The sequence below is a fragment of the Caballeronia sp. LZ024 genome (genome assembly GCF_031451455.1).
Taxonomy (GTDB): domain Bacteria; phylum Pseudomonadota; class Gammaproteobacteria; order Burkholderiales; family Burkholderiaceae; genus Caballeronia; species Caballeronia telluris.
The window spans coordinates 1-57,671 of record NZ_JARUXL010000003.1 but is presented as its reverse complement, the minus strand read 5'-3'; the positions used below and the strand labels follow the sequence as shown (position 1 = coordinate 57,671).

The following is a 57,671-nucleotide window of genomic DNA, read 5'->3' as shown; positions in this document are numbered from 1 at the left end:
CGAGGTCGACGATTCCGTAGAACGCCTCCCGGTCCATGAAACCGTGGTGCTTGACCGTGAGGCTCGGGTACTGGCGAAGCAGATCGGGCAGGACGCCTTCCTTGTCCCTTCCGGCGATGTGCAGCTCGACGCCTTGGGCGTTCGCGCGCTTGACGCTCTCGAGCAACGGCGCGATACCCTTGGTTTCGTCGATGCGTCCAATGAAGCCGATGCGAAAGGGCGTGCCCGGCGCACCCGGACGCCTTTGCATGAAAGAGATCCTTGCGGGCGCGTTGTGAACCACGCTGCGCTCGCCCCGCGCAAAAAAGCCGAGTTCGCGATGACGCTCTTCCACGAAGCGGCTCACGCTGACGGAATGACTCACTAATCGCGACAGCCACGCCTTCGGTCGCGCGAAGCTGCGGCACTGGCCGCACGGTGTCGAACACGCGTGCCCGTTTTTGAACATCGTCGAGCGCGGGCACACGAGCCAGTAATCGTGATTGATGTGCACGACGGGAATACGACGCAACCACGCCGCGATCCACATCGCCGGGCCAAGTCCCTTTAGCGTATTCGTGCAGAGTACGTCGGCGTCCAGTTGCTTCAGCTTGCGCAACGCCATCACGAGCACTAGCGGATTAAACAGGTCGATCATGCCGAACAGCGTCTTCTTGAGAACGCCTCGCCCAGTATGTGCGAACTGGTTGTAGACGTTCACGTTCGGAAGCAGATGCACGTCGATGCCGTCCACGACCGCGCGGCTACCGGTTCGTGTGTCGGACAAGGTGAGCACGCTGACTTCGTGTCCGCGCGCGCTCAGTTGCAGCGCGAGCGCATGGACCATCACTTCGGCGCCGCCCACGACATTCGGAGGAAAGCGATTGGCACTGAGGCAGATCTTCATGCGCGCTCCGTGCGGTGAAGTGCAAAGCCGAAGGTGATCGCCCAGAACATCACGAGCGATACTGCGGTGCCTGTCGCGGGCGCGTACATCATGAGCGAACGCGGCATGAGGACGGGTGCCGCCGCAATGGCCGCGACGGTCATCGCCTGCTTGATCATCACGAGACGGTAGCGGCGCGCGGCGACGAGCCAGGTGCTGAGTCCCGCATCGGCGAACGTGGCGATCGCGCATGCAGTCCCATAGATCATGACCGGCACGCCCGCTTCGAAGGCCGGTCCGTAGATGAGTAAGAACGCGCGTTCCCCGACGAAAATGCTGCCGGTCCACGCGACCGCACCCACCGCGGCAAGATAGAGCGCGAGCCTGCTCGCCCTCGCGACGAGTTGCCGTTCGTTGCGCGCGGCGTAGACCATCGTCGGAGCCAGCGCGAGGGCGAGCGTCGTACCAACCGAATTCCACTGCTCGACGAGCGACGCCGCCGCTGCATAGATGCCGAGATCGGCCTTCGACATCATCACGCCGAGCAGCAAGCGATCCATGCGCAGCACGACGACGCTCGCCGCTATCGCGGGCCAGATCTTCAGCCCGCGCAAGACGAGCGTTCGAGTAACGACGGCATCGCCGAGAAGCGATTTCGGCGTGCGGAACGCAAGCGACCGATAGCGGCTGAACGGCGCGACCGCGGCGACGCACGCTTCGAGCGGCCACGCGAACGAAGCAACGACGGCGCCGACCGACGCATGCGCCGCACCGAGCAGCCACAGCACGCGCACACCGCTCGCGTACGCCTTCGCCCGCGTGATGACCCACGGCTTGGTTTCCGCATAAGCCATCAGCGAACCGAGCGCGAGCGGTTCAACGATCAGGACCAGCGCCGCGATGAGCGTGAGCGCCGTCGCGCTTGACGAAGGCATCGCGATGGCTACCGCTGCCATGAACAGGATCATCACCGCGACGGTCAGCGTCAGGCGCAAACGGAACGTACGATAGAAAACGATGTGCCGCAGGCGCCGATGCTTGCCGAGGATCGGCGCGATAGTCGGAGAGCCGAAGATCAGCGCGACGCTGCCGACCACGTATGCAAGCGAGAGCGCAAACTGAAGCTCGCCGAAGAGCTGCGCCCCATAGATGTTCGCGAACAAGTGGTTGCTCGCGATCGCCGCGAGCGCGCCGACGATCTTCTCGCAGACCACGCCCGAGAACGACGAGAAAAGGAGTTGCACGAGCGAGTTCACGTTATCCCCGTATGCGACGATGGAACCCGGCCACGCGGGCATCGACGCAATACCACCAGACGAGCGCGATCAACACGTATCCGAGCGTGCGCAAGCCGAACAGATTCCAGTACTCGCCCTGCTGCAAGCCGAAGCCCGCATACGAGACGATCTTCGTCACGAGCCACAGCATCACGACGCCACCACGCTGCGTCACGACGATCTGCGCGGCCGCAAGGGCGCCATACACCACGCCGGTGAATGCAATGAAGAGCGCTGCGCCCGCGAAGCCGAACCAGTAGACGGGCACCGCCATCTGGCCCATCGTGAAGGTCACATCGTCGCGAACGTAGGCGCGCAGCACGTCGGGTGTTCCGTAGGCGAGCATCACGTCGCGCAAGCCGCTCACGGCGCCATCGCTAAAGAACGTCGGCGCTGCGGGCGATGTAAGCGAACTCAGCACACGCGAAAATGCGGCCGCGCCGCCAGCGGGCGCATCGAAAAGGCCCGCGTCGCTATCGACGACATACCAGACCTGGCCTTGCAGCAAGACACGCGACATGACCGTATCCGACAGGTCGAGCCCTTGTCCCTTGTATGCATAGAACACCGATGCGCAGCCAAGCGCGAGCGCAATCGCCGCGCCGACCCCGAGATAGCGAACCACGCGCTCGCCGTTCGCGGCCTCGATGGCAATGAACGGCACGATCACCGCAAGGCCCACGCCCAGCACCGACATGAACTGCTCGCCATGCAGCACCAGAAGCCCCACGTCGGCGACGATCATGAGGATCGCGGTCCATCTGACCAGGCGGGTCGGCGCCGAGCAGAACGTGCCGAGCAGCACGGCCACGAACAACTGATTGTTAAGGAACAGGTTGAAGAGCGGCCCGGCACTCGCGCTGTCGTTGCGCAACGCAAAGCGGTTGACGCCCTTGAGCAGCGCGAAGCCTTCCGTCGCGCCGGCGATGACGCCCGTTGCGATCACAGCCGCGCCAAGCGCGAGCCCTAGCGCGATGCTGCCTTGCTCGACCGTCATGCGCGGCACAAGCGGCCCACGCGCGCGACCCTCGCGATACAAATAGTTAAAGCCGACCAGCGCGCAAGCCACAAAGATCAGATAGAACCACAAGAGCCGGCTAAAGGCGCCGGTTGCTTCGCCCTGAACGCCGGTCTCCACGAGAAAACCGCCGCTTTCGATGCCGACACCCGCGACGAACACCGAGAGACTGATGGCAAAGAGATAGAGCAGCGACACCGAAAACACCGGCCGCGCGATCACCAGCGCGACAAGGCCGACACCCGCGAGCGCGAGCGCCCCCGTCGCGCTGTACGATGCAAGACCGAGCGACGGCAACGCCGCGTTGGTCAGGAACGCGAGCGCATAAAACGCGGGAAAGATCAGACCGGCGGCGGAGTAGCCGGCCGCGCCTGAATTGACCGCTCGCATCGAATGGTGTGCTGCCATCAGAGTCCTTTGATCCGCTACGCACGACGCTGCGTCGCACGACGCAGTGCGCGGTGCAGATCCGCGCTCACCGCCGCGCTCGAAAAGCGCCGGGCATTCGCCCTGCCGCTTTGCGCCAGCGTGCGGCGCAGTTGTTCGTCCTTCAAGATCCGTTCGATCTCCCTGCGCCAACCGACGGTCTGCGTCGGTTCGTTCACGGCAAGAAACGAGTCGGCCATCGTGAATCGGTAGACGGGCAGATCGGAAGCGATCACCGGAAGCCCCACCAGTTGCGCTTCGATTACCGTGCGCCCGAAGCCTTCGTGCAGCGTCGGCGACACGTAGACGTCGGCCGCCTGATAGCAAAAGGCGAGGTCTTTATCACTTGCCCCTTCGATGAAATGTGCCTTGATGCCCGCATCGCGTGCGATGCCTTCGCATTCCTTGCGGTTCGCGGCGTTCTGCGCCTTGCCCACGCGCAGCATCATCACGTCCTTGCGGCTGAGTTCAGCCATCGCGCGAAACACGACAGCGTTGTTCTTGCGCGTTTCGTCGGTGCCCACATTGAGGAACACGGTTTCGTTGCCGATCGCAACGCCCAGCTTCTCACGCAGGTGCTCGCGGGCGCGTTCGCGCACGCCGGCATCGACAGGAACGATGCGTTCGTCGAACGCGTTAGGCACGAGCTCGATGCGATCCGGTTTGATCCCGAGTTCCTCGATGCCGTCGCTTACTGTGACGCCCGTCGTCGACACCACAAGGTCGGCCTTGGCGATCAGCGGTTGCAGCATGCGCATGTAGCGTGCTTTGAGCGTCTCGACGATTCCGCGCGTACGATCGGGAAAGATGACGTGATGCATCACGATGCAGACCTTCCCGCGCGCGAGTCGCACAAACGGGATCATGTAGGCCATGTCTTCCTGGTACAGCACGATAAGGTCCGCCGAACGCGCCGCGAGCATCGCGCGCAACGGATAAAGCACGAAATGCGTCCAGTAGCGCTTGAGCGAGCGCGGCTCTGCGGGGATGTCGATGGACTCGACCGTGAAGTCGTCGAACGTCTTCACCATCTCGAGGCAATCCAGGCTGTAGCGCATCACGCCGTTCCAGCTTGCCGGCCGGGGCCCCAGGAACCAGACGACGCGCGTGCGGGTCGTCTCGTCAAGAGGCTCCGACTTGTTCAACAACGATTCGCTGATTGCGTCCATGCCGCCGGTTCTCCGTGACCGCGCAAACGTGCGCCTGTCGTTTTTCCTTCGATTGTGCTGATTGCTTGAGCCGTTCTTAAGCGCCGTCGAGGTAGCGGTAAGCGTCCGAATAGTAGCCATAGCGCAGCGGCGACGGCTCGAAGCCGTTGAACACCAGACCGTCCACCTGCGTTCCGACCTTGGACAAACGCGAGACGGACTCGGTCACTTCCGAATAGCTGACCTTGCCCTGTCGCGCCACGAAGAGCGTCACGTCGGCAAAGCGCGATATGACGGCGGCATCGGCGGCAGGAAGGACCGGCGGCGAATCGATCACGATCATGTCGTACTCTTCGCGCATCGAATCAATGAGCGCGGAAATCTTCTCGGGGCCGAGGAGCTTGCGCATATGTCTGACGTGCTTGCCTGCGGGCAGCGCGTGCAGGTTCTCGAACGGCTCGGTGATCGCTTTGCCTGGTGTAATCGTTCCTTGCAGCACGCCCGCCAGCCCTTGATTCCCCTTGACCTGCATATAGCGTTCGATCGTCGACTTGCGCATGTCCGCGTCGATCAGGAGCGTCTTCAAACCCTTTTCCGCATACAGATAAGCGAGATTCGCCGAGATCATGGACTTGCCCTGTCCCGGCACGGCCGACGTCACCAGCACGACCTTTGCCCCCGCCGTCGATGCGAGCTTGTATTGAAGCGAATGCGCGAGTGCGTCCATCGCCTCGACGAGCGGCGTGTCCGATTGCTCTTTGCTAACCATGAAGCGTGGAATGTTCGTAACGCTCGCTTTTAGCTGATGCGGCGAGATGGGCAGCACGCCGAGCGTCTGAATTCCCACCATCGACTCAAGCCGTTTGGGATCGCGGATACTGCCGGAGAGAAGCGGAATGAGTTGCGTCGCGAGGAAGCCAAGGACCGCGCCGAACGCAGCGCCGAGCAGCACGACGATCACCCGCTTGGGGCGCACGGGCTTTTGCGGAGGCACTGCCTTGTCGACGAGCGCAGCATTGCCCATCGCTCCAGCTTGCGCGATCTGCAACTGCTGCGCGTTGTTCAAGAGGCCCACATACAACTGATTGTTCACTTCGACATCGCGCGCGAGGCGCAAGTATTGTTGCTGCATCGCGGGAAGCCGCGCGATCTTTCCTTGCAGTTCCGCCGACTTCTGGTCGAGCTGCCGGAACTTGTTGGCCGCCGCGACGAGTTGCGGCTGGTCGCCGGTAAAGCGCTGTGCCAGGTCCTGATAAACCAGCTTGGCTTCGAGCCGCGACTTCTCGACCAACGCCGATTCGTCGAGCAGCATCTTTGCTTCGCCCTGCACGTCGATCGTGCCTTCCTTGTTGCGATAGTCGTTTAGCGCCTGCTCGGCCTTCTGCACCCGCTCCTTGACGACCGGCAGTTGCGCGTTCAGGAATGCAAGGCTGCGTTCTGAATCCGCCGCGTGACGTTTGGCGTTCGACTCCAGATACGCAGCCGCAACCGCGTTGACAAAGCGCGACGCGAACACCGGGTCCGCATCTTCGAACGCGAGCTGGATGATGTTCGATTGCCGCTTCGTCTCCATCACATTGAAGACTTTCTGGATCTGTTCGAGCCGTGCCTGAGTCGAGAAGCGCTGCACGGTGAACTCGGTGCCGGGACGGGCAATCATCTTCTGCACGTTCACCGTGTAGCCCGCGGCCGCGCTCGGCGTGCCGACGGTCCCGGTCAGCACTTCGTTACCGGAAGCGTCCTTGAGGGTCCATTTGTCGTTCCCCGCGTAGTCGAGTTCCAGCTTCTGTCCCAACTGTTCGTCCGGCACGTCGAACGTCTTGAACTCCACCGCTTCACCGCCCCAAGCCCACAAAGGTTTGTCGATCAGCGGCGCGACAAGGCCACTGGGCCCCTTGGGAAGAATCGAGCCGAGAAACGCGCCGACGAGCGGCAAGCGATTTTTGACCGAGACTTCGGCCTGCGCGACGGTCGTGTCCATCGCCTGCGCGAGCACGGTACGCGAGCGCACGATGTCGATTTCTCCGACCACAGGCGAATCCTGAATATCGAGCGCCTTGGACACGTCTGAAAGCGAGCCGAGCGTGCTCGCCTTCCTTTCCTCGATCTGGATCAGCGCATCGGCGGAATACACCGGCGTCGAGAGCGCGATGTACATCACCGAGAGCACGACGCATGCAAAGAAGACGCCTATGAAGATCCATTTGTGGTCGAAGACGTTTTCGACCATGTCAAGCGGGGACAGCTTGATTCCTTCTCGCGATCCCTTGTCGCTCCATCCAAGATCGTCGTCAAGGAAAGGTCTGTTGCGGCTCATGCATGGACTCCATTATTTGCAGGAGATACAAGCACGCCTCTGGCTTGAGCGGCGATGCTTGATGGGAATTAAACATGTCATAACATGAGACCACAGCGCTTAACGTCATTCTGTTGGCAAGCCAACATGGTTCAAGGACTCAAAGACCGTATCCTCGCATCATTGAATTGATCGGCTCTTCTCTTAGACATGCTTAAATCCGTTGCGCTTGCCATTCTGCTTTCGATTTCCGCTTTGACAGTCGATGCGGGCGCCGCCGATTTCGTCTCGACGCTCAACGCGCCCAACACTTCCGCAAGTCCGGCTTTCAAGGGCTCGTCGAACGGCAATCTGGCGGGCACGACATCCGTGTCCAAAGTCGATGTTCATACGTTGCTTTACCCCGGAAGCACGACCAAGGTACTCGCGCACTACTTGCCGTGGTGGGGGCCGACTCCACGCGGCCTCGACGTGGGCTATCGCTCCGACGATCCGCGCCAGGCACAACGCACCTTCGACGACATGGGATCGCGCGGCGTCGACGGCGTAATCGTCGACTGGTACGGTGAGGGGCATTGCGTCGATACCGCCTGGAAGGCGTCGATGCCCGCGCTTGCCGCGAACCCGAGGATGAGCTTTGCGCTGATGGTGGACAGCGGCACGTTCAAGTTCAACGCTTGCAAAGGCTGCGACCTCACCCAGACCATTCTTTACCAGCTCGACTATATGGCGCGCGAGTATTTTCCTTCGCGCCAATACTTGCATCATGACGGCCGGCCGGTCGTCTTCGAATTCGGCATGGAAGCGGTCGGCAAGGCGGATTGGGCTCGCATACAAGCAGCACGTCCCGACGTTCTCTGGCTTCACATTCATGCACATGGCCTTGATCTTCCCGCAAGCAAAGGCGCTTTCGTCTGGGTAGAGGCACAATCCAAAGCACGCGCCAAAGACGGCCCCGCCGATCTCACCGGCCTCGACGTCTTCTACAACACGGCAACTAGCCAGCCCGCCAAGATCGCGGTCGGCGGTGTGTGGAAGGGGTTCGACGATTCGATGGCGCCGTGGGCCGCCGCATCTCCCCACGTACTTGCGCAGGACTGCGGCAAGACGTGGCTGGAAGGCTTTCGCATTCTCAACGAGCACTACAGCGCGCATCAGCAAATTCCCTTCCTTCAGCTTGTCACGTGGAACGACTATGAGGAAGGCAGCGCGCTCGAAACGGGTATCGCGAGTTGTGTGACGATCGATGCGCGCCGCGCGGGTCAAACGCTGGCCGTATCGCTTAGCCATCCGGAGAACGTCGATCATCTTGAGCTCTATGAGCAGGCGGCTCCTGCATCGTTCAGACTCGTTGGACGCTACGCCCCTTCCGTCACGTCGATCCCTCTTACAGAGCGCTCCTCCAATCCTTACTTTCTCAAGGCGGTCGGGAAGCCATTCATGCAAAACGTGATCTCGCCACCCATCAAGCTTGAGTAATCGCTGGTTTAGCCATTCAACAATGGGCTAACCTCCAGCAAGGCATCGATTGCCAGCGCGCCTTTCGGCACTTCGCTTTTGTCTTTTGAACCGAACATAAAGCAATGACCTACTCCCGCACGCCGCCCCGCTTCCATGTCCGAGCGTTTGTCGCCGATCAGGATAGACGCGGGCATATCGAGGTCGAAATCTTGCCGCGCTGCGTCGAACATTCCTGACTTGGGCTTTCTGCACAAACAGGATTGCGGGTATGCGTCCAGCGCCGCGTCTGGATGATGCGGACAATGGTAGATCCCGTCGATCGTCGCACCTTCTTTGGCAAAGCGGTCGCTCATCCATTGCATGAAAGACGCGAACTGCGCTTCAGAGTAATAGCCGCGGCCGATGCCGGCCTGATTCGTCACCACGATCACGGCATGGCCGGTTTCATTTGCCAGACGAACGAGATCGAAGATCCCTGCGATAAACACGCATCGCTCGGGTTGATGAACATAGCCGAAGTCGACGTTGATCACGCCGTCGCGATCAAGGAATAGCGCCTTACGCTTCACGGCCGTAAGCCTTTAGCATTTGGGGAATGACGGTCTGCGCGCGCGCATAGTCTTGCGGAATGCCGATGTCGATGAACTCCGTCACGTCGGGAAAGACCCGCATATCCATTGCAGCAACCCGTTTAGCCAGGAAGTCGTGCTCGAACGAAAATCGGTTGGGCAGTTCGCACGCTAGAACGCTTGCTGCCCTTAGCGAATAGGTTCCGGCGTTGATGAAGCCATGTCCTTCACGCTTTTCATGGAACGCGCAAAGGCGCCTGGTCTGCGCGTCGAAGGCAAGCGTGCCGTAGCGGGAGCCGTCCGCCACGGTCGTCGCCGCGATCACCAGATCCGCGTTCGTCGACCGATGAAGCGCCGACAGACCGCGCAGATCGAGGTTGGAAATCGTATCGCCGTTCATCACGATCATGTCGGGCGCACCGTGGGCGCGCAGTGCGTGCACGATCGCGCCGCCGGTGCCCAGCGGCTCATGCTCCTCGACAAACGACACCGCGATGCCGTCACAGGACGACGCAACGAACTCCCTGATGTGTCGCTGGCCGTGTCCGATCGCGAGCACGATCTCAGGCACGCCTTGCTGCACGAGTCCTTGCAGCATCCACCATAGGAACGGCCGGCCGCCGATCGACGCCAGCGCCTTCGGCATCTCGTCGCCGAGGACCGGACGCAAGCGCGTGCCGAGCCCGCCCGCGAGAATGAGGCATGGCAGCACGTCGCTCATCCGAAGACGTTCTCTTCGACGATGCCGCATATGATATGACCGCAAAGCAGGTGCGCTTCCTGGATTCGCGGCGTCGACGGCGAAGGAATGTCGATACAGATGTCCGTGAGTTCGCGCATCTGCGCAGCGCCGGCGCCGTTGCCCGTAAAGCCCACCGTGAACATGCCCGCGGATCGCGCCGCTTCGAACGCGCGAATGATGTTGGGCGAGCGGCCCGAGGTCGAGTATCCCCAGAACACATCGCCTGAGCGGCCCGATGCCTGGATCTGGCGCTCGAAGAGCCGTTCGTAGCCGTAGTCGTTGCCGATGGCCGTCAGGACCGACGTGTCGACCGTCAGCGCAAACGCGGGCAGCCCGGGGCGGTCGAAGCAGAAGCGGCTCACAAACTCGCCTGCAATGTGCTGCGCATCGGCTGCGCTTCCACCGTTTCCCGCAAGCAAAACCTTGTTGCCCGCGCGAAACGCCGCCGTGATGCGCTCCGCAACCTGCTGCACGCGGTCGATCAGGCCGGTGTCGGCCCGCAGCGCCTGCAAGACCGAAAGTGTCTTGTCGATCTCCCCCACCGCAGTCATCGTCATAGCTTCTTTCTCCACGATTGGGCGCCGATATCGGTGAACGTGCAATTGAGCACGTGACCATTGAGCTGACTGCTCGCGCTTAGCGTTCGCATGACCCGCGGCCTGTCTATGGGATCGACGAAGAACATCATGAAGCCACCTCCACCCGCGCCCGATACTTTCCCGGCTTTAGCGCCCGCATTGATCGCGACTCTATAGAGTTCGTCAATCATGGGATTCGAGATGTTCCGGGCCATGCGCTTTTTCGATTCCCACGCATCGGCCATCGAACGTGCGAACGCGTGAAAATCGCCGCGCAACACGGCTTCCTTCATGCGAACCGCTTCGGTCTTGACTTCGTGCAGTGCGGCGAGCGGATCGCTCTCGCCATTGGCGACGTTCGCGCTTTGTTCCTTGATGATGTTCGCCGATTCGCGCGAGACGCCGGTGAAATAAAGCACCAGCGACGCCTCCATTTCCGCTTTGGTTTCCTGTTTGATGCGAAGCGGATTGACGATCACACGGTCGCCGTAGAACTCCATGAAGTTCAGCCCGCCGAAAGTCGCTGCGTACTGATCCTGCTTCCCGCCTGCAAGGCAAAGGTCGACGCGTTCGATATCGTGAGCGAGATGCGCAATGTCGTATTCGCCTAGCGGCAGCGACAGCAGTTCGCAGAACGCCTGAACGAGCGCGACGACGATAGTGGATGAGGACCCGAGCCCCGACCCCGGCGGCGCCTCGGAACACGTCGTGATGGTGACCGCAAGCGGATGTCCGCCGTTGAAGTCCCTGACGATGCGGTTGTAGACGCCGACGTGCAACGCGAGGCCCGGACGTGTCGCCAGTTCGGGCGCGACAGGACCGCGCCAGGAAATGTCGGTATCGGCCGCGACCAGTTCAATTCGCGCGTCGTCACGCGGGGCAATGGACGCGTAAGCGAACTTTTCGATGGTCACGTTGAGCGCAAGGCCGCCGAACTGGTCCGAGTAAGGCGGCACGTCCGTCCCGCCGCCCGCCAGTCCCAGGCGCAGCGGAGCCCGTGATCGGGCGATGAAGCTTGTCATGATATTTTCTCGCCGTGTGGTACATCGCCACTTGCGCATTCGTAATCGCCCCGCGCTCCGTCGATTGAAGCGCAAGCGAAACAACCCCCGCATTCCTTTCGGATGGCTTAGCGTTTTGTCGATAAGCCACTTTCAAGTCCTGCCCCGTTCAAGCCGCGTATTCTCTCTACGATTTCTTCTTTCGCTAGCGCATCGACGAAGGAGCCAGGATTTCCGTGCCAATGCGAAACCGATTACATACGGCGCATTGTGCAACACGGATCTGGCGGATATGAGTGCGTCTCCGCACGTTGAATGATGCTTTTGAACGGGCGCTTAACTTTAGACAAACATGCTGGCATCGAGCGCGACGAGCCGCGATCTCGGGCGCCCGAAATCCGATCGCGCGCCTAAGCAATGCTTAGGATGCGAGGTCGCACGCAAACGTTTGACTGACTTTGAGAAAAAGCCTCAGGGCTATCAGCCTGAGGCTTCGAGGTCATGGCGGGTAGGAAATCAGGTCACGCAGCAGGGCGTGCGCACTGCGTCTCTGACGTTCCGACGCCAAGCGTCGCGGATCGCAAACCATGCGACGTGAGCAGGCGATACAGCGTCACGCGTGAAATCCCGAGTTCGTGGGCGGCGTCGCCGAGCCGTCCACGGTGACGCAAGAGCGCCAGTTCGATCGCCTGCCGCTCGGCCGCTTCGCGTGCCTGCGCGAGCGACACCGGCGCCACTTCCACGTATTCGCCCAGTTCGAGATCGCGCGCGGTGATCTGCCGCCCTTCTGACATCACGATCGCGCGCCGCACGCGGTTGATCAGTTCGCGCACGTTGCCGGGCCACCCGTAGTTGTGAAGCGCGGCAATAGCGCACGGCGAGAAGCCGCGCAGACGCCGGTTCGCGTCCTTCTTGAAGCGGTCGAACATGTGCTTCGCGAGCAGTTCGATATCCTTGCCGCGCGAGCGCAATGGCGGCTCGTCGATCTGCAACACGCAAAGGCGGTGATACAGGTCGGCACGGAAGCGCCCTTCGATCATCGCGGTCTGCATGTCGACGTGGGTCGCCGAGATGATGCGCACATCCACGGGCGTTGAGCCGTGGCCGCCAAGGCGTTCCACTTTGCGCTCTTGCAAGAACCGCAGCAGGCTCGCCTGGCTTTCGAGCGGCAGGTCACCAATTTCGTCGAGGAACAGCGTGCCGCCGTTGGCCGCCTCGACGCGCCCGATCTTGCGCTGATTCGCGCCCGTGAACGCGCCGCGCTCGTAGCCGAAGAGTTCGGATTGCAGCAGGTGCGCCGGAATCGCGCCGCAATTGATCGCGACGAACGGCTCGTTGCGACGCACCGAGCGCTTGTGGATCGCCGCCGCGGTGAGTTCTTTGCCGGTGCCCGATTCGCCGGAAATAAACACGGACGCGTCGGTCATCGCGACCTTGCGGATCGAACGGAACAACGCGAGCATCGCGTCGCACGAGCCGATCATCTCGTCCTCCGCGCGGGCGGGGACACTGCTCTCCTCCGCCTCCTGCAAGGTCAACATGCCGTGGGCGTGGCCGACGGCGTCGACGATACGTTCGTTCGCCGTCGGCAGCGTCACGTAGTCGAAGCAGAAGTCGCGTATCACTCTGCGCGCGCCGGCTTCCATGATTTGTTCAGGGTAGCCGATCGCGATCCAGCCGATCGACGGTGAGGCGAGCAAGGCTTCCATCACCGCCCAGTCGCGCGGAAACTGACAGTCGGAAAGATCCAGGATGCCGGCGCTGACACCGGTGATGCGCCGCGCTGCCTGGCCGCGCTTGCCGGGGTCGACGAGTTCCACGTCCCATTGCCGGGCCTTCAGGCGCGCATGCAAATCGGGACTCAATCCGAGTCCCACGTAATAGAGCTTCCTTGCTTCCCCGGTCATTTTCCTTCTCTCGATGCTTTTAGTTATGAAGAAGCAGTATGCCTTCGGCACGCGATTCGGGATATGCATGGCAAACGTTTCACTGCCGTGAAATCTTTAGATCAATGCGGCTTCGCCGATAAGCGTTTTTGTGGGACTAATTGCCGCCAGGCCAAAAACGGCCAAGGAAAATGCTACCGGCGGCGCCATCGGTTCAAGCGCAACTCATGCGGCGCGCGCCGACAGCGCCTTGAGCAGACTCTCCACGTTCACCGGCTTGACGAAGTGCAGATCGAAGCCCGCCGCCTGAGCGCGCATGCGATCCTCCGCTTGTCCGTAGCCTGTGATCGCAATCAGAAGCGGCGTCGTCTCGCCCTTCTTGCGCAGACGCCTCGCTAGTTCGTAGCCATCCATGCCGGGAAGGCCGATGTCCAGCAACGCGACGTCCGGTTTGAATTCCTGCCCCACGTCGAGCGCCTCTGCCGGAGAGTACGCCACCCGAGTGATGTGGTTCTCCGTTTCGCAAAGCATCGCGAGAGAATCGGCGGCATCGCGATTGTCGTCGACGATCAAAACACGGCGCACGGCCGCTTCCGGTTGCTCATCGAGCGCGGAAAGCGTCGCACCCGAATGACGTTCCTGATGATGCAGCCGCGGCAGATCGACGATGACCGTCGTGCCGCGACCGGGCCCGGGACTTTGCACGGAGATTCGTCCATCGTGCATTTCGACGAGCTTCTTGACAAGTGAAAGGCCGATACCGAGGCCGCCTTCCGAACGGTCGAGCGTGCGCTCGCCCTGCGAGAAAAGATCGAAAATCTTCGGCAGCAGATCGGGCGAGATGCCCGATCCCGTGTCGCCGATCACGATCGACACCCACGCGTCGTCGGCGTGAGCGGTGACGCTGATGCTGCCACCTTCGGGCGTGTACTTGATCGCGTTGTTGAGGATGTTCACGAGAATCTGCGAGACCCGCGTGACGTCGCCGAACACCCAGTTGGTCGCGTCGGGCACTTCGACATGCATGTGCTGCAAGCGCGCCTGCGCCATGCCGGCCACCGCCTCGACCGCGTGATACACGGCGGTGCACACGAGAATCGGCTCGCGCTTGAGCGCAATGCGACCCTGCGTGATACGCGACACTTCGAGCAGGTCGTCGACGATATGCGTCATGTGCTCCACTTGCCGCTGCATCAGGCCGACGAGGTCCTGTTCGCGCTCGCCGAGCGGCACATCCTTTTGCATGAGCGCGATCACCGTTCGCAAGGGCGCGAGCGGATTGCGCAACTCGTGCGCGAGCATCGCGAGAAACTCGTCCTTGCGACGGCTCGACTCGCGCAGGATCAGCTCGAGGCGCTTGCGCTCGGTGATATCGATGACGGAACTGATGACGCGCATCGGCTTGCCAGCGGCGCTGAGTTGCAGCAGCGCGCTGCCTTCTATCCATCGCTCGCGCTGGGAATTGTTGAGGCGGAATTCGAAGTTGGCGCTCGGTTTCTCGCCGTTCGCGAGCCGCCGGATATAGCGGTCGAGCGCGGCGCGATCTTCTTCGTGCACGCGTTGCAGCGCCGCGACGTAAGGAACGCGCTCGGTCTGGCGCCGGTCGCCGCCATCTTCGATGGAGAGCACCCAATCGGACAGATCGAGCGTCGCGATACTGAGCTTGGCGGCCTGCATCGCCACCCTGAGTCTCAGCGAGCGCGCTTCGATCGCCGCTTTAGCCTCGTACTGCGCAGTGACGTCGGTCGTCGTGCCAAACCATTCCTGAAGATTGCCGTTCTGATCGCAAAGCGGTGCGGCGCGCGCCTCGACGATGCGATACACGCCATCCTTGCGCCGCAGCCGGAACGTAAGCGACTGCGTGGTCTTCTGGCGCAACGCGGTCTGCCAACTCTCGCGCGCCATCTCGCGATCTTCCGGATGCACGAGTTCCATCCAGCCCCACCCCGCGATGCACGAAGGATCGACGCCCGCGAAATCGTCCCATGAACCGCCCGCGGGCCTCACGCTCCCATCCGGCGTCGCCGACCAAACCATCGCACCGGTCGATTCGACCAGCGCGCGGTAGCGCCGCTCGCTCAGACTCAAGCGCTCTTCATGGATGCGATGATCGCTGATGTCGAACGTGACGCCGTACACGCGCACCAGCAATCCCTCGTGGTCATACTCTGGATGTCCGCGCATGCGAAGCCAGCGCTGCGGCGCGACCCGCTCGTCGAGCAGGAAATCGAGTTCGAACGGCGCATGATGCTGTAGGACCGCATCGAGCTTGCGTTGATAGAGTTCGCGATACGCCGGTGCCACGCGCTCCGTCAGTTCGGCGAGCATCACGGCGTCGGTGCCTTCGGGGAAGTCGTAGATTTTCGCGAGTTGCGCGGTCATGCGCACGACGCGTGTTTTCATGTCCCATTCCCAGGCGCCCATGCAGGCACCCTGAAATGCGGCCTGAAGTCGCCGCTCGCTTGCCTCATACAATTCCCACGCGTGCCTGCACTCGTGGATGTCGATCGCCACGCCCACCGTATCGGCAATGCCACCCAGCTCGTCGCGCGTCGCCTGGAGATGCAGCGTGTGCCAGCGGAACACGCCGTCGGCGCGCCTGAGCCTTACGTCGACGTTGCGCAGCAGCGTGCGGCCCGTCATCTGACGAACCGCGTCGATGACAAAGCCGATATCGTCCGGGTATACGAATACTTTCCAGTGCTGCCCGAGCACCTTGTCATAGGGCACGCCGAGATAGAGACAGGCCCACGGATTCGCATAGACGATACTGCCATCGCGCGAGGCGCGCCAGACGAAAGCCGGAAGGAACCGGGCTGGCGCAGGATCCTCGGTACCCCGCGCGGGATCGTCGTTTGTCGGTTGGGTGTCTTCGGCCATGGCAACGCTCTCTACGACTGTTTTAAGCGGCTGCAACGAAGGCTCTCGCCCGTAGAGCATACGATACGCCGAACACCCGAGCGAGCACAGCAGCGAATGGGCGTGCGGGCTTAGGCACGTGACCAAGATCGCGACGGTGAACAAAACGTCTGGGTGTCTGATAATCGAACGTGCGTGTGCTTATGTCGGCCATGTACAGACACGCTTCGAGTTCTTAAATCAGTCTAAGCAATCTTGAGGCCTATGATCCGCTCGACGGCTACAACCGGCGTCCTGCTCGCCGCCATCCTTGGGTCGAGCATGGCCTTCATCGATGGAACCATCGTGAACGTCGCGCTGGCAGCGCTGCAGGCAAGCCTTCACGCGACGGCGAGCCAATTGCAGTGGGTCGTCGAAGCGTATGCGCTGACGCTGGCTTCGCTCCTGCTTCTCGGTGGATCGCTCGGCGATCTCTACGGCCGGCGCAAGATTTTCGTGGCAGGCGTGATGATCTTCGCAGCCGCGTCGGCGTGGTGCGGTCTGGCCGGAACGGTCTACACGCTCATTTCGGCGCGCGCCGTGCAGGGCGTCGGCGCGGCACTGCTCGTTCCCGGCAGCCTGTCGCTCATCAGCGCTTCGTTTCCGGTGGAAAAGCGCGGCCACGCGATCGGAACGTGGTCCGCATTCACCGCGATCATGGCGGCGTTCGGCCCGGTGGCGGGCGGCTGGATGATCGAGCAGTTTTCGTGGCGCGCGGTCTTCTTCATCAATGTGCCGCTCGCCGCCGTCGTCGTCTGGATCACGCTGTCCAGCGTTCCCGAAAGCCGCAACGATTCGATGCCGCAAACCCCCGACTGGCCGGGCGCTCTGCTCGCGTGCGCCGGTCTTGGATGCGTCACGTTCGCGCTCATCGAGGCCGCTCGCGGCGGGACCGTCATCGCCACGACTGCGGCGTGCGGAGTCGTTGCGCTCGTCCTCTTCGTGGTCGTCGAGGCGCGCTCAACAGCGCCGATGATGCCGCTCGCGCTCTTTCGGTCGCGCACGTTTGCCGGCGCGAATCTCATCACGCTGTTTCTTTACGCGGCGTTCGGCGGCACGCTCTACTTCCTGCCGCTCGACTTGATCCAGGTTGAACGCTACACCGCGACCCAAGCGGGCGCGGCGCTGCTGCCACTCATTCTTCTTATCTTTGCACTCTCCCGCTGGTCCGGCGGCCTGATCGCAAGCCACGGCGCTCGACTTCCACTCGTCGTCGGGCCGCTCATCGTCGCGGCAGGGTTCGCGTGGCTCGCAGCGTCCGCATCGACCCAAGCCGGCGCTTCATACTGGACCACGATTTTTCCGCCCATGTTCGTGCTCGGTCTCGGCATGGCGACCTGCGTCGCCCCGCTGACGACGACGGTCATGAACGCCGTTCAGCTGAACGATGCCGGCGTGGCGTCTGGCGTGAATAATGCCGTCTCGCGAATTGCCGGGTTGCTCGCGATTGCTATGTTCGGCGTCTTGCTGTCCGTTCGCTTCGACAACGTATTGCAACGAGAACTCCAAGCGCTTGCTCTGAGCGCGGAAGTGCGCAACGCCGTGTATATGCAGCGCGCTTTGTTAGCGGGCATCCAAAGCGAAAATCCAGCCGTGGTTCGCGTCATCGGCGAGTCGTTCGTATCGGGATACCGCATCGTTTTGCTTATTGCCACTGCACTCTCCATCGCAGCTTCGGCAAGCGCCTATTTGCTGCTGCCCGGCAAAGACGCCGCTAAAGATGGGCTAAACCTTAGGCGGCCTAGCGGCTTTTAATTAGGTGGTTAATTCCACTGCGAAGCAGGCAGTTCGCGATTCGCGATTGACCTTGGAAACTATAACGCCGATAATAGTTTCCATCGTGATGGATGCAGATCGGCTTCGAGTAAGGCGCCGCACGACTGCTGACCCAGGCGCCTGCCTCCTTTCGTTACATGATCGCGCCATTTCATTCGCATAGCTGATTATCTCTGCGGACATGCCAAGAACCCGATACGGAAGCTGACTCCATGAACCTTGCTCCTGCCCGCGCGAAGCTAACGCGGCGCTGCACCAGGCAGTCGATCAACGGCATCCATGTCGGATTGCTTTGCGCGCTCGTCCTGCTATCGGCTTGCTCGCATGAAGATCGCAATGTCTACCAGGGCTATGTCGAAGGCGAATTCGTGTATCTCGCTTCGTCGCAGTCCGGTTCGCTTACGCAACTGTCCGTCGCACGCGGCCAAGCCGTCCGTTCCAATGCGCCCTTGTTCACGCTCGAAGCAGTCGACGAAATCTGGGCATTGGAAGGAGCACAACAGCAACTCGCCGCCACGCGCGCGCAACTCGCCGACATCGAGACGGGCAAGCGCGTGCCCGAAGTCAATGTGACCCGCGCGCAACTGGCACAGGCGCAGGCCAATGCGCGCAAGGCCGCCTTGCAACTCACGCGCGACGAAGCTCAATTCCGCGCGGGCGGCATCCCGAAGGCGCAACTCGACGATTCACGCGCCAACGCCGATGCGACTGCGGCGCAGGTGCGCGAACTGACGAACCAGGTCGAAGTGGCGCGCCTGCCCGGCCGCTCGCAACAGATCACCGCGCAAAGAGCGCAGGTGGCCGCAGCCCAGGCATCCCTCGCGCAGGCACAGTGGAAGCTGGATCAGAAACGCGTCGTGGCGCCCGCCGATGGCCTCGTCTACGACACGCTCTATCGTACCGGCGAATGGGTGCAGGCCGGCAGCCCCGTCGTACAGATGCTGCCTCCGCAGAACGTGAAGGTGCGCCTTTTCGTGCCCGAGGGCATCGTGGGGAATATCGCGGCCGGCCGTGCGATGACCGTGCATTGCGACGGCTGCGCGGCGGATGTTCCCGTCAAGATCACGTATGTGTCGAACAAGGCTGAATACACGCCGCGCGTCATCTACAGCAACGAGAGCCGTTCGAAACTCGTCTTCATGGTCGAGGCGCATCCCTCGGTCGCCGATGCAGGCAAGCTGCATCCCGGCCAGCCCGTCACGGTGACACTGCAATGACCGCACCCGTCACCGAACACGTCATCGACGTGCAGAACCTCAACAAGCGCTTCGGCGACAAGCACGTCGTCAACGACGTCTCGCTGCAAGTCGCGCGCGGCGAAATCTTCGGCTTTCTCGGACCGAACGGCAGTGGCAAGACGACGTCGATCCGCCTGATGTGCGGCCTGCTCACGCCGGATTCGGGCACCGGCACCTGCCTCGGCTACGACATCCGCAGCGAAAGCGCGCAGATCAAGCGCAACGTGGGCTACATGACGCAGCGCTTTTCCTATTGGGAAGACCTGACGATCCGCGAGAACCTCGACTTCGTCGCGCGCATCTATCAGATGCGAAACCGGCGCGAAGCGGTCGACCGTTCGCTCGAAGGGCTCGGCCTGAAAAGCCGCGCGAACCAGCTCACGGGCTCGCTCTCGGGCGGATGGAAGCAGCGGCTCGCGCTCGCCGCCTGCATGCTGCACGAACCGAAACTGCTGCTGCTCGACGAACCGACCGCAGGCGTCGATCCCACCGCCCGGCGCGACTTCTGGGAAGAACTGCACCGGCTTGCGGCGCGCGGCATATCCGTGCTCGTCAGCACGCACTACATGGACGAAGCGGAGCGCTGTCACAAGCTCGCGTATATCGCCTACGGCAAGCTGCTTGCGAAGGGCACGGCAAGAGAAGTGATCGAGGCGCAAGACCTTCGCACATGGGCGATCCACGGCGAACATCTGAGCAAGCTCTCCGAGCAATTGCGCTCCGCGCCGGGCGTCGATCAGACCGTCGTATTCGGCTCGGCGCTGCATGCAAGCGGCCGCGATCATGCGGCGCTCGAACGCGCGATAAGGCGCGCGACCGAAGGCACGCCGCTCACCATCGAAGCAATCGATACCGGTCTGGAAGACGTCTTCATCTACCTGATGAGCCATTCGCAGGACAACTTCGGAGCGCCCTCTTGAGCACGCGCATGGTCTTCTCGCTCACGCGCTGGTGGAGCATCGTGCTTAAGGAATTCCTCCAGTTGCGGCGCGACCGCGTCACGTTCGGGATGATCGTCGGCTTGCCGATCATCCAGCTCGCGCTCTTCGGGTTCGCCATCAATACCGATCCCAAGCACCTGCCGACGGCGGTCATCGTCGGCGACGAGAGCGCGTTCTCCCGCAGCTTCATCGCGGCGATGAAGAACTCGGCCTATTTCGACTTCGTGGGAACGCTGCCCGACGAGGAAGCCGGCCGGCGCGCACTCGCGCAAGGCCGCGTGCAGTTTGTGCTGAACATACCGGTCGGTTTCTCGCGCGATCTCTTGCGCGGCAAGCGCCCGTCGCTGCTCGTGGAAGCCGATGCCACGGACCCTACCGCGACGAACACCGCCGTCGCCGCCCTGCCGAGCCTCGTGCAGCCCGTCGCCGACAAGGACATCACGGGCGCGCTCGCGCATCTGAACGGCAGCCCGGCGGCCTTCGGTGTGCAAATCCACAGCCTCTACAATCCCGAAGGCATCACGCAATACAACGTGGTGCCGGGCCTGATGGGCGTGATCCTGACGATGACGCTCGTGATGATGACCGGCCTCGCGATCACGCGCGAACGCGAGCGCGGCACGATGGAGAATCTCCTTGCGACGCCCGTCCTGCCGATCGAAGTGATGACCGGCAAGATCGTGCCTTACGTGATCATCGGCCTCATTCAGGCGACGATCATTCTCGCGGCCACGTACTTCGTCTTTCACGTTCCGTTCGTCGGCAGCCTGGTCGCCATCTATCTCGCCGCGTTGCTCTTCATCGCGGCGAACCTGACGGTGGGCATCACGCTGTCCTCGCTCGCCCAGAACCAGTTGCAAGCGGTGCAACTCACCATCTTCTACTTTCTTCCGAACATTCTGCTCTCGGGCTTCATGTTTCCGTTCGCCGGCATGCCGAAGTGGGCACAGCTGATCGGCAACCTGCTGCCGCTCACGTACTTTAACCGCCTGATACGCGGCATCCTGCTTAAGGGAAACGGCTGGATGGATCTCTGGCCTTCGGTATGGCCGATGATGATCTTCACGCTGATCGTGATGGGCATCGCATTGCGCTTCTACCGTCGCACGCTCGACTAGGAAACACCGCCATGAAACACCTCGTTCTCGTGTCCTTAATGGCGTTGTCCGGTTGCGCGGTCGGTCCGGACTTCCAGACGCCCGCGCCGCCCGATGCTGAGCGCTATACCCGCGACGCGCCGGCCAGCGCAGCGCAAACTTTCACAGCCACCGAGACCGCGACGCCGATGTGGTGGAAGCGGTTCCGCTCGGACGCGCTGGATCGTCTCGTCGACGAGGCACTGCGACAGAGTCCGACGCTCGATCAAGCGCGCGCCCGGCTGATCGAGGCACGTGAGAACTACAATGCGCAAGCGGGCGCCACCGCGTTCCCTTCTGTCGACGCAACGATTTCGGCCACGCGCCAGCAGGTCGACCTCGCTTCCTTTGGCATTCCGAACGTGGCTAACCCGGGACCGTTTTCGCTGTTCGACGCGTCAGTCAGCGTGTCGTACACCTTCGACATCTTTGGCGGCAATCGCCGCGCACTCGAAGCGACGATGGCACAGGTCGACTACGAACGCTTCGAACTCGAAGCGGCGCGGCTTTCGATCGCGGGGAACGTGGTGGCGTCCGCCGTGCGACGCGCATCGCTTCAGGAGCAGGTCTCGCTGACCCGGCGTCTCGCGGATGCACAGGCAGAGCAGCTTGCTATCGTCGACGCGCGCCATGCGGCAGGCGGCGTCTCGCACCTCGACGTGCGCAGTCAACGCACGCTGCTCGCGCAAACGCGCGCGACGCTGGTGCCGCTCGAAACGCAACTCGCCCAGGCCGATCATCAGCTTGCGATCCTTCTTGGGCGGCCGCCGTCGAAAGCAAATTTCGACGCGCTCACGCTCGACTCGCTTCAACTGCCCGCCGATGTGCCGCTCACGTTGCCCTCCACGCTCGCGCGCGAACGGCCCGACATCCGCGCGTCGGAAGCGTTGCTGCATCAGGCGAGCGCGAATGTCGGCGTGGCGACGGCCAATCTCTATCCGCAGTTTTCGCTCTCGGCAGGCATCGGTTCGCAGCGAACCAGCATTCAGGACGTAGTGAGCGGGCTGAACGTCTGGAACATCGGATTGAATCTCACGCAGCCGCTCTTCCGCGGAGGCGAGTTGCGCGCGAAGAAACGCTCGGCGCAGGCGGCCTACGACGCCGCGCTGGCGACATACCAGCAAACGGTTCTGCAGGCGCTCCAGCAGGTCGCGGATACGCTCACCGCCTTGCAGAACGACGCACGGGAACTGCAGTCGCGCGAGGATGCCGCACGCGAGGCGCAAGCGAGCTTCGATATCGCTCATGCGCAATACGCCGCCGGCGGAGTGAGCCAGTTCAGCCTGCTCGATGCAGAGCGCCAAACCTTGCAGACGGCGCTCGATCGCACGCGCGCGCAAGCGGACCGCTTCGCCGATACGGCTGCACTCTTTCAATCGCTCGGCGGTGCAACGCAGGCCGACGCGCTCGCACAGGAGCGCTAGATGCCGCGCGAGAACGGACCATCGGACCGGTCGACGGCTTCGACAGGAGCACACGAAACCGCCGCGCAGTCTCCCTTTCCCCCCGTCGATTTCGACGACGGGCCTTCCGGCACCATTCTCGCGGCGGCGCGCGAGATCCTGCTGCGCGAGCGTTACAGCGGGCTCACGATGGACCGCCTCGCACGCGCGCTCGGCGTGAGCAAGAAGACGCTCTACGTGCACTTCTCATCGAAGGACGCGATGGTGGCCGCGATCATCGCCGCGACGGGCGTCTCGATGCGTCGCCAGGTAACGGCCATACTCGATGGCCCCGGCGGCTTTCCCGAGAAGCTCGCGGCGCTGCTGCGCGTCGTCGCGGATCACGTCGGCGTAATGTCGCCGGACTTCCTGCAAGACCTCAATCGCTTCGCGCCGCATCTCTTCGACGAAATTCAGGCGATCAAGGAACGCAACATTCCGACGGTGTTCGGCCGCGTGATGCGTCTAGGCGTCGAACAGGGCATGATTCGCGCCGATATCGACGTGACCTATCTCGCCGAATACTGGCTGCAGGTCGCCAAAGGCGTGCACGACACGGCGATGCTCGCACGCACGGGCCTCACGCCGCGCGCGACGCTGGAAAAGGCGCTGGATCTGTTCTTTCTCGGCGTTTTGACGCCCGCTGCGCGCAAGAAAGTCGGACGACAATTGCCGGGAGCATCGCGCGCCTAGATGCCGGTCTTTCCGGCGGTGAAAATCAGCCGAAGTCCGAGCGCCGCGATGGCGCAGGCGGCGACGCGATCGACCCACCGCCTCGCGCGAAGATAGATCTCACGCGGACGACGACTCGAAAACCCAAGCGCAACGATCGTGTACCACCCCGCTTCGATACAGAACACGAGCGGCGGCAACACGATATAGCACCAGAGCGGCGGATGCTGCGGAAGCAGCGCCGCGAAGATGCTGCCGTACCAGATCGCAGTCTTGGGGTTGCTGAGTTGCGTGGTGAGGCCGACCCAGAACGACTTGCGTGCGTTGCGTGCATCGGCACGCGCGCCTTCGTCGACCGAAAGCGGCTGCGATGCGCCGCGCCAGATCTTCGAGGCGATATAGAGGAGATAGAGGCCCCCGGCGATCTTAAGCGCGATGTACAGCCACTCGACGGCGAGCAGCAGCGTATAAAGCCCGGCAAGCGCGATGCCGCCGAAGAAGATACCGCCGACGCCCATGCCGAGCGCGGTGGCAAGGCCGTCGCGCCGCGACAGGCTGATCGCATTGCGCGCCACGAGCACGAAGCTCGGACCGGGAATCATCGCGCCGAGCAGCAACGCGACGAGGATGGCGAATACGGCAGCCGATGCGTTCATGGGTCGTCTCCTCAACCAGCAGGATGCATGATCGCACGAATGGACGAGAGGTGTTCCGGTCGCGCGGCGATCAACTGTGCAGGCGGGATGAGTTGGGAATCGTCGGCCGAGTATTACGCGACGAATCGCGCGAAGCGTACCGTCGTATCATCGACGGACTGCGCGCCGAAGGCGTGGGCGGCGTGATTCTCGGCTGCACGGAAATCACCTTGCTGATCTCGCAGGAGGACGTTTCGGTCCCCGTCTTCGATACCGCCGCGCTGCATGCGCAGGCAGCGGTGACGAGCGCGCTGCTTTGACGCTGTGCGACGGCCTATGCGACCGCCGGAAAACCTTCGTACTGCGTACCTATTACCGGCATTATGAAGGCGGGGATCATATACCGCGAAAAACAGCGTGACGTCGACGCCGGATGAATGACGTGCAGGCACGATCCATCGCGATCGCCTACTGTCGTGCAACCCGCAGTCACCACCTTCTTGATGAACGATTCGTCGTCGCAGAGATCGAGTCGTCGAACGGCCACAGCTTCATCAGGCGTCGCCGGTACACGTAGGAAAAGCCGTAGAACAAGATGAAATCCGCGCCGATCTGCTGCTTGTCGTGAAACTCGACCTGCTCGACCGTGGCGCCGCCCAGCATGGAGTGCGTGCCCGTCTTCGCGTTCAGGTCCATGTAGCCGAAGAAGCCCGTCATATTGCAGGCAGGAACGCTTCGCGGTTCGCAGTCGGTGTAATGATGGAGACGACAGGAACGAACATGATCGATACGATGAAAAGCTGACAGGCGATGCGCGGTGCGCAGTCTACACGCGCGCCAGCGGTGAAATGCAGAAGTATGTCGCAACAAGCGAACACGCCGATGCCGTGCCACCCTTTCGGGTGGTGCGCGTGTTAAGCCCTTCTGTCATGCTGAATCCACTCGATCCGCATCGCGTGCGAAGCGCGATGCGCAAGCGCTCCACGCGCTCCGCTAAAGAGCGGCAGCAACACGGCAGGAGATTCACATGCAAAGCACATCGTCCGATGCAAGTCCGTTGGTGCAATTTTCGGAAGGCCTCGCGCAGATCGTCGAGCAAGTCGGTCAAGGCGTCGTCGCGGTGCATGGGCGCAGGCGCATCGCGTCGAGCGGCGTCGTCTGGCGTGAAGGCGTCGTCGTGACGGCGGCGCATACGCTGCGCCGCGACGAAGGCATCGATGTCACGCTCAACGATGGCCGCACAGTCGGCGCAACGCTCGCCGGGCGCGATGCGGGCACCGATATCGCCGTCCTGCGGCTCGACGGCATCGACTTGACGCCGCCCGCCGCCGGCGACGCGCGTTCGCTTAAGGCAGGTCACTTCGTACTCGCCGTCGCGCGCGGCGACGATGCGGCGACTCATGCGGATTCGGGCGTGATCGGCAGCGTCGGCCGGCCGTGGCGAACGTGGCGCGGCGGTCAGCTCGACGCGTTCGTGCGACTCGACGGCGGCCTGCATCCGGGATTCTCGGGCGCAGCGCTCGCGGACATGCGCGGGGAAGTCGTCGGCATCTGCACATCGGCGCTCGCCCGGGGCGTCGGCATGCTGATTCCGCGCGCAACGATCGACCGCGTCGCCGAAGAATTGCTGACCCGCGGACGCGTCGCGCGCCCCTATCTCGGCGTGGGAACGCAGCCCGTGAGCCTGTCCGAATCGTGGGTCACAAAGATGCAACTCGCGTCGAACCGGGGCTTGCTCGTGAACTCGCTCGCGCCGGATGGTCCGGCGGAGCGAGCCGGCATTCTCATCGGCGACGTGCTGGTGGAGATGGCGGGCAACCCATGCGGCGACTTCGACGAACTACATGCAGCGCTCGCCTCGGCGGCCATCGGGCAGCCGATGAAGGTCGCGCTGATCCGGGGCGGCGAACGCGTCGAATGCGCGATCACGTTCGGCGAGCGGCCGCAGCGCAACGGTTGCCGCTGAGCGTGAGCACCAAGGACACGTCGCATGTCCGATGAACCGCTCGCACGCAACGCGCGAACACGGCCGATCCGCGTCGCGGTGATCGCCCTGTCGGCGGAGGTGCGCGCGGGCATCGAGGCGCTCGTTGCTTCGCATGAAGCCTTCCATCTCGTTGCGAGCGGGAGTGACGCAGCGACCCTGTCAGAACGTCTCGTCGGTGCGACGGCCGATGTGCTCGTGATCGACATCGAAGCCGAGCCAGCCGACTTTTCGGCGGCGACGCTCGGCATCGACGCCTTCGTGTTCCTCACCGGCGAGCCCGACAGCGACGCGCTTCCCGACCTCGATCCCCACGACGCAGTCGCACTGCTCTCACGCAACGCCTCGCGGGCCGAGATCGCCGCAGCCATCGAAGCGACGGCTGCAGGCTTGTGCGTGCTGTCGCGCGAGATGCTTACTGGGCTGCTCGACGCACGCAAGCCGCAGCGTCATGACGGCGCGCCCATGCCGCACGAAGCACTCAGCGCGCGTGAAACGGAAGTGCTCGCGATGCTTGCCGAAGGCCTCGGCAACAAGGACATCGCGCGGCACCTCGTCATCTCCGAGAACACGGTGAAGTTCCATCTTTCGTCGATCTTCGGCAAGCTCGGCGCGAACAACCGTACCGAAGCGGTCATGCTCGGCATGCGATACGGGCTCGTGATGATGTAGCGTCATACGCAACTCCGACACGCGCAAGCGGCCTGGGCCACATAGTCTGCCGCGATAACCTTGACCAACGCAGACTTCTCCCATTTGGTTGCCTGCCCCACATAGCGAACATTACGCCACGTTAGGATGCTGTCGAGGACGCCTGCGCCCGACGCTCGCCCGACGAGCACCCGCTGCAGACCGCGCCTCACGCATCGCATTGAGCATGCGCAGCTTCGATGGCCGCCGCCGGCGGTTGCAACGCCCGGCGCCATTCGACCTTCGATCGAAGAATCCCGAAGGCTTCCAACATTCGAGACGACTTGCCCGGCCAGCCCGCTCATGCGCGGCGCCATGGCACCGGTCGTGTCGAACGGTGGCTTCGACAAGCATCCTTCAACTTCTCGACAGGCGAGACACAATGAAAATTACGGTAGTTGGCACGGGTTACGTAGGCTTGGTAACGGGAGCCTGTCTGGCGGAAATCGGCAACAGCGTCCTGTGCCTCGACGTGGATGCCAAGAAAATCGACATCCTCAATCAAGGCGGCGTGCCGATTCACGAGCCGGGGCTGAAGGAACTCATCCAGCGCAACGTCGCGGCGGGCCGCATCCGTTTTTCGACGAGCGTCGCGAAGGCCGTCGAGCACGGCGACGTCCAGTTTATCTGCGTCGGCACGCCGCCCGACGAAGACGGCTCCGCCGATCTTCAATACGTTCTGAGCGCCGCCAGGCAGATCGGCAAGTATGCCGAAGGCTTCAAGGTGATCGTCGACAAATCGACCGTTCCCGTCGGCACCGCCGATCGCGTGCAAGCCGCGGTGCAGGAAGAACTCGATCGACGCGGCGTGAAGCACGGCTTTTCCGTCGTGTCGAATCCCGAGTTCCTGAAGGAAGGTGCGGCCGTCGACGACTTCATGCGACCGGACCGGATCGTGATCGGTTGCGCGGAAGACGCCGCAGGCGAACGCGCCCGCGCGATACTCACGCGCCTTTACGCGCCGTTCAACCGCAATCACGAGCGCACGATGTACATGGATGTTCGGTCCGCCGAATTCACCAAGTACGCGGCCAATGCCATGCTCGCGACGCGCATCTCGTTCATGAACGAAATGGCGAATCTCGCTGACATGGTGGGCGCGGACATCGAAGCGGTGCGACGCGGCATCGGCTCCGATCCGCGCATCGGCTATCACTTTCTCTATGCCGGCTGCGGCTACGGCGGTTCGTGCTTTCCGAAGGACGTACGTGCGCTGATCCGCACAGCGCAGGAACGCGGACAGAACCTTCGCATACTCGACGCGGTCGAATCGGTGAACGACGCGCAAAAGAGCGTCCTGGTCCGGAAGGTCTGCGCGCGGCTCGGCGAAGACCTGACGGGCAAGACGCTCGCGGTGTGGGGGCTCGCGTTCAAGCCGAATACCGACGACATGCGCGAAGCGCCGAGCCGCGCGCTCATCACGGCGTTGCTCGCGCGCGGGGCGACGATCCGGGCCTACGACCCGGTATCGTCAGACGAAGCGGAACGCGTTTTCGCGCTGGATCTGGAAAATGAGCCGGCGCAGCGGCAGCGGCTCCATTTTTGCTCACAGCAGTACGACGCCGTGACGAACGCCGACGCGCTGGTGATCGTCACCGAATGGAAGGCGTTCAAGAGCCCCGACATCGGCACGCTTCACTCGAAGATGAAACACCCGCTGATCTTCGACGGACGTAACCTGTACGAACCGGAAAACATGGCGGAACTGGGCTTCGTGTACGAGGCCATCGGGCGGCGCAGCGTCGAGCCGATGTAGGCGGCGGAAAAGCGCCGGCTACATCGCCAGACAGCCGGCGCGATCCCTGGTAACCGCCTCATCCAGTGGAGAACTATGACGCATATCCTCGCGAATGTCGGCGACGCCGGCTTTACCCTCCCCATCGCACTCGCGCTCGCCGTATGGATCGCGACCTCGCGCTGGCAACTCGCATTGCGCTGGATTCTCACACTCGGCGTCGGCATGTGCCTCGTCGGCGCGACCAAGATCATTCACGCCGGTTGGGGCGCCGAGATCGAGCCGATCGGATTTCGCATGGTGAGCGGCCACACGATGCTCGCCACTGCGATCGTAACCGTCGTACTCGCGCTGCTAAGCGACCGGCTTGAACTCGGCAAGGGACTCGGCATCGCGGCGGGGCTTGCTATCGGCGCGGTGACTGCGGCGGCCCGCGTCGTGGATCATTCGCATTCGCTCGCGGAAGTCGTCTCGGGGTGGATCGTGGGAGCGACTGTAGCGCTCCTGTTCCTGCGTGCCTACGCGAAAAGCGACGCGCAGCCGCGCTACCCCATGGGTGCCATCGTCGGATTCGCGGTCGTCGCGATGCTCGCTTACGGGCATCGTGCCCCGTTCGAAATGATGATCGACATTCACTCGCCGGCTTTGCGTGCGCTTGTTGGGGCGGAACTGACGCGCTTCTTCTGATCGCCATCGCTCTAAGACGAATGGCCCGGCATTGCCGGGCCATTCGTCTTTTGCCGATACGACACGATCACTGATGCCGCGCGGTCTCTCTTTCGTCGACCGTCGCAGCATCGCCGATTCTTGCCTTTGCTGTTGCTTCGGCGCGTGCGAGCCTCGGCGCCATCGTCGATTCTGCGCGAAAGCGGGCTAGCGCCACTTCGACGAAAGCGCTTAGCGAGGCCTTGAACTTCTCGGTCGAGAAACGTTCCGCATTCTCGCGAATGACCTTCGGGTCGAAAAGATGCGCGTTGCGCTCAAAGCGCTCCACCGCCATCAGCAGCGACTCCTCAGTCTGCTCCTTAAAGAAAACGCCCGTCGGCCGCTCGTTCGGCATGCCGATGACCGACTCCAGCGCGCCACCCTTTCCGAACGTGACGACCGGTGTGCCGCATGCCTGTGCTTCGATGATCGAGATGCCGAAGTCCTCTTCGGCGGCGTACACGAACGCGCGAGCGCGCTGCAGATGGTCATGCAGCACCTCGAACGACTGGTAGCCCATGATCTCGACGTTCGGGCCCGCCTGCGCCTTGATCTTCTTCATGTCGGGCCCGTCCCCGATCACGACGAGACGCCGATCCGGCGTCTTCGAGAACGCCTTCACGATCAGGTCGATGCGCTTGTAGGGCACCATTCTCGACGCGGTCAGATAAAAGTCGTCCTTCTGCGTGCGAACCTGCAACGAACGCACGTCGACCGGCGGATAGATGACAGTCGATTCGCGCTGGTACGCCTTCTTGATGCGACGCGCGATGAAATGCGAATTCGCTAACAGATGATCGACGCCGTTAGCGGAACGTGCATCCCAGCCGCGGATGTAATGCAGGAGAAGGCGCGCGAGGACCGACTTGAACCCGGATGCGAGCCCCGATTCCTTGAGGTATTGATGCTGCAGGTCCCACGCGTAGCGTATCGGGGAATGCACATAGCTCACATGCAGTTGATCCGGTCCTGTAAGGACGCCTTTGGCGACCGCGTAGGAACTCGAGATCACGAGATCATAGGCCGACAGGTCGAGCTGCTCGATCGCAAGCGGCATTAAAGGAAGGTAGCCCCGATAGCGCTTGCGCGCCATCGGCAGTTTTTGGATAAACGAAGTGTAGACGGGCCGATCCTTCACGCACGTTCGGTCTTCCAGAAAATCCACGAGTGTATAGATATCAGCATGCGGAAAACACTCTATGATTCTCTCCAGTACCTTCTCGGCGCCTCCCGAAACCACTAGCCAGTCGTGGACAATGGCAACTTTCACGTTAACTCTCTCGCTATAGACGGTTGGTTGACGAAATCCAACGGGACCGACTTATAGTCGGGGCGAAGACTGCTGAGTTTGGTGGTGTGGCGTACATATCGATATCCCAGATCGAACCGCAAGGAGCAATAGTTCTAATTGCGCCTCCGCTTTGCCGCTCCTGCGCGCACCCACTAAAAAAATCAAGAGGACGAAACGAATCGTTCGACGCGCCATGCAAATGCGCGAGCATTACTTCTTTTGCAACAAACCCGCGAACTACACCCGGATTAGCCGTAGTATTAGACGTAGGCACCGCCAAAAGCCGGACGCGTAATTCTGTCTGTTGCCTAGCGCACGACAACTCCGATTCAGGTCGTCGATAATGGTTTATGAACTTGAAAGCCGGCCGAACGATGCGCGGTGCCATGAACCGCGCTCGATGAGCTCGCAAGACGGTACAGACCGCCAAGCAGGAGCGTTTTTCTGTCGCTGCCTTCCGTACCTGCCTGCGCGGCCTTGTGCCCCACGGGGATGCTGTTGGAAGTAGTGATTGACTTCGTTTCACTGGCCTTAGCGTGAATACGTAGCATTGCGTCCTTACAGGAGAAGAACGATGTCGCTTTCCAAGAGGCTGATCGATGGAGCCAAGGACTGGCTGCCAGACAGCGTATTTCTGAGCATTTCGCATCGTCAAAAGGTGGGCCGCTTTCCGAACGTCAAGTCGCCGAGAACCTTTAACGAAAAGATCCTGCATCGCTGCCTTTATCCGGACCCGCGTTTCGTCGACCTCACGGACAAGCTCACCGTTCGAGACTACGTCCGCCGGAAGGTGGGCGAGGAATATCTGATTCCGTTGATCGCCGATCCCGACCAATTCGACGAGCAGGTGTTCAACGCGCTGCCCAAGACGTTCGTGATGAAGGCGAATCACGGCAGCGGGTTCGTCAAGATCGTTCATGACAAGTCCGAGACATCCTTTGCCGAGCTCGACCGGCTCGCCAGGCAATGGCTCGTGACGGACTTCTATCGCGTCGCGCGCGAACGTCACTACCGCACGATCAAGCCGCGCATCTTCTTCGAAGAACTGCTCGCCGACAGCAGCGGCAGCATTCCCGCCGACATGAAGGTGCATTGCTTCTTCCGCGAAGGCTCGGCCAAGCCGACGATCTACATCGCGGTCATTTCCGACCGCTTCGGAGAGCATTCGCGCGGCGACATGTACGACGCGCAATGGAACCGCCTCGAGATCGCCATCGGCCACTACCCGCGCAGCGAGACACCCGCTCCGCGTCCGCACAATCTCGACGAACTCCTGAGCGTCGCGACGTCGCTGGCGCGCGACTTCGAGTATGTGCGCGTCGATCTGTACGCACCCGACGACAAGATCTATTTCGGCGAACTGACGTTCACCCCGGGCGCGGGCGTATTCCCGATGCGCCCGGATGTCGTCGACTACGAATGGGGGCAACTGATGGAGATGAAGCGCGTCTAGCGCGTGTCGCGCTAAGCCCTCCAATGCCCAGCGATGGACTCGATCGTCGCCGGGCATTGTCTTCTCCGGAGCCTCGCTATTAAAGTCCACGATCTTGCATCACGCCGCCTCGGTCATGCGCACGCGCGGTGGCAACAAGCGGCTGAATTCACCTTTGACGAGCCCATAGCATTCGCACGCGCGCGCTTCGAGCCCTGCGCGGTCGAGCACCTTGATGCAGCCGCGCGTCTGATAGATGATGCCGGCCGCATGCAACTGACCAGCCGCTTCGGTCACGCCTTCCCGGCGCACGCCGAGCAGATCCGCGATGTGCTGCTGTGTCACCTGGAGCTGATTGGACGAGCTACGATCGATGTCGATGAGGAGCCACCGGCACAGTTGCTTGCTAAGCGAATGATGACGGTTGCACGCAGCCGTCTGCGCAACTTGCGTGAAGAGCGCCTGCATGTAAAGCATCATCATGCGGCGAAGGAAGTCGGAGCGGCGCAGATGTTCGCGCAGCACCTGCGCTTCCATCCGGTAAGCCGAGCCCGCGCATTGCACTTCGACTGTAGTGGGCATCGTTTCGCCGTCGGTCAGCACGGGCACGCCCGTCATGCCTTCACGGCCCACCGCGGCGATCTCGACCGAGCGTCCGTCTTCCATCGTATGCAACAGCGAAATGATGGCGGTGGTAGGAAAATAAACGTGCCGGAAGCGGTGGCTCGCATGGCACAGCAGTTGTGCGCCGCGCAACTGCACCAGTTCCAGATCGGGGGCGAGCGCCTGCCATTCATCAGAAGGCAGCGCTCGCAGCAGATGGTTTCCGTGCAGGTCGGATTGTAGATTCAACATAGATGTGCTCTCGCGATGTTGCGCAGTGAGCCGCGCTTTGCTTGCCACGCGGGCTTGACACTTGAAGTTGTTAACAACGATTGCCTGCTCCGGACCGCTGGCCGCTGATCGCGACGGCGGTGCCCGAAGGAAGCCCCTAATTTTCAGTACTCGTGCTCTCTGGCGGCCTCGGCTGAGGCAACAATTCTTTTGCTTGGCGTCGGTGCACGAGTGCGTCGCCCGATGGTTCGACATGCTTCCGACCATTGCGTCGGCGATGCGCAAACACGACGCGTTCATTGACAGCTTGGATACACCCGATATTTGACAGGGTGTGCTCCGGGGGTTCCCATGCAACTTCTGCTGCACTGCCGTGGCGACATGCGAGCGCAGCACGAACGTCCGTAACAGGATTACGGACGCGTGCCTGGCGGCCCTAGCTCACGCGGCCGTATTTGTCGTCGAAGCGAACGATGTCGTCTTCGCCGAGATACGAACCCGATTGCACTTCGATGATCTCCAGCGCCACCTTCCCGGGATTCTCCAGACGATGCTTGACGCCCAGCGGAATGTAAGTCGACTCGTTTTCACTTAGCAAGAAGCTCTCCTCCCCCCGAGTGACGATGGCGGTCCCGCTTACGACGGTCCAGTGTTCGGCGCGGTGATGATGCAATTGCAGCGACAGCCGGGCACCCGGACGCACGACGATGCGTTTGACCTGAAAGCGACTGCCCTTGTCGATCGAGTCGTAAGTGCCCCACGGCCGATGTACTTTGCGATGCGCATCGACTTCGGGACTGTGCTCGTCTGCGATGCGTCCGACGACGTTCTTCACTTCCTGAACCCGCGACCGATCGGCAACCAGCACCGCGTCTGCCGTTTCGATCACTGCGAGATTGTCGACGCCAACGCACGCAATGAGGCGCCCTTCCGATTGCACGTAGCAGGATGTCGAGCCTTCGAACACGACGCGACCCTTTGCGACATTGCCGTCGTCGTCCTTGTCGAGTGCATCCCAGATGGCATCCCAGGAGCCGAGATCGGACCACGGCGCGTCTAGCGGCACGACGATGCCTTGCGTCCCCTGCTCACGCGCGAGGTGCTCCATCACAGCGTAGTCGATCGAATCGCCATGCACGGCCTCGAACGACTCGCGGTCCGGCAGATGGCACGGACCGTCCGCGCGTCCTGCATCGTATGCCGCGACGCAGGCCGCATGCATGGCAGGCTGCAAGCGCTCCAGCGTGTCGAGCCAGACGCTGGCCCGCACGACGAAGATGCCGCTGTTCCACCAATAGGCGCCCGAGTTCAGGTATTCGCGTGCAGATTCGCTGTCGGGCTTTTCGACGAAGCGTTCGATCTCATGCGCGCCGTCTTCGAGCGCGGCGCCCAGCTTGACATAGCCGAAGCCCGTCTCCGCTCGCGTGGGACGCACGCCGAGCGACACGATGGCCCCGCGTTCGGCGAAGCGGGCCGCCTTCAGCACGGAGCGCTGAAAAGCCTCGGTATCGCGGATGAGGTGATCGGCCGGCATCACGACGAGCACGCAGTCGTGATCTTCCGAACGTGAAGCGAGCGCCGCCAGCGAAAGCGCGGGAGCCGTATTGCGGCTGCTCGGTTCGACGATGAGACGGGCGTCGACGCCAATCTCTTCGAGTTGCTGAACCGTCATGAAGCGATGCTCGTCACCGCACACGACGACAGAAGCTAACGCGTCGACGCCGTCGCGCGCGAGCCCTGCGACGCGCTGGATCGTCATTTGCAGAAGCGACCCCGCGCCCAACATGCCGGCGAGTTGCTTCGGGAACTGCTTGCGGGAAATCGGCCAAAGGCGCGTTCCGGCTCCGCCCGCCAGGATGACCGGGCGGATCGGCAAGACGCTTGCAGCGTCGGACGTGGTCACAGGATCAGAAAGGCGATCCGAAACGTCACGAGCTGCAGCGTCCATGACTTCAGGATGAACACTCAATTTGCACTCCGATATATATCGTTGCTTGACTGTCGCCTGGTCAGCGATGCGGGCTCGACACGAACGATCCCATCGCCGATCGCTGTTCGATCGGCGAGGGAAGGCAGCCGTCCTCCGCGCGCTTCGGCGTGGGAACTGGCCGATATGAACGGTTATACCTGCAAAAAATGTTGCTGCGGTGAAGCATAGGCGCGTCGAAACGCCAAAAAAATAGCGGCGGCGAAAATTGGCGTGGTCTTGTCCGAAATGTGTGAGGTCATGGACCGACATTTCTTAATGTGGAATGCAATTGTAACAAGTGAGATGGAAATGTTTCAGCGCGAAGCAATATCTTCCCGATTATAGAAAGTGAGTCATTATTACCATGCAGAAAGCGCAGGAAACATTTCCAATATTCGCCAAAGCCTTATACAGTAAGGGTCCCGACGAGTGAACAGGAGTCAGCCGGCAACGCTCCGTGAAACTCGCTGAAAGACATCGCATTAAAAAGCTAAGTGACATTCCGAAAAGAAATTTATCGCCTGATTACGACTTCCTGACGGTTCGGCGCCCGATCTCTATTATTAATATCAATTGGAAAAGTGAAATGAACAGCCGACAAATCGGCCAAAACACTGGCGATATCAGCCTCCCAATTTTCGCCGGCCCTCGAATGTTTCTACGATGCATCGCACAACCTGAAAACGCGAGATGAAGAAGGAACACCAATGAATCTGTCGACTGCGTCTGCACTATCGGAAAGCAAGCGACAAGAGACGTCCACCAGAGCGTCTCGTCATATCGGACTCCTCCTGTTCGAACGATGCTGCATATACAATGCTGGCGTCATCAGCGAAGCCTTCCGCCTTGCGAACGATTTGCAGCCCGGATCGGGCGGTCAGCCGGCTTATCACCTGTCGCTCATATCGAAGAGCGGCGGGAACATATCGACCTCGTCATCCATTTCGATCTGGACCCATCATCTGCATGAATATGCGGTGACGGACTTCGACGCGCTCTTTGTAGCCTGCAGCAAGAGCGAAGCGATGGCCGACCGCGATCCGCACCTGCTGAGCTGGCTGTTCGGCGGCGAGCGATCGCTACAGGACGCGCGTGACCGCACGCGCGAGACAACTCTGGATGGCGCGAAGACGCGGCCGGCCACGGTTCCCATTTATTGGTTCAAGGACATTCCGATGGCCGCGTGGTCGGGCGTCGAAGCGCCTGTGCATCTCGCGCTTGCGAAGATCGAAGCGGACTTCGGCACGCATATCGCGCGGCGCGTCGTGAGCGAATTGCAGCCGCAGCCGCTCGATCATCCGAACGTCATGGCGGATGACTTGTCCATCACTACGACGACGGACAAGATTCACGCATCGGCGAGCTGGATCAAGGAGAACTTCAGCAAATCGATTTCGATCTCCGATGCGGCCGAAGTCGCCGCGATGAGCAACCGGAACTATCTCCGGCGCTTCAAGGCGGAGTACGGCGTGACGCCTCAGCAGTACCTGATGAATGTGCGGTTCGAACTGATTTGTCGCCTCTTGCTCGACAGCGATCTGCCCGTCGACAAAATCGCGCGGCGATGCGGCATGGGCAACGGCGATCGCCTGGGGAGGCTTTTTCGCCGGCGTTACGGTATGTCGCCGACGGCATATCGCGCGGAAGGCGGCCTTGGCGCCGAAGACGTAAGCGAATCCTGATGAAGAGCTCGCTTGCGGTTTGAAACGCCGTAGCGATATGTGATCTTCCGCACAGAGTCTTGCTTAGTGTGCGAAATAACTTACCAATGGGGTACAGGTTTGTACCTATCGCTTATTGAGCTTGTTCACGAAGACGCACGTGCCCGGTCACGGTCTTCGTGACATCGAATTTGGAGAATAACGGATGAAAGAGCCGCAGCTAGCAATAGATCGTATTCGCAAGTCCATCAATACCGCGGACGCGCTGAACATGCGCTCGTCTGCCGTGCTGGTCGCGGATTTGCACGTATTGCTCGACATCGTCGACAGCATTCACCTCGACGCAGGCGCGCGCGACGATTCGTATGTCATCGGCGAGCCGGCAGTACGCGAAGAATAAGCAAGCATTGCCGCGGCCTTGCCGGAAGACTGGCGGGCCGCCTTACCTGAGGACGTCATGGGGTTTGCAATCAACGGCAAGTTTGCTTCACAGCGCATCACCGGCGTCCAGCGAGTCGCTTACGAGTTGACGCGCGCAATGCAGGCGCGCCCGCACTCGCCGAACGAACTCGAAGTCGTCGTACCGCACAACGCGGCTGACCTGGGTCTCGCGACCCGGCGAGTGCGCATCGGCTCGGGCCTCAAGGGCAATCTCTGGGAGCAGATTTCGCTGCCGATCGCGACCGCAGGCGATACGCTGATCAGCCTTTGCAACACCGGTCCGCTTCTTAAGCGCAGCCAGGTCGTGATGGTTCACGATATGGCGGTGTACGACGTTCCGCATGCATTCTCGAAGAAGTTTCTGTTCTGGTATCGCAGCAAGTTCTCGATCCTGCGGCGTCAAAGCCGGCTTATGCTGACGGTCTCGAACTTCTCAAAGGCGCGCATTTGCCATCACCTGAAGATGGATCCGTCGAGCGTCGAGGTCATCCGTCCCGGCGCCGATCATCTCGATCGCATCGTCGCCGATCATTCGATCATCAGCCGTCTTGCGCTCACAAGAGACGCTTATTGCGTGATCGTCGGTAGTCTCGATCCGCGCAAGAATCTTCAACGCGTGCTCGACGCGATCAGGCAGCTCGGGCATATTCCGAACATCAAGTTCGTCATCGCGGGCGGTGCAAACGCGCGCGTCTTTGCCGCGCAAGGCGCGGCGCCGCAAGCCGCGGATGACCGCGTGATCTGGGCAGGATTCGTCTCCGATGCGGAACTCAAGGCGCTCTACACCGACGCCGCGTGTCTCGTCTTCCCTTCGCTTTACGAGGGATGCGGCTTGCCACCGCTGGAAGCGATGTACTGCGGATGCCCCGTGATCGTCTCCACGGCCGCGTCCCTGCCCGAGGTGTGTGGCGACGCAGCGATGTATTGCGATCCTGAATCAGTCGAGGACATTGCCGCAAAGATCACGCTGATGACGACCCGGCCCGATTTGCGCGAGCATCATCGCAAGACGGGCTTGCAGCACGTGAAGCAGTATCGATGGGACCACGCAGCAACGAGGCTTGCGCAGGTCCTGTACGGCGAACGCCAAGGCGGCACGCCCTATCTGGAGGTGCAGTCGACGACCGAGTAGACTATAGGCAGCGCCCGCTCCGATCAATTGCCCGCGAACATTGTGGCTCGCGTCCACTCTGGGCGTCGCAATTGCATCGCCTCATTCCATTGCCTTCGGAGTGCGCCCTTTGCAGAATGGCGCGAGGGCTCCTGGATCGAAGAACTCATACCAAACGGACGCCGTGAAAATACTCATCGCAAACACGTTGTACCACCCCGATTCGGTGGGCGGGGCCGAGGTATCGACACGCATCCTGGCCGAGGGGCTCGCCCAGGCGGGCATGGAAGTCTGCGTCGTGTGCGCGACCGGCACGGGCGTCGATCGTCTTAGCGAACTCAATGGCGTCAAGGTCTATCACCTTCGATCCGTCAATCTGTACTGGCCGCATCAACCGAAGAATCATTCGCGCGTAGCGAAGCTCATGTGGCATGCGATCGACCTGCACAACGTCGTCATGGCGCGCAAGCTGAGGGCGATCATCGCGCGCGAGAAGCCGGACGTCATCAACACGAGCAACCTGTCGTGTCTTTCGATCGACATCTGGCGCGTAGCGCGCAACGCCGGCGTGCCGATCGTGCACACTGCGCGTGACTACTACCTGATGTGTCCGGGTTCGACGATGTTCTCGCACGAGAAGGCGTGCAAGCGTCAGTGCGGCGTCTGCGCCTTTTACGCGGGACCGAAGAAGGCTGCTTCAGCGCGCGTCGACGTTGCGGTGGGCGTAAGCCAGTTCGTTTTGCAAAAGCACCTCGACAACGGCTTCTTTGCGGGCGCATCGCGCACCGCGGTCATCAACAACTGCTACGTGCCGCTCGGTGATGCACCGCCCGCGCAGCGCGAGCGGCGCTATGGCGGCGGCCCGGTGCGTCTGGGACTGCTCGGGCGCGTTTCGCCCGAGAAAGGTCTGGAAATCGTCCTCGATCAATTGCTCGGCGACAACACGATCGACTGGACGCTCGCGATAGGCGGCACGGGCGATCGCGAGTACATGGAGAGCTTGCAGAACAAGTATCGCGACCCGCGGGTCGAATTCCTCGGCCGCGTAAAGGCCGCAGAGTTTCTCAATGCCATCGACATCCTCCTCGTACCTTCGATCTGGAACGAGCCGTTCGGCCGCGTGACGGTCGAAGCCTATTCGCACGGCGTTCCGGTGGTGGGTGCAAACACCGGCGGTATTCCCGAGGTCATCGAGCCGGATTCGCATCTCATCTTCGACATCGAAAGGCCGCATACCGTCATCGAGAAAATCCGCGATGCGATCGAGCTCCTGAAGTGCTCCTCGGTGCATGACCGGCTGCTCAACCACGCGAAGAGCTTTAGCCCCGCAACGATGGTCGACGCGTATATCGACGTGTATCAGAGTGCAATGAAGAAAGCCATGTGATCCGGTAGCGGTCACGAGAAACGCAAAATGCCCCGGAAAACCGGGGCATTTCGTTTTTGGTCGACGATGAGATTCGCGTGACCGCCTTAAGCGACGGCACGCGCGCCTTCGCCTGGACTCACTCCGCAACTCTGCGCTTGAGGAATGGCACGCCCTGAAGATACAGCGTCATCGCCATCGCTACAGCGACACAAGTCTGAACGACGAGCACCGTGGCCGCGGCGCCCTGCTCCGCAAAGAGCTTCGAAAGCACGGCGAGCAAAATGAAATTCAGCGTCGCCGAGGCGAGCAGCACGCGGCTGAAATGCGCCTTCATCCCGAGCGGAAGCATCGTCTGTACGCCGAACACATCCGCGATACCGGACATGAAAGGCACGAACGCCATCCAGCGCAACACCTCGACAGTGGGAAGGAACTGCGGGCCGTAGAGGATATTCACGGCGATCGGCGCGCCCGCAAAGATAGTGAGCGAGATGATCGCGACGACCGTACCCTGAAACGCCAGCATCTTTCGCAGGAAGGCGAACGCGTCCTCGCGCGAGTGGTGCATGAGGTAGCTGATCCTCGGATACGCGGCCGTCTTCAGCGGGCTCATCATGCCCAGCGCCGCGCGTATCAGCTTGTCGCCGGCAGCGAAATAGCCCGCCGCGACGTTACCCGAAATGAGCGCGAGCAACACGATGTTCGTCGACGCGTAGAAGTCGGTGATCGCGGTCGCCATGAAAACGCTCGACCCATCCTTCAGCGCTTTGATGATGGAGCGCAGGGACGTCGGCACGAAGTCGAGTTCGCGGCGAAAGTACAAGTAAGTGACGATCGCAAGACCCGACAGCAACGGGACGAACGCATTGACACCCATCGCCCAGTAGATGTCGTCGCGGTCGCGCACGAGAAGATACATCGCAGGGATGCTCAGCACGCGGCTGGTGAACACGATCAAGCTGATGATCCGGAGATCCTCGACGCCCTGGAAGTACCAGGTTGGAATCAGCATCGCACCGACCGCCATACCGAAGCCGAGCATTAGCAGGTCGCGTTCGGCGGCAAGACGGGGAAAGACGAACGTCAGCGCCGTGAGCAACACGAACCCGCCCACGGTGATAAAGCCCTGCGCCAGAAAGGTCTCCCAGAAAACGCGGGAGCGCTCAGGGCGGTTGCTGCGGTTGATCGAAATCTGCGGGGTCGCGGTCAGACCGAATCCATAGTTCGTCAGCACAATAAAGTATTGAACGAAAGCCATCGCGAACGCCAGGCGTCCATAGCCTTCCGGAGAGAGCACGCGTGTCAGCAGCGGAAGCGTGATCAGGGGGACCGCGTAGGTCGATACCTGCAGCATCATCAAGACCGCAAAGTTCTTCTTGAATGACGCCATATACAGATGATCCTCGCTTGGAGCAGTGGCCTGGTATTGCGAGACGCTCCGAAATGCTCGACGAAACGAACCGCAAACGGAGGAACGATTTCAGGCGGCAAAAACCGCCTCGAACCGCTCTCCACCAGGAAAAGGTACCGCGCACCTGCACCGCAGGCGCATCGGAGAACGGAAAGCGTATGACGTGCCGATGTCACATCACCCTGGACACGAGCCGCGCACAATTGCCCTGATCGCGAGCTTTCGTCCACACAATATCGCAGGGCGCCTGAAGCGCTATTATTCTGAAGACAAATTAAATATATTGCGAAGAGTACTCAGTGCGGTGTGCCACTTATAGATGAATAGGAGCGGTTCGCAATCGCGGACAAAAGCTTGCCCCCGCCCGGCCGCCATAAACTGGGGCCGAAACAGGACGCGGGATGATTTCATTTTAGCGGCGCGTCATTGGCGGCCACGATGGCCGCTCGCCTTGTGCGCTGCCCGTCATATCGGCCAGTATGGCCGCGAATAGCGATGAAAAGAGATTCGCGGATGAGCCGCGTTCCGTTACCATTTAATAAGCAGAGCATATCCTGCTTTGCGTGCGAAAGCGCACGATGAAAACAACAGTCGTTGAAGTAAATTTCTTCTTATCAGACGACGGGCGCAGTCGCGTTCCGCGACTTGCGTACCGTTCACTATGCGACGCTGCGCAGCAGCGCAATCGTTAAACCTATAGCCGGGTGCGAACTCGCCACCCGAGCATTGGCCTGGACTATCTGAGCGGCCTTCAAGATCGATCCGTATCTCAACGGCGCTCGCAAACAGATTCCATTCATTAGTATATCTATATAATGGGGAAATTCATGACTTATCCGAAAATCAACCGGCGAGCTTTTCTGGGGGGCGCCGCTACGGCACTTTCCTGGGCTTCGTTTCCGTATATGGCGGCAGCCGCCACTCCGGTCGTTCGCCTCGAATGGCAGCAGTTCAAATTGACGCCGCACTACCAGTCGTTCCTGAACGCGGTTGCCACCATGCTGGCGAACCCCAATGCGAACGATCCGAATTCATGGCAGTACTGGACGAATGTGCACGTGAACTACTGTCCGCACAAGCAGCCGTATTTCCTGGCCTGGCACCGGGGTTATCTCTACTATCTCGAGCGGCAGATCAGGCTCGTATCAGGCGACAGCACGTTCACGCTTCCCTACTGGGACTGGTTCACGAACCCCAACATACCGAGCGAATTCACCGATAACGCAAGTGGCAATCCGCTCTATTGCCCGCGGCTCAATACGAATGTCTACAGCGCACTCGACCTGTCGCCCTTCGCGGCCACCACGGTGAATTTTCAACGCGGCACCGCAAACTCATTCGAAGAGAAGTTCGAGACCGCTCCGCATAATCCGGTGCACAACATCATCGGCGTCTCGATGGCGACGATGCAGTCGCCGCGCGATCCGATCTTCTATCTGCATCACGCCAACGTCGACAGGCTGTGGCACGCGTGGTCGCTTCCGGACGGAAGGACGATGCCCGTCCCGAGCAATCCGTATTGGGCCGGAACGTTCACCTACGCCAATGGCCTGACCATCAACAAGGAACAGACGTATTCGAACCGCAGCCGACTCGGCTATGACTACGCAAACACCGCGAGGCCGACGGCGTTGCCGCCCCAGGCGGAAGTGGGTCGCATCATCCGCGTCCAGGCGCAGATTTCGCCGATCCGCACACGCCCGGCGATCAGCTCCTTCGCCGCCACACCCGCACGCGCGATCGCGGCCGGCCAGCGTTCGATTGGCGGTGTCAAAGGCGTCGTACTGGGACAAGAGTCGGTCAGCGCACGCGTGACGGGAGAAGCAAACTCCGTCAAGCCGCTGCAGGACATGCTCTCGGCCACCGCCCAGAGCTTCGATGCGGCGGCGCAGGGCTCGTCGGCGGCATCTGCACTGGCGCAGAAGAGCACGAGCCAATACAAGTCGATCAAGATCGTATTCGACGACATCTCGATCACGCGTGCCGGCGCTTCCGGCGGCTTCTTCTATAACGTCTACTTGAATCTGCCCGAAGGCATCGACATCGATTCCGCACGGTCGAGGTACTTCATCGGCACGGTCGGGGCCTTCGAACTCGCCGGCGCGGCGCATCACGGGATGATGATGCTCGAGTTTCCGGCGACGGCCGCGCTCCTGAAGGCGGGCGTCGGAAACGCGCGCGAGTATGTGGTTTCGCTCGTTCGCGTGAACGGTCCGAGCGCGCCGAAGGGGCAGGTCATGTCGATCGGCGAAGTGCGCGTCGAACTGTCGACTGAAGCGCCGTATATCGTTTCACCGGCCGGCACCCACAAGCCGGGCGACGCCTACTAAAGCGAACGAAAGTCCGGCTCTTGCCGGACTTTCTTTTTTTCCCGCGCCCGACGATGGCCGCCGCAGCGAGCCGTAATACAAATAAAATAACGCTATGCACGCGGCGCTAGCGCTTGCGCTCGATCTATTCTCGTGTGCGCTAGTCAACATACTGTAGCCATCCGATGTTGAAATCTATATGTTCCAGCACTCTTTGCCGCGACCCCGCTTGCGCTAAAGTACGCTGCGTCACGTGCGCCGGGATTCGATCCTGCGTCGAGTAGCTTCGACCGCTTCTCGCGCAAGACAACCCACTTTTACCGATCGCCGGAAAGGGAAATTGGCCTTTGATGCATTGCTTTTTGTTAAGCGACGATCTGCGTAGCGGACGCCCACCGCCGCCAGCCTAACGTCGCCCTTAAGGACCGCGCCTTAACGCCTGCTCAGCACGCGCGCCTGGCGATCCACGATAATCAGTGCATTCCAAGATGGAGCAATCAATGTATCCGAGGATAGTCTCCGCACTGTTCTATATGTTTTTCACCTGTGTGATCTTCAATCCAGAGGTGAACGGCTTCACGATCTACTTCTATCTGTTCATCCCGTTCCTCGATCCGGGATTCTCGCGTTTCCTCGCTTCCACGGTCCGTCGCTGGAGCGTGCCGCTGCTCGTTGCCGTCCTTCTTAGCCTGACGGGATCGCCGAGCGTGGCGGTGCGCGTCATTTCGCTCGCGATCTGTATCGGCTACATCCTTTATACGATGGGTCGTCGCATCAACTATCTGCATCACTGGATGGCGATCAACGTCGGTTTCGCCCTGGTGCAATTCACGCTGTATTACGTGGACAAGGGCCTCGCGTGGCAGCTCGGCCCGACGCAGCTCGCCAAGACGATCTGGGGCCCTTACGCGACCAAGACATTCACCAACTTCTTCGAGATCTTCTACTTCGCTCGCGTGTCGGGCTTCTCGAGAGAAGCGGGCTTTTTCTCGTCATTGCTGCTGAGTTCCCTGGTCCTCTATTTGTTCACCGAGAAGGTGAACAAGAAGATGGTCTTTGTCTACTTCTTCGGCCTCTTCATCGGATTCTCGAAGTCGTCGATGCTGCTGTTCATCTTCGCGGCCCTGTATCCGTTCCGTCACAAGTTGCGGGCGGTCCATCCGCTCGTGATCCTGGTGGCCTTCATAGGCTCGGTGAGCCTCATGTCGATCTATCTGGCGGATCACGGATTCTTCGGCTCGGAGACGTTCGCCCACCGGTTCGGCGGTTATCCGTTCATGTACGATGCGCGGCTCGAGGATCTACTCTTCGGGATCACGCCGGCGGACGTGCTTGCACATTACAAGTATTTGCCGTACATCCGTATGGTCGAGCCCGAAGCGCTTGCCGGCGTGCCGTTCGCCGGCCTCCCTGCCAGTGTCGCGGACATGGGACTCTTTAGCGCCCTGCTTCTCTTTGGCGTCGTCGCGTTCACGGCAAGCGACGGATTCGTCATGGCGCTGCTCCTCCTGATCACGTCGACGGTCAGCATCACAAGCGTGACGTCGTTCGTGCCGATCGCGTATGTCGTGCTCTACTGGCCGCGCTTCTGCGCTTATCGGGCTCAACGCATGCAACAGCTTGCAGACGAGCAGCAGACGCCGACGAATCCGCTGAACCGGTTCCGCCGTGCCGGGCGGCAAGCGGCTTTATCGAGGACCTGAGCAGCTTCGCAACAGGCGCCCAGCGCTGTAGTCACACACGAGCCCGGTTCGGCCCGCATCGACGATGATGCGAATCGAACCGGGCTTTTCCATTTCCGTTCGACGTTCTGGGGAAGCATGCGCGCGTCGCGCCAATCGCGATTCGTCAGCACAAACGAAAGAGGCGCGCCGTTGGGCGCGCCTCGCGTAACACCGTCAATCAGGGCAAGCAGTCTGCAATCAGCGGCGACCGTTTTTATCGGGCGCCGGCTCGCCGATATAAACGCCGGTGGGCGCGGCCGTCGCTGTGCGGCGACTCGACGTCAATGCATGTCCAAGCCGGATGCAAGGCGCTTCGACCAGACGGAAGCTGAGCCACGACAATCCGACCGCAAACACCGCACTGATCGCCATATAAAGACCGAGCGGGCCGCCGTCCCAGCCCCATCGCTGACAGGCCCAGTAAAGCACATAGACAGGCACGCCGTGCAGCAGGTAAAGCGAATAGCTGATCTCGCCCATCCACGCAAAGAATCGCAGGTGGATCTTCCAGACCGTCGCCAGCAGCGCGAAGACCGCCAGTCCGATCAGGTAGCTCACTGAATTGATGACGTGCTCGGGATCGTGCTGGATGATCGCGACAGCAAAGGTCAGCACCGAAATACTGGCGACCACACCGGTGACAGCGATGAAAGCCTTTCGGTACGACCAGTCGAGCTTGAATCCCCGCACGCCCGGCAGGCTGAACACCACGCGCGCATCCGGATTGTCATAAACCTGCCGGAAGCAGGCGCCCCAGAACATGATCGACAAGTGATACAGCATGCCCTTGTACTGGCCGAGCGCAGTGGCCGGAATCATTTTCAGCGCGGACGTGATAACGAACGCGGCACCGAGCGAAACGCAAACGACGCACAAGTCCCGCATGCGCTGCAACCCGCCCTGCCAGAACAGCACGAGACACAGCACATAGAACACCAGTTCGGTTTCGAGCGTCCAGTAATGCCCCATCATCTCCGGATGACCGAGTGCGTCGGGCAGCATCGTCGCATTCGCGAGCCACATGGCCGCTTCTGTCGGCTTGTCGAAGAGAAGACGGTAAGAGAGATACCCCAACGGGATCGATACCCAGAACGCAGGATACAACCGGAAGAAGCGCCTGATGACGAACCGCCGCGTGCCAGCGGCTAGCGGTCCATAAAGACTCTTGGGAATCAGCAAGCCGCTCAGCGCAAAGAACACGACGACGCCGATGCGCCCGAAGTTTGCGTAATACGGCAGCTTGTGCAGCCATTCCCCCGAGCCTGCGATGCGGGAGAAGACTTCGGAGTAATGCATCCACATCACGAACAGGACCGCGACGGCCCGGATCGCGTCGATGTGGGACATACGGTTAGGCAATACGGCGGCTGGTGTCTTCAATGGCTATTCTCCTGGTGCGAAAGACCGTCATCGATTGCGCACCCGCTTCCCAGCGCGAACGGGCCGCTTCCACCATTCGATGACGCTAAAGGATTCGTTACGAGACTGCCCTCGACGTCGAATTCTCGCCTGCGGCCCGGCTGACATTCACGATCCATCTTGCGACGCCATGACTGAGCCGTCGCGCGAACCCTTCTACGACCGCCTACATTTCCGCACCGTTAAGCGCGCGTATGTTCACTAACGCACACGAGTAAAGATCGGCCAAAAGGACCAGAGGCGGGCTTAAAAAGTTGTCGTGTCCGACGGACGGTCAAGCAGAGCGCGCATGAGCCGAACGTTCGCAAGCATAACCGTCATCTCGACAAAGTGCACTCGCGCGCCGGAGCAGCTTCCGCCATGCCGCGGTAATTGATGCCTCCGCATGGCTCAGCCACCGGAGCAAGCTCCCCTCGTTCGTTTAGGGCGACATAAATACCGCATAGGGAATTCCCTCTAGCCATTGTTTGCACCGCGCGCGATTACCGAAATTACCTCGTCGATCGGTCATTTCCTCCTACGAATTCCGCTAGCGCTTATCGAATTTCGAAATAGTCCTACTGCCAGTGCCGTTTTTTGCATGCTTCGAGCCGATGAATTAAGACCATGCATGCTTAATCCGCGGAACATCGGAAAAAATTTAATTTCATACGATAGTAGTAAAGAACAATTTCCCTAAAGCCGGAATTGTTACATCGAGTTACAGGCTTTGCCCAAAAGGTACGACTATACTCAGCGCCCATAGAAACCCGTAATTACTTACCCATGTCGACCAAGCAAAACGTTCAACACCAGCAACAATTTCCTGAAATCGAATCGCAGTCCGCATTGAAATTCCCTCGTCGGAAATTCCTGTCTGCAATGGCAGCGGGAGCCGGTAGCGTTGCCCTGTCCGCGTGCGGCGGCGGTGGCGCAGAAAGCGACCTTGCTGACGCGACCGCCAAGAGCGCCGATGTGGAAGCAACGGCGAAAGCGGCAACGACCGGTCAGAAGCTGTTCTATGGGTTGAACGGTCACATGGCGTACAACGCCGGCATCTACCACAACGTGACGCAGGCGAATCAAGTCAAGATCCTTAAGGATCTGGGCGCCACGGTTTATCGCGCCGATGTCGCGAGCGGCGGCATGGCGCAAGTCCTGGCAACCGCGCTCAACGGCGCGTTCAAGGGCAGCGGCATCATCATCCTGCCCGTGCTCAACCCGCGCTCTGCCGGCTATGACGTCAAGAGTTCGGAATCCGCGGCGTACACGCTCGGCTACAACCTCGCGGTGAACTGCACGCGGCCGCTTAAGGGCCTCGTGAAGTACATCGAATGCGGCAACGAACTCGACGTCGCGCTGAAGATCGGCGGCGACGGCAGCGCAACTACCGACTGGAATGCGTCCTACTGGCCGTCGTTCCGTGGCGTGATCCGCGGCATGATCGACGGTGTGAAGGCGATCGACTCGTCGATCCAGGTTGGCGTGAACGTCGGCATCCCGATGGCGTATCGCGCACTCCAGATGCTCTGGAACGGCATCTCGCCGAACGGCACGGCGGCGGGTCGCGGCGGCGCAGCGCTCGTGCGCTGGGACTTCACAACGTACCACTGGTACAAGAGCTCGTACAACATCCAGCGCGCAGGCCGCACCGCTTCCGTCGACGTTCTGCAGATCCTTAAAGACTCGTTCGGCAAGCCGATCTGGCTGACGGAATTCGGCTGGTCGGGCTCGCAGGACACGAATGCATCGGCGGCCGCCTATGTGACGAGCGCAATGACGCAGTACAAGGCGGTCAAGGACAAGTACAACATCCAGTGCATCATGCTGTACGCAGTCATCGACGACAATTACGGTCTGGTGAAGACCGATGGCGTCACGAAGAGAGCAGCTTACGACGCGTACAAGAATTTCACGCGCGCCAATCCGGTCTGATCAGCGAGCAGCGAACCATCGTGCGCCGGCAGCGATTGCCGGCGCACCGTCAATCCGACTTGCATTACTCGCAAAATTTACTACGCTGCTTGGAGCCGCTTAGACGAAGCGCGGCTTGGGCATGAACGCACGACGTCGCCCCTGAGCGATGTTTTCTGATATCCCGGGCACGCGCCAAACGATTGCGCATCAAGTCGAATGCGTTTCGGATCAAGGCACTAGCGTCCCTCAAATGTAAGACAAATAAAAAATCGAATAAAAACGATCGAGGCACTAGCACTTCCGCCGGATTTTTACTCGTGTGCGGTAGTGAACATACGCTGTCTTATCGAATCCGGAAGGTACGGATTGCCCAGGCAGTGCCGACACCGCGTCTCCTGTCGCCCAGACTTCGCGCTCTATTGCCTTGCTCTGGCCCCGTGCAGGAAAATTGCTTCTAAGGCACTGCGCAATCCGACGAAAACAGATTTGCGTCGCTAGCAGGCGGCGTCCGATCCGTACCGTTGTCGATGTCGAAGGCCGCGCCACAGCCCACCAGCCTGGCGCGTTACGTCTTGGTGACACCGGCAGCGGCATGCGGACATGCCGCGTACCGATTCTCGAATGAATGAGGAAAGCGTCAGATGAATACACCTGCTCTAGGTTTTGATCCCGGTCGCGCGCGCAACAGCGACGACGGGTTTTCCGCAGCGGAACTGTGGAGGCTCATCGTCGACAACGTTGGGCTCGTCATTCTGATCATCGTGCTGGTGACTGGCTCCGCGACCCTTTACGCGTATCTCGCCACGCCGAGCTTTTCGGCTGACGCGCTCGTCAAGGTCGACTATCCGAACCCGAACGTGCTCGGCGTCAATTCGCAGACTCAGCAGCAGATGGTCCCGTCGACGCTCCCCACCGACGCCGAAATCCAGATCATCCAGAGCCGGACCGTGCTCTTGCCGGTCATCAAGAAGTACAAGCAGGACATTCTCGTCACGCCGCATCAGGTGCCGTTCTTCGGACGCGTCTCGTCGCTGTTCGCGACGCAGGGCGATCCGATGCCGGCCATCTTCGGGCTCAAGTCGTTTGCGTGGGGCGGCGAGGATGTCGCGATCGACTCGCTTCAGGTACCGGGACGCCTGCAGAACAAGGAGCTGACGCTGCGCGTCCTGCCGGGCAACGCCTACCAGTTGATGGACCATGACGGCAATGCGCTGCTGCACGGCACGGTCGGCCAGGTCGCTAGTGCGGACGGCATCTCGATCCTTGTCAGCCATCTCGCGGCACGCCCCGACACGGAATTCGCCGTGACGCGCTTTAGCGAATACAAGGCCGTCGAGCGCTTCCTGAAGAAGCTCAAGGTGCAGGAGTCGGCGAAGGACTCGGGCGTCGTCCAGATCCTCTACGAGAACGACGATCCCAAGCTCGCGCAAGTGATCACCAACGCGATCGCGCAAACCTACATTGCCGCTCACATCGACCAGCATCGTCAGGAAGCGAGCGTCACGCGCGACTTCATCATCGGCGAACTGCCCCGGCTCGAATCCGAACTGAAGCGTGCCGAGTCCGAACTCAGCAAGTACCGCACGGATGCAAGCTCGATGACGCCCGGCACCGAAGCAGCGTCGTACCTGCAAGGCAGCCTCGATCTCGAGAAGCAGATTGCGGCGCTCAAGATGCAACGTCAGCAGGTCGCGAGCCGCTTCATGCCGTCGAGCCGCGAAGTGCGCACGATCGACGATCAGATCACCACGCTCACCGCGCAGAAGGAAGCGTTCGACAAGCGCTTTAGCGGCTTGCCCGTCTCCGAGCGCAAGTCGGCCGATCTTACGCGCGATGCCAAGGTCGCCGAGGACATCTACGTCGCGATGCGCGAAAAGGCGAGCGAACTTGCCGTGACGCGCGCGGGCACGATCGGCAACGTGCATATCATCGATACGGCCGTGTTCCCGACCGAACCGGCGAAGCCCAAGCGCCTCATCGTGATCGCGGCGGGCGGTGCCGCCGGCGTGATCCTGAGCGTGCTCTTCGTGTTCTTCCGCAATCAGCTTTCGCGCAATGTCGAAAGCCCGCACGTCGTCGAACGCCACCTCAACCTGCCGGTTCTGGGCGCGGTCATGTACAGCAACGAACAGGCGCGTCTCGACCGTTCTGCAACGCCGGCATCGCTCTTGCCCGGCAAGGTGCGAGGCGCCGACGAGCCCGCGCTTGCCAACGGAGCGTCGCGCGATGGCAATGGCGCCAATTTCCTGCTCTCGGACGACGGTCCCGACGACATGGCCGTGGAAGCGTTGCGAGCCGTGCGTGCTTCGCTGATGATCGACATCGAGCGCGCAAGGAACAACATCCTGGCCGTCGCTGGCGCAACGCCCGGTACGGGCAAGACGTTCGTCGCATCGAACCTCGCGGCGCTGCATGCGCAGTCGGGCAAGCGCGTGCTGCTGATCGACGGCGATCTGCGGCGCGGCCGCATGGCCTCGATCTTCGGACAGTCGCGCCAGAGCGGGCTCGCCGAAGTGCTCGCCGGCCAGCTCGAAGCGGACGACGCGATCCGCGCATCCGACGTGCCGGGTCTGTCGATCATCACGGCTGGGCGCTTCCCGCCGAACCCGTCGAAGCTGCTTTCGACGACTCGACTGCCGCTGCTGCTCGAATACCTGAGCCCGCAGTACGACCTCATCATCATCGACACGCCTGCCGTCCTCGCGGTCAGCGACGCGAACATGATCGCGAGCAACGCGGGCACCACGGTGGTCGTCGTGCGTCCGAGCGCGCAAAGCGAAAGCGAACTGGAACAGGCGATCAAGCGTCTCGATCTCACTGGCGCACGCATCTCCGGCGTGATCTTCAACGCCGTGCCGAAGCGTCGCAGCGAGAAGCGCACGTATGCCTACGCGAGCGCGTATGCGCCCAACGTCACGCAGCGCGACGCCTGACGTCGACCGCCTCATGTGAAGCGACGGCCTGCCGAAGCACCACCTTGCAACGCAAGCCGTGGATGCTTCGCGCAGGACCTCGATCGCGAATGGACGAACCGGGGCCCCGCGCCCCTCCGCTCGCGCGGTCTTCGTCACTTTCGCGGCGCTCGTCCACACCGGTCGAGCGTTGCGCTTCAAATCCCCCAAGCAGCGCCATACACAAGGAAGCCACGATGCCAGCGGTCTTCACCTCGCACGCCCTGTCACGCTCCGGCCGGCTGGCCGGAGTCATCGCGTTCGCCGCGCTAGCCAGCGCCGCGCAGTCCGCCTTCGCCGCCGATGCCGCGATGCGCGTGCTGAACGCGCCCGGATCGCTGATCATGGATGGCCCCGGCACGAAACGGGTCGACCTCCAGGTCGCGCCGCAAGCCGGCGCGGGCTCGAATCTCATCGCGACGCTTTACCGATACGATGCGGACGGCAAGCCGTCGGACACGCCGGTGACGACTTATCAGGCGTCGGCGAGCGGAGGGAAGGCTTCATTCAATGTCGCGATTCCGGCTTACGGGCTTTATCTGCTCGACGCGAAACTGCAAGGCGGTTCCGGCGCCGAACTGAAGATCAACATGGCGGCGATCACGGCGGGCGGCGCCGGATTCACCGACGCCGGCGTCATCACGCACTTCGGACAGCACAAGGGCAATCCTGCTGTCGTGCTGCCGCTCGTGAAGAAGGCGGGTTTCAACTGGATCCGCGATGAACTGTACTGGAGCGAAGTCGAAAAGACGGCGGGCAACTTCAGCTTTCCCGCCGACTACACCAACTATGTCACGCAAGCCGCCAAGCTGAATCTCAAGCCGCTGATCATTCTCGATTACAGCAATCGCAAGGCGTATCCGAATCTGCTCAAGGGGCCGCAAGGTTTTCCGGTCAACCAGCAGGAACGCGATCTTTTCGTGCGCTATGCGCAGAAGCTCGTCGGCATGTACGGCAAGCAGGTCAAACATTGGGAAATCTGGAACGAGCCCGCCTTCCCCAAGGTCAGCTATGAAAACTACGCGGCGTTGCTGAAGGACGTCTATCCCGCGATCAAGAAGGTGAGTCCCGACTCGACCGTCATCTCCTGCGGCGGCGGCGGCGCAGGCGGCGGCCCCGGCGGCGACTGCATCGTGGCGCTGATCAAGGCGGGCGTCCTCGACTATCAGGACGGTTTCAGTATCCATCCGTACATGTCGCCGCACGATCCGGACTCCGGCTACCCGGCGAAAGGCGCGCCCGTCAATCCAGTCAACATTCCCAACGTCTGGCCTCATCTTGCGCGCATGATGAATGCAAATCCCAGGCAGGGTCACGCCAAGCTGAAGGTGTGGATCACGGAAATCGGCTGGCCGTCGAGCCCGCAATCGGCCGGTCTCAGCGAGCCTTCGCAAGCTGCCAATATCGCGCGCACCTATTTGCTCTCGCGCCGCTATGATGAAGCAACGGAAGGCGTGTTCTGGTATGACTTCGTCGACGACGGCGTCGATCCGAACAACAAGGAGTCCAACTTCGGGATGCTGCGCGCCGACCTGACACCGAAGCCCGCTTACGTGGCCGCGTCCGTCGTCATGAAGACGCTCGGTGCAAGAAAGTGGGCTCGCGCGCTGATCGACAGCCGCGACGTCAAGGTCTATCAGTATGGAGCGGATAATCCGGTCTACGTCGGCTGGCAAACGGGTTCGAACGAGAGCGCGGCATCGGTGCAGATTCCGCCGGGCAAGTACACGCAGCGGAACTGGCAGGGCGCCACCTCGACCGTCACGGTGCCGAGCGGCGGATTTCAGTGGCAACTCGGCGCGCTGCCGAAGTATCTGATTCCGGCGGGGCAGTCGAATTGAGCGCCTGAGCGTTGACGGGCGAGAACGAAAGTAAGGGATGTGATCTAGAATAGACCCTCTTAGCGCTTACTTAACGTTTGTTGAGGGCTCGCCCAAATTTGCTCAACCCGGCAGCGTCGACTCGATGTCGATCGATCCTAGCCAAGAATCGATGGCCCGTTGAGCCGGAGGTATTCGATGACAACTCAGCAAGAAGCTTTGAACAAACGCGATCTGTATCGCACGTTCGCATACGGGCCGATGGAAGGCGTCGTGTTCGTGCTGGCGCCGAGCCGCGATCACGCGTCGCGCAAGATCCGCAATACGCTCGCCATTTTGTACGGCGTGCCGCCGCATGAAGTCGAATTCGACACGCCTGCGTCGTATGACGAACTCGTGAAGGCCGGCATCAGTACGGACGAAGAGTTGCGCATCTTCGAAACGGCGCGCGCCGGAGATAAGGTGGTGAGCTGGGCCATTGCGCCGCTCTTCTTGACCAACGACCGCGCGCTGCTCGGCAAATGGGCCGAACTGTACGCCGGCATGGCGACGCAGGAAGCGCAAGATCTCATCCAGCGGGCCCGCTAGGCGCACGCATTCGTTTCCCTCAAACGGCCGACGCAAGCGGCCGCCCGGCCGCCTGCATGGCGCGCCAATCGTCCCCCGCAGAATTCACGTTCAGTGACGCTTGCCGATCGCTCCGTCGTTATGGGTAAGCAGATACTGCGAATGCACGCTGGAACCCAAACGCAAAAGCCCGCGAGCCGTGAGACTCGCGGGCCATCCCGTCATTGCGCGCGAGCCTTGGCCCGCGCCGTCGCTTACTTCTTCATGGCCGCGCTTTGCGGATTCAGGTTCGTGAGACGTCCGCTCTCCGTGCCGGCGGCTTCGTCGATCACAGCGTTGATGAGCGTCGGCTTGCCCGATGCAATGGCTTCCTTCAGCGCCTTCGTCAATTCGTCCGGCGTCGTCGCGTGGTGGCCGATGCCGCCGAACGCTTCGATCATCTTGTCGTAGCGCGCGTCCTTCACGAACACCGTCGGCGCAACGTCCTTGCCGCCAGTCGGATTCACGTCGGTGCCGCGATACACGCCGTTGTTGTTGAAGACGATCGTGCAGACCGGCAGGTCATAGCGGCAGATCGTTTCCAGTTCCATGCCGCTGAAGCCGAACGCGCTGTCGCCTTCGATCGCGACCACTTGCTTGCCGCTCGTCACCGCCGCGCCGATCGCGAAGCCCATGCCGATGCCCATGATGCCCCACGTGCCCGAGTCGAAGCGCTTGCGCGGCTGGTACATGTCGATGATGCTGCGCGCATAGTCCAGCGTGTTCGCGCCTTCGTTCACGACGTTGATGTCCGGATGTTCTTTCAGCACGTCGCGGATCGCGCGCAGGGCGCTGTGGAAATTCATCGGCGACGGATTCTTTTCGAGGGTCGCGGCCATCTTCGCGAGGTTCTTGCTCTTGCGCTCGTTGATCGCGTCGGTCCATTCGGCGGACGGCTTCGGGAAGCTCGCGTCGATGCCGCCGAGGAGCGCCGACACGCACGAACCGATATCGCCGATCACCGGCGCCGCGATCGCCACGTTGCTGTCGATCTCGGTCGGCGAGATGTCGATCTGCACGAATTTCTTCGGAGCGCCCCAGGTCTTGCCCTTGCCATGCGAGAGCAGCCAGTTCAGGCGCGCGCCGATCAGCACGACGACATCGGCTTCGGCCAGCACGAACGAGCGCGCCGCCGATGCCGACTGCGCATGCGTGTCGGGCAGCAGGCCCTTCGCCATCGACATCGGCAGATACGGAATGCCCGTCTGCTCGACCAGCGCGCGAATCTCGTCGTCGGCCTGCGCGTAGGCTGCGCCCTTGCCGAGCAGGATCAGCGGACGCTTCGCGCCCTTCAGCACGTCGAGTGCGCGCTTGACCGATTCCGGTCCCGGGAACTGCGCCGGCGCTGCATCGATCACGCGGATGAGCGACTGCTGCGCCTTCACCGCGTCGATGGTCTGCGCGAGCAGTTTCGCCGGCAGGTCAAGATACACGCCGCCAGGACGGCCCGACACGGCGGCGCGAATCGCACGCGCCACGCCCACGCCGATGTCCTCCGCATGCAGCACGCGATATGCGGCCTTCGCATACGGCTTCGCGGCGTTCAACTGATCCATCTCTTCGTAATCGCCCTGCTGCAAATCGACGATCTCACGCTCGCTCGACCCGCTGATAAGGATCATCGGGAAGCAGTTGGTGGTCGCGTTCGCGAGCGCGGTCAGGCCGTTCAGGAAGCCCGGCGCCGACACCGTCAGGCAGATGCCGGGCTTTTTCGTCATATAGCCGGCGATTGCCGCGGCGTTGCCCGCGTGCTGCTCGTGGCGGAAACCGATGAAGCGCATGCCCTCGGCTTGCGCGAGGCGCGCCAGGTCCGTGATCGGAATGCCGACCAGACCGAAAATCGTGTCGATGTCGTTCAGTTTCAGCGCATCGATGACGAGGTGGAACCCGTCCGTTTGCTTCTGCGTGTCTTCCGCCTGCGCGGCCTGCGGGGTGATCTCAAGCACATCTGCCATGACGTCTCCTTAACGGCGGGTGTTGTTGTCTCGTGGTGATATACAGTATTACAGACACAATATTTATCAAGCTATCACATCCGTCGTATTTGTCGAGTTTCGATCGCTACGGGAAACCCTAAGCGGGTTAACGTTGATTATTCGAATACGATGTATGGAATATTGTATATCACACGAAGGTTCGGGAAGTCCTCATTCAACCAAAGCTGTCAGGAGACAGAAGCCATGACGAAGCCGCTTGAAGGCATCAAGATCATCGATTTCACGCACGTTCAGGCAGGTCCGGCGTGTACGCAGTTGCTTGCCTGGTTCGGCGCGGACGTGATCAAAGTCGAGCGGCCCGGCGCCGGTGACGTGACGCGTACCCAGTTGCGCGACATTCCGGATGTCGACGCGCTCTACTTCACCATGCTTAACAGCAACAAGAAATCCCTCACGCTCGACACCAAGAAGCCGGAAGGCAAGGAAGTGCTCAAGAAGCTGATCAAGGAATCGGACGTGCTGGTCGAGAACTTCGGTCCGGGCGCGCTCGACCGGATGGGCTTTTCGTGGGACACGATCCGCGAGCTGAATCCGAAGATGATCGTCGCCTCGGTGAAGGGCTTCAGCGACGGCCACCACTACGACGACCTGAAGGTCTACGAAAACGTGGCGCAATGCGCGGGCGGCGCGGCATCGACGACGGGCTTCTGGGACGGTCCTCCGACCGTCAGCGCCGCGGCTCTCGGCGACAGCAACACCGGCATGCACCTCGCGATCGGCATCCTGACCGCGCTGATGGGCCGCCAGAAGACGGGCAAGGGCCAGAAGGTGGCGGTGTCGATGCAGGACAGCGTGCTGAACCTGTGCCGCGTGAAGCTGCGTGACCAGCAGCGCCTCGACCGCCTCGGCTACCTCGAAGAGTATCCGCAGTATCCGCACGGCACGTTCAGCGACGTCGTACCGCGCGGCGGCAATGCCGGCGGCGGCGGCCAGCCGGGCTGGGTGCTGAAGTGCAAGGGCTGGGAAACGGACCCGAACGCGTACATCTACTTCACGATCCAGGGCCACGCGTGGGCGCCGATCTGCCGCGCGCTCGGCAAGCCGGAATGGATCGAAGATCCGGACTACAACACGCCGAAGGCGCGTCAGCCGCATATCTTCGAAATCTTCAAGACCATCGAAGAGTGGTTGGCCGACAAGACGAAGTTCGAAGCGGTCGACATCCTGCGCAAGTTCGACATCCCGTGCTCGCCGGTGTTGAGCATGAAGGAGCTGGCCGCCGACGAATCGCTGCGCGCGAGCGGCACGATCACGGAAGTGCCGCACAAGGAGCGCGGTACGTACCTGACGGTCGGCAGCCCGATCAAGTTCTCGGACCTGAAGCCGGAAATCACGGGTTCGCCGCTACTCGGCGAGCACACGGACGAAGTGCTCGCAAGCCTCGGCTACAGCAACGAGGAAATCGCCAGCTTGCGTGAGGCACAGGCAGTCTGAAGCGGAATTCGCACCGGCCGGCCAGCATGGCGGCCGGTGCGATGCATTGAATCGCAGCATCAGAACATGGCGACCCACATATGACCAGCACCTCGCAACATAGCGCCATCGATGTTGGGCAACTGATCGACGCCATCGGCGACGCAATCGTGATCGCCGATGCAGCCGGCGCCATCATCCTGTGGAATCCGGCGGCAGAACGCTTGTTCGGCTTCACGCAGGACGAAGCGCTCGGCAAGTCGCTCGACATCATCATCCCGGAACGTCTTCGCGGACGTCACTGGACCGGTTATGAAAAAACCATGGCGACGGGTCAGACGCGTTACGGCCATGACGTGCTGCGCGTGCCTGCCGTCGACAAGGAAGGCCGCTCGATGTCGATCGCGTTTACCGTCGCGCTGCTGCATGCGCCGGACAACGCGGTGTCGGGCATCGTCGCGGTGATTCGCGACGAGACGGAACGCTTCCAGCAAGAGCGCGATTTGCGCAAACGCATCACGGAACTCGAAGCCAAGGCAAGCGCTTCCTAAGGGCTGCACTGGCCCGGTTTTCTTCAACTCTTCCAAACGTCGAGGACCCGCCGCACAGACAGATCACCCGCTCAATTGCATCCAGGGCGCCGATCGAGCGCAACAATGCAACCATCTTGCATGGGACCCGGGCAGAGCGCTAAAGCGCCGACTTGGGTCAATAAAGGAGACGTACAGACATGGCAAACACCTTTACCCCTGACCCCCTACGAGCGGCCAAAAGCCCGAATCGTTGGGCCCAGCTCGTCATCGGCATCATCTGCATGGGCCTGGTCGCGAATCTGCAATACGCGTGGACGCTCTTCGTCGTGCCGATGGATGCCAAGCACCATTGGGGACAAGCGGCG

Annotated in this window: 44 protein-coding genes and 1 pseudogene (1 of these 45 running past the window's edge); 26 read left to right on the top strand and 19 right to left on the bottom strand. The window is 61.4% G+C overall.

Annotated elements, in window-relative coordinates:
- The 5 genes from QCE48_RS18185 to QCE48_RS18165 all read right to left on the bottom strand — a co-directional run.
- Positions 1-886 carry the 5' portion of a glycosyltransferase gene (locus QCE48_RS18185; protein WP_309784261.1) on the bottom strand. 368 nt of this gene lie to the left of the window's left edge, so the window shows 886 of its 1,254 coding nt (coding positions 1-886); it begins with the start codon at positions 884-886; its stop codon lies off the left edge, out of view.
- On the bottom strand, positions 883-2,109 hold the full coding sequence (locus QCE48_RS18180; protein ID WP_309784260.1) for a hypothetical protein: 1,227 nt from the start codon (positions 2,107-2,109) through the stop codon (positions 883-885). The genes QCE48_RS18185 and QCE48_RS18180 overlap by 4 nt, the downstream gene beginning before the upstream one ends.
- A 13-nt stretch (positions 2,110-2,122) precedes the next feature.
- Positions 2,123-3,568 carry a DUF6418 domain-containing protein gene (locus QCE48_RS18175; protein WP_309784259.1) on the bottom strand — a complete coding sequence of 482 codons (1,446 nt, stop codon included), beginning with the start codon at positions 3,566-3,568 and terminating at the stop codon, positions 2,123-2,125.
- Between the two features lie 17 nt (positions 3,569-3,585).
- Positions 3,586-4,755: a glycosyltransferase gene (locus tag QCE48_RS18170; protein WP_309784257.1), complete on the bottom strand. Its 1,170-nt coding sequence runs from the start codon at positions 4,753-4,755 to the stop codon at positions 3,586-3,588.
- Between the two features lie 76 nt (positions 4,756-4,831).
- Entirely contained in the window at positions 4,832-7,051 is a 2,220-nt protein-coding gene (locus QCE48_RS18165; protein WP_309784256.1) for a polysaccharide biosynthesis tyrosine autokinase, read from the bottom strand.
- Between the two features lie 234 nt (positions 7,052-7,285).
- Here QCE48_RS18165 and QCE48_RS18160 point away from each other — a divergent pair, with 234 nt between their 5' ends.
- The gene (locus tag QCE48_RS18160) at positions 7,286-8,509 is read left to right on the top strand and encodes a hypothetical protein (protein WP_309784254.1); all 1,224 of its coding nucleotides are present in this window, start codon (positions 7,286-7,288) and stop codon (positions 8,507-8,509) included.
- 8 nt (positions 8,510-8,517) lie between these two features.
- On the opposite strand, the gene QCE48_RS18155 is transcribed toward QCE48_RS18160, so the two are convergent.
- From QCE48_RS18155 to QCE48_RS18130, 6 genes are all read right to left on the bottom strand, one after another.
- The gene (locus QCE48_RS18155) at positions 8,518-9,060 is read right to left on the bottom strand and encodes an HAD family hydrolase (RefSeq protein ID WP_309784253.1); all 543 of its coding nucleotides are present in this window, start codon (positions 9,058-9,060) and stop codon (positions 8,518-8,520) included.
- The gene (locus tag QCE48_RS18150; RefSeq protein WP_309784251.1) at positions 9,050-9,781 is read right to left on the bottom strand and encodes a nucleotidyltransferase family protein; all 732 of its coding nucleotides are present in this window, start codon (positions 9,779-9,781) and stop codon (positions 9,050-9,052) included. The genes QCE48_RS18155 and QCE48_RS18150 overlap by 11 nt, the downstream gene beginning before the upstream one ends.
- On the bottom strand, positions 9,778-10,353 hold the full coding sequence (locus QCE48_RS18145; protein WP_404982621.1) for a D-sedoheptulose 7-phosphate isomerase: 576 nt from the start codon (positions 10,351-10,353) through the stop codon (positions 9,778-9,780). Before QCE48_RS18145 ends, QCE48_RS18150 begins: the two co-directional genes overlap by 4 nt.
- A 2-nt stretch (positions 10,354-10,355) precedes the next feature.
- Positions 10,356-11,402 carry a dehydrogenase gene (locus QCE48_RS18140; RefSeq protein WP_087629965.1) on the bottom strand — a complete coding sequence of 349 codons (1,047 nt, stop codon included), beginning with the start codon at positions 11,400-11,402 and terminating at the stop codon, positions 10,356-10,358.
- A gap of 500 nt (positions 11,403-11,902) precedes the next feature.
- A complete protein-coding gene (locus tag QCE48_RS18135) occupies positions 11,903-13,288 on the bottom strand; it encodes a sigma 54-interacting transcriptional regulator (RefSeq protein WP_309784249.1) in 1,386 nt (461 codons plus the stop codon).
- A gap of 204 nt (positions 13,289-13,492) precedes the next feature.
- Entirely contained in the window at positions 13,493-16,147 is a 2,655-nt protein-coding gene (locus tag QCE48_RS18130) for a PAS domain S-box protein (protein WP_309784247.1), read from the bottom strand.
- 243 nt (positions 16,148-16,390) lie between these two features.
- On the opposite strand from QCE48_RS18130, the gene QCE48_RS18125 reads away from it, so the two are divergent.
- The 6 genes from QCE48_RS18125 to QCE48_RS18100 all read left to right on the top strand — a co-directional run bounded on the left by QCE48_RS18125 (position 16,391) and on the right by QCE48_RS18100 (position 23,391).
- Complete coding sequence (locus tag QCE48_RS18125; RefSeq protein ID WP_309784246.1) at positions 16,391-17,920, top strand: MFS transporter; 1,530 nt, start codon at positions 16,391-16,393, stop codon at positions 17,918-17,920.
- Positions 17,921-18,153: 233 nt separating this feature from the next.
- The gene (locus QCE48_RS18120) at positions 18,154-19,158 is read left to right on the top strand and encodes an HlyD family efflux transporter periplasmic adaptor subunit (protein WP_309784244.1); all 1,005 of its coding nucleotides are present in this window, start codon (positions 18,154-18,156) and stop codon (positions 19,156-19,158) included.
- Positions 19,155-20,099, top strand: a complete 945-nt coding sequence (locus QCE48_RS18115; protein ID WP_309784242.1) for an ABC transporter ATP-binding protein — start codon at positions 19,155-19,157, stop codon at positions 20,097-20,099. Before QCE48_RS18120 ends, QCE48_RS18115 begins: the two co-directional genes overlap by 4 nt.
- 8 nt (positions 20,100-20,107) lie before the next feature.
- Positions 20,108-21,238: an ABC transporter permease gene (locus QCE48_RS18110; RefSeq protein WP_309785057.1), complete on the top strand. Its 1,131-nt coding sequence runs from the start codon at positions 20,108-20,110 to the stop codon at positions 21,236-21,238.
- An 11-nt stretch (positions 21,239-21,249) separates the two neighbouring features.
- Positions 21,250-22,680 (top strand): efflux transporter outer membrane subunit, encoded by a 1,431-nt coding sequence (locus QCE48_RS18105; protein ID WP_309784241.1) that lies wholly within the window; start codon positions 21,250-21,252, stop codon positions 22,678-22,680.
- Positions 22,681-23,391, top strand: a complete 711-nt coding sequence (locus tag QCE48_RS18100) for a TetR/AcrR family transcriptional regulator (RefSeq protein WP_309784240.1) — start codon at positions 22,681-22,683, stop codon at positions 23,389-23,391.
- Here the strand turns inward: QCE48_RS18100 and QCE48_RS18095 are convergent.
- Positions 23,388-24,026: a LysE family translocator gene (locus QCE48_RS18095; RefSeq protein ID WP_309784239.1), complete on the bottom strand. Its 639-nt coding sequence runs from the start codon at positions 24,024-24,026 to the stop codon at positions 23,388-23,390. The two genes, QCE48_RS18100 and QCE48_RS18095, sit on opposite strands and share 4 nt — an antisense overlap.
- Between QCE48_RS18095 and QCE48_RS18090 the strand changes: the two genes are divergently transcribed.
- A complete protein-coding gene (locus QCE48_RS18090) occupies positions 24,017-24,325 on the top strand; it encodes an aspartate/glutamate racemase family protein (protein ID WP_309784238.1) in 309 nt (102 codons plus the stop codon). The genes QCE48_RS18095 and QCE48_RS18090 overlap by 10 nt on opposite strands.
- Before the next feature lie 169 nt (positions 24,326-24,494).
- Here the strand turns inward: QCE48_RS18090 and QCE48_RS18085 are convergent, their stop codons facing one another.
- Positions 24,495-24,722, bottom strand: a complete 228-nt coding sequence (locus QCE48_RS18085; RefSeq protein ID WP_309784236.1) for a hypothetical protein — start codon at positions 24,720-24,722, stop codon at positions 24,495-24,497.
- Between the two features lie 310 nt (positions 24,723-25,032).
- Between QCE48_RS18085 and QCE48_RS18080 the strand changes: the two genes are divergently transcribed.
- From QCE48_RS18080 to QCE48_RS18065, 4 genes are all read left to right on the top strand, one after another.
- Positions 25,033-25,971: a S1C family serine protease gene (locus QCE48_RS18080; RefSeq protein ID WP_309784235.1), complete on the top strand. Its 939-nt coding sequence runs from the start codon at positions 25,033-25,035 to the stop codon at positions 25,969-25,971.
- Positions 25,972-25,995: 24 nt separating this feature from the next.
- The gene (locus QCE48_RS18075; protein ID WP_309784233.1) at positions 25,996-26,661 is read left to right on the top strand and encodes a response regulator transcription factor; all 666 of its coding nucleotides are present in this window, start codon (positions 25,996-25,998) and stop codon (positions 26,659-26,661) included.
- Positions 26,662-27,061: 400 nt separating this feature from the next.
- The gene (locus QCE48_RS18070) at positions 27,062-28,435 is read left to right on the top strand and encodes a UDP-glucose/GDP-mannose dehydrogenase family protein (protein ID WP_309784232.1); all 1,374 of its coding nucleotides are present in this window, start codon (positions 27,062-27,064) and stop codon (positions 28,433-28,435) included.
- A 75-nt stretch (positions 28,436-28,510) separates the two neighbouring features.
- Positions 28,511-29,101, top strand: coding sequence for a phosphatase PAP2 family protein (locus tag QCE48_RS18065; RefSeq protein WP_309784231.1), 591 nt, complete (start codon positions 28,511-28,513; stop codon positions 29,099-29,101).
- A 67-nt stretch (positions 29,102-29,168) separates the two neighbouring features.
- On the opposite strand, the gene QCE48_RS18060 is transcribed toward QCE48_RS18065, so the two are convergent.
- Positions 29,169-30,389, bottom strand: coding sequence for a glycosyltransferase family 4 protein (locus QCE48_RS18060; protein ID WP_309784230.1), 1,221 nt, complete (start codon positions 30,387-30,389; stop codon positions 29,169-29,171).
- Positions 30,390-30,984: 595 nt separating this feature from the next.
- Here QCE48_RS18060 and QCE48_RS18055 point away from each other — a divergent pair.
- Positions 30,985-31,863 (top strand): ATP-grasp fold amidoligase family protein, encoded by an 879-nt coding sequence (locus QCE48_RS18055; protein WP_309784229.1) that lies wholly within the window; start codon positions 30,985-30,987, stop codon positions 31,861-31,863.
- Between the two features lie 99 nt (positions 31,864-31,962).
- On the opposite strand, the gene QCE48_RS18050 is transcribed toward QCE48_RS18055, so the two are convergent.
- Positions 31,963-32,697, bottom strand: a complete 735-nt coding sequence (locus QCE48_RS18050; RefSeq protein ID WP_116564319.1) for a Crp/Fnr family transcriptional regulator — start codon at positions 32,695-32,697, stop codon at positions 31,963-31,965.
- A 415-nt stretch (positions 32,698-33,112) separates the two neighbouring features.
- A complete protein-coding gene (locus QCE48_RS18045) occupies positions 33,113-34,624 on the bottom strand; it encodes a mannose-1-phosphate guanylyltransferase/mannose-6-phosphate isomerase (protein ID WP_404982620.1) in 1,512 nt (503 codons plus the stop codon).
- A 998-nt stretch (positions 34,625-35,622) separates the two neighbouring features.
- On the opposite strand from QCE48_RS18045, the gene QCE48_RS18040 reads away from it, so the two are divergent.
- The 4 genes from QCE48_RS18040 (at position 35,623) to QCE48_RS18025 (ending at position 39,245) form a co-directional block, all read left to right on the top strand.
- A complete protein-coding gene (locus QCE48_RS18040; RefSeq protein ID WP_309784227.1) occupies positions 35,623-36,327 on the top strand; it encodes a helix-turn-helix domain-containing protein in 705 nt (234 codons plus the stop codon).
- Positions 36,328-36,511: 184 nt separating this feature from the next.
- Positions 36,512-36,706 carry a hypothetical protein gene (locus QCE48_RS18035; protein ID WP_309784226.1) on the top strand — a complete coding sequence of 65 codons (195 nt, stop codon included), beginning with the start codon at positions 36,512-36,514 and terminating at the stop codon, positions 36,704-36,706.
- A gap of 57 nt (positions 36,707-36,763) precedes the next feature.
- Positions 36,764-37,879: a glycosyltransferase family 1 protein gene (locus QCE48_RS18030; protein ID WP_309784225.1), complete on the top strand. Its 1,116-nt coding sequence runs from the start codon at positions 36,764-36,766 to the stop codon at positions 37,877-37,879.
- A 163-nt stretch (positions 37,880-38,042) separates the two neighbouring features.
- Positions 38,043-39,245 (top strand): glycosyltransferase family 4 protein, encoded by a 1,203-nt coding sequence (locus tag QCE48_RS18025; protein ID WP_309784224.1) that lies wholly within the window; start codon positions 38,043-38,045, stop codon positions 39,243-39,245.
- Between the two features lie 118 nt (positions 39,246-39,363).
- Here QCE48_RS18025 and QCE48_RS18020 read toward each other — a convergent pair whose 3' ends face one another.
- Positions 39,364-40,617: an oligosaccharide flippase family protein gene (locus QCE48_RS18020; protein WP_309784223.1), complete on the bottom strand. Its 1,254-nt coding sequence runs from the start codon at positions 40,615-40,617 to the stop codon at positions 39,364-39,366.
- A gap of 848 nt (positions 40,618-41,465) precedes the next feature.
- Here QCE48_RS18020 and QCE48_RS18015 point away from each other — a divergent pair.
- Complete coding sequence (locus QCE48_RS18015; RefSeq protein ID WP_309784222.1) at positions 41,466-42,968, top strand: tyrosinase family protein; 1,503 nt, start codon at positions 41,466-41,468, stop codon at positions 42,966-42,968.
- Between the two features lie 479 nt (positions 42,969-43,447).
- Positions 43,448-44,650, top strand: coding sequence for a hypothetical protein (locus QCE48_RS18010; protein WP_309784221.1), 1,203 nt, complete (start codon positions 43,448-43,450; stop codon positions 44,648-44,650).
- A 219-nt stretch (positions 44,651-44,869) separates the two neighbouring features.
- On the opposite strand, the gene QCE48_RS18005 is transcribed toward QCE48_RS18010, so the two are convergent.
- Positions 44,870-46,018, bottom strand: coding sequence for an acyltransferase (locus QCE48_RS18005; RefSeq protein WP_309784220.1), 1,149 nt, complete (start codon positions 46,016-46,018; stop codon positions 44,870-44,872).
- Between the two features lie 1,026 nt (positions 46,019-47,044).
- On the opposite strand from QCE48_RS18005, the gene QCE48_RS18000 reads away from it, so the two are divergent.
- From QCE48_RS18000 to QCE48_RS17985, 4 genes are all read left to right on the top strand, one after another.
- Positions 47,045-48,004, top strand: coding sequence for a glycosyl hydrolase (locus tag QCE48_RS18000; protein ID WP_309784219.1), 960 nt, complete (start codon positions 47,045-47,047; stop codon positions 48,002-48,004).
- A 623-nt stretch (positions 48,005-48,627) separates the two neighbouring features.
- Complete coding sequence (locus QCE48_RS17995; protein WP_309784218.1) at positions 48,628-50,919, top strand: polysaccharide biosynthesis tyrosine autokinase; 2,292 nt, start codon at positions 48,628-48,630, stop codon at positions 50,917-50,919.
- A gap of 215 nt (positions 50,920-51,134) precedes the next feature.
- Positions 51,135-52,778 (top strand): cellulase family glycosylhydrolase, encoded by a 1,644-nt coding sequence (locus tag QCE48_RS17990; protein WP_309784217.1) that lies wholly within the window; start codon positions 51,135-51,137, stop codon positions 52,776-52,778.
- Between the two features lie 177 nt (positions 52,779-52,955).
- Positions 52,956-53,345 carry a hypothetical protein gene (locus QCE48_RS17985; RefSeq protein ID WP_309784216.1) on the top strand — a complete coding sequence of 130 codons (390 nt, stop codon included), beginning with the start codon at positions 52,956-52,958 and terminating at the stop codon, positions 53,343-53,345.
- Between the two features lie 233 nt (positions 53,346-53,578).
- Here the strand turns inward: QCE48_RS17985 and oxc are convergent, their stop codons facing one another.
- Positions 53,579-55,318 carry an oxalyl-CoA decarboxylase gene (gene oxc, locus QCE48_RS17980; protein ID WP_309784215.1) on the bottom strand — a complete coding sequence of 580 codons (1,740 nt, stop codon included), beginning with the start codon at positions 55,316-55,318 and terminating at the stop codon, positions 53,579-53,581.
- Between the two features lie 225 nt (positions 55,319-55,543).
- On the opposite strand from oxc, the gene frc reads away from it, so the two are divergent.
- The 3 genes and pseudogenes from frc to QCE48_RS17965 form a co-directional block, all read left to right on the top strand.
- Positions 55,544-56,794: a formyl-CoA transferase gene (gene frc / locus QCE48_RS17975; RefSeq protein ID WP_309784214.1), complete on the top strand. Its 1,251-nt coding sequence runs from the start codon at positions 55,544-55,546 to the stop codon at positions 56,792-56,794.
- A gap of 80 nt (positions 56,795-56,874) precedes the next feature.
- Positions 56,875-57,324 carry a PAS domain S-box protein gene (locus tag QCE48_RS17970; protein ID WP_309794273.1) on the top strand — a complete coding sequence of 150 codons (450 nt, stop codon included), beginning with the start codon at positions 56,875-56,877 and terminating at the stop codon, positions 57,322-57,324.
- 179 nt (positions 57,325-57,503) lie between these two features.
- Positions 57,504-57,671: pseudogene (locus tag QCE48_RS17965) on the top strand (oxalate/formate MFS antiporter); the annotation flags it as partial.

What these genes read in the sequence shown, in the direction of transcription:
- QCE48_RS18175 (WP_309784259.1), bottom strand. Translation starts at nt 3,568, where the DNA reads ATGGCAGCACACCATTCGATGCGAGCGGTCAATTCAGGCGCGGCCGGC.
- QCE48_RS18170 (WP_309784257.1), bottom strand. Translation starts at nt 4,755, where the DNA reads ATGGACGCAATCAGCGAATCGTTGTTGAACAAGTCGGAGCCTCTTGAC.
- QCE48_RS18165 (WP_309784256.1), bottom strand. Translation starts at nt 7,051, where the DNA reads ATGAGCCGCAACAGACCTTTCCTTGACGACGATCTTGGATGGAGCGAC.
- QCE48_RS18150 (WP_309784251.1), bottom strand. Translation starts at nt 9,781, where the DNA reads ATGAGCGACGTGCTGCCATGCCTCATTCTCGCGGGCGGGCTCGGCACG.
- QCE48_RS18145 (WP_404982621.1), bottom strand. Translation starts at nt 10,353, where the DNA reads ATGACTGCGGTGGGGGAGATCGACAAGACACTTTCGGTCTTGCAGGCG.
- QCE48_RS18140 (WP_087629965.1), bottom strand. Translation starts at nt 11,402, where the DNA reads ATGACAAGCTTCATCGCCCGATCACGGGCTCCGCTGCGCCTGGGACTG.
- QCE48_RS18135 (WP_309784249.1), bottom strand. Translation starts at nt 13,288, where the DNA reads ATGACCGGGGAAGCAAGGAAGCTCTATTACGTGGGACTCGGATTGAGT.
- QCE48_RS18130 (WP_309784247.1), bottom strand. Translation starts at nt 16,147, where the DNA reads ATGGCCGAAGACACCCAACCGACAAACGACGATCCCGCGCGGGGTACC.
- QCE48_RS18125 (WP_309784246.1), top strand. Translation starts at nt 16,391, where the DNA reads ATGATCCGCTCGACGGCTACAACCGGCGTCCTGCTCGCCGCCATCCTT.
- QCE48_RS18120 (WP_309784244.1), top strand. Translation starts at nt 18,154, where the DNA reads ATGAACCTTGCTCCTGCCCGCGCGAAGCTAACGCGGCGCTGCACCAGG.
- QCE48_RS18115 (WP_309784242.1), top strand. Translation starts at nt 19,155, where the DNA reads ATGACCGCACCCGTCACCGAACACGTCATCGACGTGCAGAACCTCAAC.
- QCE48_RS18110 (WP_309785057.1), top strand. Translation starts at nt 20,108, where the DNA reads ATGGTCTTCTCGCTCACGCGCTGGTGGAGCATCGTGCTTAAGGAATTC.
- QCE48_RS18105 (WP_309784241.1), top strand. Translation starts at nt 21,250, where the DNA reads ATGAAACACCTCGTTCTCGTGTCCTTAATGGCGTTGTCCGGTTGCGCG.
- QCE48_RS18100 (WP_309784240.1), top strand. Translation starts at nt 22,681, where the DNA reads ATGCCGCGCGAGAACGGACCATCGGACCGGTCGACGGCTTCGACAGGA.
- QCE48_RS18090 (WP_309784238.1), top strand. Translation starts at nt 24,017, where the DNA reads ATGCGTTCATGGGTCGTCTCCTCAACCAGCAGGATGCATGATCGCACG.
- QCE48_RS18095 (WP_309784239.1), bottom strand. Translation starts at nt 24,026, where the DNA reads ATGAACGCATCGGCTGCCGTATTCGCCATCCTCGTCGCGTTGCTGCTC.
- QCE48_RS18085 (WP_309784236.1), bottom strand. Translation starts at nt 24,722, where the DNA reads ATGACGGGCTTCTTCGGCTACATGGACCTGAACGCGAAGACGGGCACG.
- QCE48_RS18080 (WP_309784235.1), top strand. Translation starts at nt 25,033, where the DNA reads ATGCAAAGCACATCGTCCGATGCAAGTCCGTTGGTGCAATTTTCGGAA.
- QCE48_RS18075 (WP_309784233.1), top strand. Translation starts at nt 25,996, where the DNA reads ATGTCCGATGAACCGCTCGCACGCAACGCGCGAACACGGCCGATCCGC.
- QCE48_RS18070 (WP_309784232.1), top strand. Translation starts at nt 27,062, where the DNA reads ATGAAAATTACGGTAGTTGGCACGGGTTACGTAGGCTTGGTAACGGGA.
- QCE48_RS18065 (WP_309784231.1), top strand. Translation starts at nt 28,511, where the DNA reads ATGACGCATATCCTCGCGAATGTCGGCGACGCCGGCTTTACCCTCCCC.
- QCE48_RS18055 (WP_309784229.1), top strand. Translation starts at nt 30,985, where the DNA reads ATGTCGCTTTCCAAGAGGCTGATCGATGGAGCCAAGGACTGGCTGCCA.
- QCE48_RS18050 (WP_116564319.1), bottom strand. Translation starts at nt 32,697, where the DNA reads ATGTTGAATCTACAATCCGACCTGCACGGAAACCATCTGCTGCGAGCG.
- QCE48_RS18045 (WP_404982620.1), bottom strand. Translation starts at nt 34,624, where the DNA reads ATGGACGCTGCAGCTCGTGACGTTTCGGATCGCCTTTCTGATCCTGTG.
- QCE48_RS18035 (WP_309784226.1), top strand. Translation starts at nt 36,512, where the DNA reads ATGAAAGAGCCGCAGCTAGCAATAGATCGTATTCGCAAGTCCATCAAT.
- QCE48_RS18030 (WP_309784225.1), top strand. Translation starts at nt 36,764, where the DNA reads ATGGGGTTTGCAATCAACGGCAAGTTTGCTTCACAGCGCATCACCGGC.
- QCE48_RS18020 (WP_309784223.1), bottom strand. Translation starts at nt 40,617, where the DNA reads ATGGCGTCATTCAAGAAGAACTTTGCGGTCTTGATGATGCTGCAGGTA.
- QCE48_RS18015 (WP_309784222.1), top strand. Translation starts at nt 41,466, where the DNA reads ATGACTTATCCGAAAATCAACCGGCGAGCTTTTCTGGGGGGCGCCGCT.
- QCE48_RS18010 (WP_309784221.1), top strand. Translation starts at nt 43,448, where the DNA reads ATGTATCCGAGGATAGTCTCCGCACTGTTCTATATGTTTTTCACCTGT.
- QCE48_RS18005 (WP_309784220.1), bottom strand. Translation starts at nt 46,018, where the DNA reads ATGTCCCACATCGACGCGATCCGGGCCGTCGCGGTCCTGTTCGTGATG.
- QCE48_RS17995 (WP_309784218.1), top strand. Translation starts at nt 48,628, where the DNA reads ATGAATACACCTGCTCTAGGTTTTGATCCCGGTCGCGCGCGCAACAGC.
- QCE48_RS17990 (WP_309784217.1), top strand. Translation starts at nt 51,135, where the DNA reads ATGCCAGCGGTCTTCACCTCGCACGCCCTGTCACGCTCCGGCCGGCTG.
- QCE48_RS17985 (WP_309784216.1), top strand. Translation starts at nt 52,956, where the DNA reads ATGACAACTCAGCAAGAAGCTTTGAACAAACGCGATCTGTATCGCACG.
- oxc (WP_309784215.1), bottom strand. Translation starts at nt 55,318, where the DNA reads ATGGCAGATGTGCTTGAGATCACCCCGCAGGCCGCGCAGGCGGAAGAC.
- frc (WP_309784214.1), top strand. Translation starts at nt 55,544, where the DNA reads ATGACGAAGCCGCTTGAAGGCATCAAGATCATCGATTTCACGCACGTT.
- QCE48_RS17970 (WP_309794273.1), top strand. Translation starts at nt 56,875, where the DNA reads ATGACCAGCACCTCGCAACATAGCGCCATCGATGTTGGGCAACTGATC.